A 42,763-nucleotide genomic window follows, 5' to 3' on the forward strand; every position below is an offset into this window, starting at 1 on the left:
CACAATAAAGGCGACATCTTCCCTCAGGCGCGTGCATGCACGCTCCCTGAGGGAACCCCTCCAGCGTCCATCACCGTTCTTGCTCAAATCCCCACGCTTTCGGCATCACGAAAGCTGCTTATGCACATCCCGAACACCATGCCCTTGCCCTCACGGGATCTCGCCTTGGCGAGCTGGCACCAACACTAACCATTGAGTTTCAGGACAACGCAGTACGGCGCTTTGCTTGGAGGCCGGAAGATGGACGACTTGACCTACACCCTGCGGCAGCTTTGCCAGCGCAACCGTGACGGTAGCCACGCCACCCAGGCTGACAGGCAGCGCTCGCTGAGCCTGGCCGCTCGCCAACTGCGCGAGGCGGGCTTCCGCCAAATGCGCGCCAACTCGCTCAAGGGCAAGCATGTCGAAGCCCTGCTGCAACGCTGGCAAGCCGAAGGCCTGTCCGCCGGTACGTTGAAGAACCGTATGGCGCATCTGCGCTGGTGGGCCGAGAAGGTTGGCAAGGCAGGCATCTTGCCGGCAGACAACACCAAGCTGGGCATTCCTGAACGGCGTTATGTGACCAATGAAAACAAGGCCAAGGAACTGGGTGATAGGTTGGACAGGATCACTGATCCTCATGTCCGCATGAGTCTGCGTTTGCAGGCTGCCTTCGGCTTGCGGCGGGAAGAGTCCATCAAGTTCCAGCCCCGCTATGCGGACCATGGCGACTATATCGCCATCAAGGGATCATGGGCAAAGGGCGGGCGTGATCGGACGGTGCCAATCTCGACGCCGGAACAGCGTGCGATACTGGATAAGGCCCATCGCCTGGCAGGCTTAGGATCATTGATTCCGTCGCACAAGACTTACATCCAGCAGCGGCATGTTTACGACGGGCAGTGCAAGGCGGCAGGGTTGAGCAATATGCACGGCCTGCGGCATCGGTATGCTCAGATGCGGTATGAGGTGTTGACGGGGTGGCAGGCGTCGGCGACGGGTGGCCTCAGTACGGTGCAATTGGATTCGTCCCAACGCCTGCTGGATCAGCAAGCCCGGCAGCAGATTAGCCGTGAGCTTGGGCACGAGCGCATGGCGGTAACGTCGATTTACCTGGGATTTTGAGAACAGCGTTTCAGCTGACAAGATTCCGCAGGTTGTCGCGAACGATCTTAGCAACCTGCGCTGCAGGTAGCCGATGTAGCCGGCCAAGTTCCTCCACGACCGACGCTACATCGGACGGCTTGGATGGCCTGTCCTCTGTTCGAGTGAATGGCCCGTCTGTCTCTGTCAGTAGCCTATCCAACGGAATCGCCTGAACCATGGTCAGATGCCGCTCACTGGCCAGCATAGCTGCGTTGATGGAAAAGTAGCATCCTAACTCCATGGCTCGCCTAGCTTCGCTTTTCGTACCGGTGAACCAGTGCATGACTACTTTACCCCTGTTGCGAGGCAGGAACGCTTCGACATGCTCCAGAACGGCTCTTACAGCTCTCACGCTGTGAACCGTAATGATCTTGTCGCCTGCTCCCGCACAGCGTCGGAGGACATGCTGAAAAACGCGCTGTTGGGCCTCCATTGACTTGTAATAACGCGGCCCAGCATCCAGGCCAACCTCGCCCACATAGCGGGTTTCGGATAGGTAGTCATCCCACAGCGCGATTTCTGCCTCACGCTCTGCCACCAGTTGAGGATGCAGCCCTAGTGCCGCGCGTACATGTTTCGTGCGTTGTGCCAACTCATGATTGCGAGGCCATGCCCTTGGGGTTGTAGTTACCGCAAGTGTGAAAACGCCAGCCTCGTCGGCCTCACGGACAGCCGTTTCATGGTCTGGATAAAGATCCAGATGGCAATGGAAGTCCACCAATCCTGCCGTCACGCTCACATCTCTCCACATCAACTCGGTTTGGTTTTCACGCCCGCGACTAACTTTCCGACCTCCGCAAGCCCACGTTTATAGACATCGGCGAGCTGATCGAGATGTGCAGTCTCATCGGCGAGAGAACCAGGTTTATGGATCAACAGGGCTGCAAGCTGGGGCTGCTTCTTGAGTCGCTCAATTGCATATTGGAACGACCTGATCTGAACGCCTTCAGCTTTGCGAGTATCCAGAATCTGTGCGTGCAGATCGGAAACCGTATACCGAGTGCCATCGTTCCCTGCCCCCCATGCGGCTTCCAACGCTGCACGCCGGATGAGACAGGGTAGGCAGTAGCCGCAATGCTCAATACCCAAGCCTTGCCAGCGACCTTTGGTGGGTGATGAACAAGATAACGAGTCCTCGGCCAATTGCTTCAGCAAGCCGGGATTAAGACAGCCGGACGCCATTTCTCCTTTCGTCTTGTCCCAGAACGGATTCCACACTTTTCCGTCTATGCCAAGCGCGCTTAGCAAGTCATTCCAGCGTGCCATGTAGTAAGGATGAGTCGTCCGTGTGCTGTTGGATCCGAGGCGTAACGGATCCAACGGTACATTTAAGGCAATCAATCCATTTTCTGGTACGCGTAGGGTGAAGCTTCGTCCCAACCCGGTTCCGGCAAAGACCCCGATTGCGAAGAAGAGAAAGGATCTTCCCCGCGTGCTGTCTTCTGGGCCAACGCCTTTTATCAATTCCTGCTTAAAGGCCATCCCCACACGCAGCCGTTCAAACGACGACTGCTTATAGTGTGCTTTCAAGCCTGAGAATAGTTTGTTCTGGGCATCACTGGCTGCACCATCTCCTGAATGGCTGATCAGCAAAGGAGTCTTCCCGCTATGCAGCAGGTCTATTGCGCCAATCAGACTATCCAGACCACCTGAGAATAGACTTAGAGTGTCGAAGGGATGGGCAATCAGGCTGGGGGCTGCTGGCTCGACAACTGATTTAAATCGAGAAGGGCGAACCCTGAAGCCTAGTTCCCACCGATCTCCCGTTAAGAAATTCAGCAGGCTTTCCAGTATGGGTGCAGCGGCCATCCATTGAGGCGCATCGCTGACCGGTACGACCAGGCGGATCTCTCGTGTCCAAGAGTCTTGAGACTGTTCGGCACGAGAAATACGGGTATCTGCGGCATGTACATGGGCTGCCAACACCAGCAAATCCACACCGATTTCAGATGGCGTAACGCCAAGCTTTTTCAGACTGCTCAACGCGCCAGCAATGCCATAATCCAGCGATTTCTCTCCAGCCACGAGCTGAAGATAGGTGCGCTGTTCATCCCTGCCTACAGGAATATCCAATTGGTCATCTGGGCCGAAGCGGCCAGCCAACAGTTGTCGCTTCATTGGTCGGCCTCCACTTCTCCCAGAGACTGCAGAATGGCAAATGCGGACTCGTAAACGCTGTCTACGAATGACTGAATACGATCATGAGAAAGATTTGGCGAGTGCTCCCGCGCCCGCGCCAAAGCATCGCTCACGCCTCCACGTATGAAGTCCCTCAATTGCTTTTCAACTCGATGTGCGGCCTGTGCATCCGATGGCATCGTGACCACCTTCGTGCCAATGTCATTGCAAATACGCGCCTCGATCGCATGGGTGGCGTACAACTCAAAAACCGTATCCATCTGCTCCGGCGTGAAGGCCGTCAGATTGGCCAATCCTTCGTTCGCCAGATCGATGATTGTTTCGATATACGCTTCGCGCGCAATGCCTTCATCGACGGTACCCGCTCCCGGACAGATGTGATCGGCCAGCGCAATGAACACTTCTGAGACGGGGCGTCCCGCCATGGAGTCGAGATTGAACTCACGCAGCGCTTCACGCATCCCTCGCGCATTCGCATCGGTAAGGAATCCAAGCAGTCTTGCGCCGGCACTGCGTGATGCGCCCATCCGTTGTGCTGCTTGGCGAGCGCCGCCAGAGGATGTGGAGACATACCGCGAGATGGCTCGGCCAAGATTGGTTCGATCACTACCGCCAGATCCTGCGAATCTCGTAAGGTTGTTGCGTGCGCCTGAAAAACGCTGCGGATCCGCAACCTTTGGTATTGGGGGCTTTTCCGGAGGCGAGGGTGGGTTGGCTGCATCAGGTGGTGGCGTTCCGTCTGGGGCTCCATCGGGATTCGCTGGCGGTGATGCTGGTGGGTCCCCCAACCACGAAGGAACCAATGGAGTGTCTCCACCCGGGCCACCATATGCTGTTGACGTCCCCATTATCGGACTCCCTTCGGTGGTTTCAGTGCATTCTCTGCTGCGGCCTTCAAGAAAGGATTCTTCGTCACCTTGCTCCATTCACCCAATAGCTTGAGCAAACGAGCACTGCACTCTGTATCCTTGACGACTCCTTGCCAGCCCCCAACTACCCAGGCTCCGCATTTTTCTCGAGGCAGTGCTTCCAGAAAATCCAGCAAAGGTCCTTGCAGGCTCGGTTGAGCCTTCACGAGCACGATAAGCCCGTCAATGCCGTCCGGCTTGGTATCAAAAGCGCCGGTACTCGTGATTCGACTGCGCACGGCCTCAAATACCTTGTCAGCTTCAGGCTGAGCCAATTGCTTCAACTCTGCCTCATAGCCTTGTACGGTCATCTTGCCGCCGAACAGCTTATCCACCACGCCCGCCAAATGTCCCAAGACGGAAACCGGTCCGAAGTAGTCCTTCTTATCCTTGGCGACGAAGAGATAGGGTCTCAAGTCGACACCTGCGAGCGCAGGTGTCAGCCGAGCCCAGTCGCACACCACATCCGATGCCTTCCATTCTGTGAGCATGACGGTTTCTGATGCCGGTGATGATTCTTTCGCCTGCTTCTTGTCTTCATCATCAGGCGAATCGCTGGGCAAAGCGGTATTCAGGTTCTCTTCCAAGAGCCGAAGAGCTTCGCACTGCCCTTGCGGATGAACTGCAGCCACATAGGCAATCTGCTCGAACAGCTTCGGGAGGAAGCGTTCTGCGAGCATGAGCTTTGCGAGCGTCGGCAGTTGGATGTCTTCACCGAAGCCTCTGGCCGTTGCCGTGCGCTCGCGTAGCAACAGGGTATTGAGGAAGCGCTTGATCTGCCTTGGGTTTCCTTTCGTTCCACTGGCCAGAATAGGGCCAATCTGGTCGCTCAATACAAGTGCGTTATTGGCTTTTTCAGCCTGCTCGCCCAGTGCGGCCCTGAAGGTTGCCGCGTCCAGGCCACCACTCATCCAAGGGCGTTTGAGTTTCTCGCGTGCAGCTTGGATGAGCCTTGCATATCCTGCATCCGTCTCGTCGAATTCGACCCCTGCCAGCAGCAAGGTCACGTAAATTCGCGTTTCGGCTTCACCTAGCGCCGGAATGCGGAACGGCACCTGGATAAGCTTTTCCAAGTAGTTGCGTGCATAGTCTCTCGGGCCGGTACTATCTGGCAGATCGGGAAAATGCTTGCGCACCGCATACTCGATCATGGCCTCATCAGCCGCCACCACAAAAGCAGTACGCGCGGTGAAGACGAACAACCGAATCGCCTCAAGTGTCTCGATGGCGGTATCCGGCAAGCAGCGATCAAGGTCGTCGATCAATACGATAAGCTGCTTGACGCCAGCCTCTTCGAGCAGTTTGTCGAAGGCTTTGCGAAATGCCTCTACCTCCTCGGGGACATTCGTTGCTTCGCTCGGCTTCAGTATCCCTTTCACTTCCTCCACTGCTGCCGAGAGATTCTCTTTCGTGGCGAGCTTGGCAGGGTCAGCCAATACGGCTTCAAGAGAGCCGACAATGGACTGCACCTGATCAGGTGTTGGAATCCCAGTGAAAGCGGTGACAGCCAAACCACCGGCTCGTTTGGCGACCTTCAACCAATCGATGCGGCGAAACACGTTCTTTACCGCACCTGCGGCCTTCGTCAGCGCAGGGCGCTTCTCGATCAGCGCGGTCACGATGCCTTCGATCAGGGCGATTTTGGCATCCTCGAAGCCCTGGAACCGCCAACCGTTGAATTTGAGGCATAGCACATCATCCTTTCCGTCCAGCCCGGACTCGATCATTTCGAGAACACTGGATTTGCCTGCGCCCCAATCACCATGAACGCCAATCGTTACTGGGTGGTCAGGTCTGGCGCGAAGCAACTCAATGATCGTCGAGGCAATAGCCTCGTTATTGAGCAGATCGACTTTGGTTTCGTTGTCCGTCAGTATCATGGCACCATTCCCTCCTGGATAGCTTAGATTGGCAATGCCAGCTCTCTTATGCTCGACATTTTCTGGCGACGAAATCGAAGACGGGTCTAAGTGGCTCAAAAAATGCTACAGGCAACTGCGGCACGACCGTTTTTGCAAAAATGGTCTTATCTTTGTCCGACTTGAATGCCACTTTGCTACCTCCAGGGCACGGCTCTTGGTGGTAATAATCCGAAGCAATATCATGTCCATAGAAAAGATGCTCGATCTCGCAACACGATTCACCACCAAAGGTCTCACCTGTTGCCGCGTTTTTGATGACCTGCCTCTGAATATCTACATGTGGCGGAACGGGTAGCATGAGTGCGTAGGATTCACCATTTTTCCACTTTTTGATCAAACCTTGTGTTGGATCAGTTATCAGCACCTCGCCATCCAAACCATTCCATTGGTTATAGGCCTTGTCGAAGTCAAATAGCGCAAATATTGGCAAGCCACCCATTTCGCCGTGAATACGGTTATCGGTTAGCAGTTGGTTGATGTATGTGCAGCTGAACGCATAGAAAGGAATGAAGGGCATCTCCTCTTCGTATAGCTTGTACCAAGCTTCCTTGAGGATGATCGGATCAGTGCTACCCTCGGTAAATAGCACAGGCTTTCGTTCTATCTGAATCGCATTGATGATACTTAGCAGCTGCTCTTGCTCGGAATACTTGATTAAATCTGCGCTCAGTTTTTTGATTGCAATTGCTTTCGGCAAGTCATAGCAGTTCGTCTGACTGTCCTTGACGTCGAAAAATTTGATCTTTTTCTTGTCGTGAGGAATGAGCGTTACAGCACTGTGACTGCTCATCAAGACATGGCTGGTTTTTGCTGCTGCATCCGTGATATCGAAAACTTGCCGCAGAAAATCAAACTGCCATTCTGGGTGAAGAAAAGCATCCGGCTCATCCAGTAGGATCAGGCAATTGCGGTCTTTGAATAACTCAACGATCGAATAGATGTAGATAGACTGAAACTGGCCGTCGCTGAAATGAGTAATAGTGGCGTTCAATCCGCTGGTCAGCGTGAGCGGGATCGAGATATCCGCCAGCATGCCCAGTGTCTTTAAATTATCGAATTGGCGGAAGATGTCAGACATCGACTCATCGGCAAAGCGCTGTTGAAACAGCTCGATGTTGACGGGTATCTGATAGCTGTCTTTGTCTGCATCAAACACGTCGCCATGATTAAACTCACCCTTGACACAGGTGACCAATTTCTCCAGAAAGTCACGCGTGATGCCGTCCGCACCCCAATAGTGGGTACGAGGATCAAAGTTCTCGATGCTGTCCGCGCCAAGTGCCTTGAGTGCGCCAGCGGCAAATGATGGCCGCTGCAACACCAGCTCCAAGTCAGTGCCAATACTTTCTATTCCCAGCTTCTGGGAAACAAAATGCCGCGCCCGGTTATTCGCTGGTTGTGTCAGCAAAACGGATAGCAGAAGTGCCTTGTACTCCTGGCCAACGCCGATAAAGCGGCGACTTTCATCGAGATTTGCGCCTTTAATGCGCTTACGGAAGCCACCCTCGTACCGATGCACCAGATCGGCCACGGTGATGTTGTGACCAGAATAGTAGATCAGCACATTGTCTGGCAATGGCGTCCTGCCGATAGTGGCGCGCTCCTTGCCGTTGATGCTGAGCTTACCTGCCCTCCAAGCGATTTCAGTTTCTTTGCTGTCGATTTCGTATTTGATGGAGTAGTCGAAACTGATGTCGCCGTTCTCCCTATCGAACTCGTAGATGTGGCGGAAGATTTCAACCAGTGCCTCGAAAAGATTCGACTTGCCGCTGCCGTTCTTGCCAACGAAGACGTCAATAAAGCTGCTGCTGTCGAAGCTCAGGGAAAAATCCAGGAGGTTTTTGTATTGGCTGATAGTGAGCGATGTCAGACGCATAGCATTTCCCTACACCTGCGCTATCACTGCGCCCAGCAGTTCGGCTTGCTTGGTGGTGGCGGCATCAATCTGATGATCTAGTGAATCGCACAATGCCATTACTTGGTCCACTTTGGCGACGATGCGATATTGCTCTTCTAACGGGGGAATCGGAACAGGCATTTCCTTAAGCTTCGACGCCTTAATCCCGGTCGCAGTCATACCTGTTGCTTCCAACAGAAGCCTTTCTTGAAACGAATCCGACATCATGAAGTTTTTAAGCCATGTGGCAATCCCTGGCATGTGAAGCTGGAGGCAAATTACTCGCTGGGCAAGTGCAAATTTTTCTTCAATGTCAATTATTGCGACATTTCCGAGCGGAGCTTCTGTTGTAAACAGTATGTCTCCAACTCTCGGAAATCCTCTGGTCATCCATCGAATATATTCTTCGGGAGTGACGTATTCTTTTGGCTCTCGATTTATGTAGCCGAATCGCACATTCTTAGCTGTTATTAGAGGAACTCCGGCCTCGACCTTCGTCGGTGTTTTCCCTCGATAGTCGATAAATTTCCCGATATTGCCAAGCCTGCAATAGGACCATCCTTCAGGCTTTCCGTAGAGCTCTTCTGACTGACTAACAAACGGTGCCGCTGAGGTGCGTAGTCCTTCTTTTTCTTCTAGCGTTCTCTTTACAGTATTTATTTTCCTCAATAGTTCGCTGGCGGGCTGATCGTCCGGGTTTTGCGGGACGAGTTTGCCCATCACCGCCAGTTGCAGGATGGCCTTGCGCAGTTCGGCAACGTTTTCCTTGACGGTGTAGAGCTCGCCGAAGTGTTCGGCGAGGAAAGCCTGGGCGTACTGGTGTTGGTCGGGTTCGGCGATGTTCAGCAGTTGCTTGATGGCTGCGGCATGAACGGTCAGGCATGTTTCCTTCTGCGCAGTGCGCAGCCTTTCCACTTCATTACTGCGAGCCATCAATTCGTCAATTTTAGCGACGATGCGGTACTGTTCGGAGATAGGAGGCAAAGGAAATTCCAATTCCGCAAACAAAGGCGTTGGCACACGCTTCTGACCCGCCGAACCTGTCATTCTTGCCGCTGTTGCGGAAATGAACTTTGGGTTCTTCAAGAAAAAGAGAAGGTAACGCGGGTCAACTGCGTGAAAGGCGTTGCGAAATATATGGAGCTCGGTTGTTCCGGCACCGATTCCACTGGGGAGATTGGAAAATACACAAGACTTCGCATTCTCAAAGCATGGGGTAATTTTGGCCATCCCGACATCGCCATCCGCGAAGTGCGTATAGCCTTTTTTTATCTCTCCCCACGGACGCTCCTCAAAGGAGTGAAATACCGAATAGCCCTCCTGAATAAGCGGCATGGGCACAAATCCCGCCGACATGTCATCATCAGCATTGTTACGAGGGTTGATAAGGCCGATGTTTCCCAATCTGACCCACTCCCACCCCTGCGGCAGCGAATAAGCCTGTTCTTCTTTCGTTATCTGCGGCAAAGACTTGGGCTTCTTGATCTTGCCTTCCTTCATCAGCCGCTGTTTCTCGACCTCGATTTCTTTCAGCAGTTCGCTTGCAGGCTGCTCGTCCAGATCTTGCGGTACCAGCTTGCCTTGCATGGCTAGCGTCAGGATCAGCTCGCGCAGTTTCTTGATGCCATCGGGTGCAGCAAAGGCAGTGTCGAAGTGCTTTTCCAGCAGTTCGGCGGTGTGCTTATTCATGCTCGCCCCCCAGTTCTCGTTCGATCTGTTCGATGCTGGGCAGGCTGGTTTGTAGTTCTTCAGGCAGGGATTCGATCAATTGGTATTCCGCCACGCCGATGGGCTGGGTCTTGTCGCGCAATGCGTATTCGGCCACCACGATGTTCTTGCTCTTGCACAGCAACAGGCCGATGGTGGGGTTGTCCTGTTCAGCCTTGACCTGCATATCCACGGCGGTGAGGTAGAAGCTCAACTGGCCGAGGTGCTCCGGTTTGAACTTCTCGGCTTTCAGCTCGATGACCACGTAGCAGCGCAGCTTGAGGTGGTAGAACAGCAGGTCGATGTAGAAGTCGTCGCCGCCCACTTCCAGATGAACCTGGCGGCCGACAAAGGCGAAGCCCGCACCCAGTTCCAGCAAGAACTGGGTGATGTGCTTGACCAGCGCTGACTCGATTTCCCGCTCGTTGGCTTCCTGGCCGACATCCAGGAAGTCGAACAGGTAGGGATCCTTGAGGGCTTGCCGAGCCAGATCGGTTCCCGGCGCAGGGAGACGGTCGGCGAAGTTGGTGATCGCCTGGCCTTCGCGCTCCAGCAAGCGGGATTCGATATGGATTTCCAGCGTGGCGCGCGACCAGCCGTGTTCCACGGCGCGCTGGGCATAGGCCAGGCGTTGTTCTGGCTGCTTCAGCTTGGCCAGCAGCACCAGGTTGTGGCCCCAGGGCAATTGTCCAACAGCCTGTTGGACAATTGCCGCGTCCGGCCAGGCGCCGGCGAAGGAGCGCATGTACATCAGGTTGGCGCGGGAAAAGCCCTTCATTTCGGGAAAGGCTGCTCTGAGGTCGTGCGCCAGCCGCTCGATGACCTTGGCTCCCCAGCCCTGCTCGGCCTGTCGTTGCAGGATGTCACGGCCGATCTGCCAGTAGAGCTGTACCAGCTCGCGGTTAACGGCTAGCGCGGCCCGCTGCTGGGCACTGTGGATGCGGTTCTTCAGTTCGCCCAACCAGTTGGCGTAGCCTTCCGGGGCCGTAACGAGAGACACGGGCTTGTCGCTCATTCCGCCTCCCGGCTGGTGGCCTTGAGCGCGGCCAGCAGTTCGGTTTTCAGCGCTTGCTGGGCAGCCTGCAACTGGCGGGTGATGTCCTGGTATTCGGCCATCAGTTCGTCCGGGTCACCGAGTTCGACAGCCACCTCGTGCGGGTTCTTGCCGTCCAGGTTGTAGTTGCGAGCAGCCAGATCCTTGGCCGAGACCTTCCAGGCATGCTCGGTGGTCTCGCGCCCCTTGCGTTGCGGGCCGCCCCACCAGGCTTTCTCGCGGTCGAATTCATCGATGGTCAGCGGCTTGGAACGGGAATAGCTCTTGTAGCCTGCCGGGTAGGGATGCTCGAAGAACCATACGTCCTTGGTGGGGCCACCCTTCTCGAAGAACAGGATGTTGGTGGCGATGCTGGTGTAGGGGGCGAACACGCCTTTGGGCAGGCGCACGATGGTGTGCAGGTTGAACTCTTCCAGCAGTTCGCGCTTGAGCGTGGTTTTCACTCCCTCGCCGAACAGGAAACCATCCGGCAGCACCACGGCGGCGCGGCCTGTGTCGTGCTTAAGCAGGTGCATGATCAACGCCATGAACAGGTCGGCGGTCTCGCGGGTCTGGTGCTTGGCGAGGAAGTTCTTCTCGATGCCATCCTCTTCCATGCCACCGAACGGTGGGTTGGTGATGATGATGTCCACCCGGTCGCGTGGGCCGTAGTCCTTGAAGGGGCGAGAGAGCGTGTTGTCGTGGCGGATGCGGGTAGGCACGTCGATGCCGTGCAGCATCATGTTGGTCATGGCCAGCATGTGCGGCAGGGGCTTCTTCTCGACGCCGTGGATATTTTCTTGCAGCAGCCGGTTGTCATCTGGCGTCTTGACCTGCTTTCTGAGGTGCTCGATGGCGCAGGTCAGGAAGCCGCCCGTGCCGCAGGCCGGGTCGAGGATGCTCTCGCCGAGTTTCGGGTCGAGGATATCGACCATGAACTGCGTGACCGCACGCGGGGTGTAGTACTCGCCGGCGTTGCCGGCCGACTGCAGGTCGGCGAGGATTTTCTCGTAGATATCGTTGAACAGGTGCCGGTCGCTGGACGAGTTGAAATCCACGTCCTCTTCGATGGTGTTGATCACCTGGCGCAGCAGCGTGCCGGACTTCATGTAGTTGTAGGCATCCTCGAACACCGAGCCGATCACCCGGCCTTGCGCGGACACGCCCGCCTTGGTGGCAAGCTGTTTCAAGGAGGGAAAGAGGTCATTGTTGACGAAGTCGATCAGCTCTTCGCCGGTCATGCCTTCCGCATCCTTGGCCCAGTTGCTCCAGCGAAAGCGGCTTTGCAGCGGCGAACGGTAGCTGGACTGGGTGAGTTCCCACTCCTGTTCCTTGTCGTCGAAGATCTTCAGGAACAACAGCCAGCAAATCTGGCTGATGCGCTGGGCGTCGCCATCGACGCCGACATCCTTGCGCATGATGTCCTGGATGGCTTTGATGAGAGTTGCAAGTGACATGAATACTTCCTGCGTCTAGTTCCGGTCAGGCGCGGTAGAGCTCACGCTCGAGCTCGCCCACGGCCTGTTGGTATTGGGTCTTGCCGCCAAAGGCACGTACCAGTTCGATCGGTGTGCCCAGGCGGTTGAAGGGGGCGATGGCGAGGATCTGCGTTTCCTCAATGGCGGCCACGCCTTCGTCGGCATACTTGTCGAGCAGGGCTTCGAGCACCTTCTGCGCCTGCTCGCCGTACTTGGCGAAGTAATGGCGCTTCTTGACCTGTTCGGCCCGCTCCTTACGTGTGAGCGGGGGTTGATCCCAGGCCACATGGCATAGCAGATCGAAGGGGTCGAAATCCTTGCCAGACTGCTTGTCCACCTCGTCGGCCAGAGCCTCGAAGAAGATGCCTTGATGAGCCAGCTCATCGATGATGGCCTGCTTCTTCTCGGCCTTGCTCCAATGGCGCAGGAAATCGTCGAGCGACGCGAACTCCTTGGCCAGGGTGTTCCGGGTGTAGTCCTTCAGGGACTCGGTGATCAGTTTGCCGTTGGCGTCGAAGTACTGCACCCGCTCGGCCACCACCTTAACCTCGACGTCGGCGACAACGTAACGGCGCACGTTGCTGCCTTCCTCACCTGGCAGGGGTTCGGCTACGCCGCCGGGGGACGTGGGGTTTTCGTCCGGCGTGGGATAGGTGAATTCATCGTCAGACGACGCCCCCCCATCTTCTTCATCTGGAGGAAGCGGTGGCTCTCCTGGGCCTGGCTCATAGATCTGCACGGGGTCGCCGTCGAAAGCCGGATCGGCGAACAGTTCGGTCGCTTTCTTGAAGTCGAGGATGGTGAACCAGTACTTGTCGAAGTCCTCGTTGATGCGCGTTCCGCGCCCGATGATCTGCTTGAATTCGGTCATGGACTGGATGCGCTGATCCAGCACGATGAGCTTGCAGGTCTGGGCATCGACGCCCGTGGTCATCAGCTTAGAAGTTGTCGCGATGACGGGATACTTGCTTTCCGGGAAGATGAAGTTATCTAACTCCATCTTGCCTTCTTCGTTATCGCCGGTGATGCGCACGACATAGCGGTGGTTCTGCGCCACTAGGTCGGCGTTTTCGTTGACCAGCGCCTGGCGCATGCGTTCGGCATGGTCGATGTTGTCGCAGAAGACGATGGTCTTGTCGAAGCGGTTGCTGGCTTTCAGGTATTCGCTGATCTTGCGCGCCACCACTTGCGTGCGCTGTTCCAGCACCAGCGTCTTGTCAAAATCACGCTGGTTGTAGATACGGTCTTCGATCTCGTTACCGTGCTTATCGAGCATGCCCTTGTCGGGACGCCAGCCGGTCAGGTCTTTGTCCAGGTCAATGCGCACCACCTTGTAGGGCGCGAGAAAGCCATCGTCGATGCCTTGGCGTAGCGAGTAGGTGTAGATGGGCTCGCCGAAGTAGTCGATGTTGGATACGTCTTTGGTTTCCTTGGGCGTTGCGGTCAGGCCGATCTGTGTGGCGGAGTGGAAATACGTCAGGATCTCGCGCCAGGCTGAATCTTCAGCGGCGCTGCCCCGGTGGCATTCGTCGATCACGATCAGATCGAAGAATTCCGGGCTGAACTGCTTGTAGATGTTCCGTTCTTCTTCGTTACCGGTGACGGCCTGGTAAAGCGACAGATAGATCTCATACGACTTGTTGGCCTGCCGCTTCTGGATCTTGGTCATCGCTGCGCCAAACGGCTTGAAGTCGTTGGTCATGGTCTGATCGACCAGGATGTTGCGGTCAGCCAGGAACAGGATGCGTTTCTTGGCACGCGACTTCCACAACCGCCAGATGATCTGGAAGGCGGTATAGGTCTTGCCTGTGCCCGTGGCCATCACCAGCAGAATGCGCTTCTGCTCTTTGGCAATCGCCTCGATCGTCTTGTTGATGGCAAGCAATTGGTAGTAACGGGGCGTCTTGTTGCTGCCATCGCTGTAGTAGTCTTGGGCTACCAGGGCCTGTTGCTGCGTGCTTAGCCCCTGATGCTCTGCCCACCATTGCCACAGCGTATTGGCACTGGGGAATTCGTCCAGGCTTAGTTCGCGCTCGATCATACCGTCCTTGGCGATCTTGTTATGGAACAGGAAGCCATCTCCATTGCTGCTGAATACGAAAGGCACTTGCAGCATTTCGGCATAGCCGAGGGCCTGTTGCATGCCCGAGCCGATGGCATGCTTGTTGTCCTTGGCTTCGATGACGGCAATGGGCAGGTTGGGCTTGTGGAATAGCACATAGTCGGCGCGCTTGTGCTGACCACGTGTGTGCAATTTGCCGCGCACGATGATGCGCCCCTTGGTCAGCAGGAACTCTTCGCGCACCTGGGTCAGGACGTCCCATCCGGCCTTTTCTAGTGCTGGCGTGATGAACTTGGTGCAGATGTCGCGTTCGCTGAGCGTCTGCTTATTCATAGTATGTAGTTCCTTCCATGCGGCCTTTCCCCATTGTTCCTGCCTGTCGTTCGGTGTTCGACGCGCGATCTTGTAGCTGTGTAGCGACGTCATCCTCTTCGTCCATGACACTCAATCCAACACAACCAGAAATTCGGTTGCTAACGCAGTCGGCTGAACATCGCGAACATTGCGTTGCAGTGAAACCAGTCCGTAATCGGCCATCGTCTTCAGAGTGCGAGACAGGTTTGGCACCTTGCGGCCGCTGAGCTCAGCCAGCTCCGTCAAAGACTTAGGCTGCTTGTTGTGGATCAGGTGCAGCAGACGGCGGTTGTCATCCGATAGCACGGCGGCCAGCGACGCCAAGGATGGGAACCAGATGCTGGGAACCTCGCTGCCCTGCTGGGGCGGGCGATCCAGTTGCCGAACACCGACAATGCAGCGTTTCATGCGCATAAATCCAAAGACACGTTGACTTACAATGATATCATCCACTGATAATCATTGCCGAACAACCAGGGAAACCTTGATACGGCGACACAAAATGGGGTAATCCAATAAAAATTACCTCAATACCCCAAAGTGATTACCCCATTTCCCTGCGCCCATCCTTCGGCAAAGGCAAAGGACAAGGGAACGGCACCCAAGGGGCAACGGCCCTACCCAGAAAAGGAAAAGGCCGCACCTGTCCATTCGTTCTGCAACACTCGGCGAAGTTGTCCCTATGCCGTGCTGCTGCCCTCCGCAGCACTCAGGTAGTCCGCCCAATCCTGCAACAGCGTCCTTCTCTGATCCAGCAACAACGCCTTGTTGTACGTCGCCCGCACCTTGTTGCTTTCCACGTGGGCAAGCTGCCGCTCAATCGCATCAGGCCGGTATCCGTTCTCATTGGCCCAGGTGGAAAAGGTCGTCCGCCAGCAATGCGGCGTCGTGCCCCGGCCCAGATTCATGTCACGCATGGCGTAGGTGAGTCGGTTGGGCGTGGTGAAGCCCTTGCCGCTCCGGTGTGGGAACAGATAGCGGCCACCGCCCGTGATGCACTGCAAATCCTTCAGCACGGCAATGGCCTGTGCAGACAACGGACTGACATGGTCACGCCGCGCTTTCATCTTCGCCGCAGGCCGACGCCACAAGGCATCCTCAAAGTCGAACTCGTCCCATTCGGCATCCGCCGCTTCCCCTGGACGGCAGGCGGTCAGCGCAATCAGCCGCAGGCACAACGAGGTTTCCGGATAGCCCCGGTAGCCGCGCAACTCCTGATAGAACTTCTGGATTTGCTCTCGCGTCATCGCCGCCTTGCTCTCGCTGAACGGCACGCGCAGCAGCCCACGAAGACTGGGAATCGGATTGGCCTCGACCAGTCCCCGCACCACCGCAAACTCAAAGATCGCCGAAAGATCGCCTTTGACGTGAATGGCCGCCCACGCGCCATGAGCTTTGCATTCCTCCAGCAGCGGGCGAATCTGCTTCACGCCAATGTCGCTCATCGGCATCCCATCGAACTTGGGCGACAGGTACTTCCTAATGCGTGACTCTTTCGTGCGGTAGGAACTGAGCGCAAAGACTGGCTTGATCTCGGCCAGGTACGCCTGCGCCACCTTGGCGAACGAGCTTTCCTTTGCGCGCTTGCGTTCCTCCAGCACTTCGAGGTTGCGCTGCTTGACCTGCTGCCGCTCATGGGCAGGATGGATGCCTTGCTTGACCAATGCGCGCGCCTTCTCGCGGGCCGCGCGCGCCTCCGCAAGGCTTACTTGAGGAAAGCCTCCAATGGCAAAGAGGTTCTCCTTGCCTTGCAAGCGGTACTTCCACCGCCAGAGCTTGCCGCCGGTGGGCTTGACCAGCAGGAACAGGCCCCCGCCGTCTGAAAGTTTCCAATCTCGATCAGTCGATTTGGCCGACCTGACCTTGAGGTCGGTGAGTAGGTTTTCGGGCATCGTTGGACTCCACTGCGGGGAAAAGTACCCCCACGGTTGAACACGAGTACCCCCAACGCTACCCCCGAATTTTCTGGACCTCGATGAACAATAGGAACGCTCAGCAGACCGTATTGTTAGGCAAACCCTTGATTTAAAAAGGCCTGCCCAATCCACCAAGCGCTACCGAACGCTCCTGAGTTCCGAAAAAACCGTCAGACGTTGAACAAGAAGTTCATCACGTCGCCGTCGTGGACCACGTATTCCTTGCCTTCGGCGCGCATCTTGCCAGCTTCCTTCGCGCCGTTTTCGCCCTTGAAGGCGATGTAGTCATCGTAGGCGATGGTCTGCGCGCGGATGAAGCCGCGTTCGAAATCGGTGTGGATCACACCAGCGGCCTTCGGCGCGGTGTCGCCGACGTGGATCGTCCAGGCGCGCACTTCCTTCACGCCAGCGGTGAAATAGGTCTGCAGGCCCAGCAACTTGAAGCCGGCGCGGATCACGCGGTCGAGGCCCGGTTCTTCCATGCCCAGGTCGGCCAGGAATTCGGCCTTGTCGGCATCGTCAAGGTCGGCGATCTCGGCCTCGATGGCGGCGCACACCGCAACCACCGGCGAGCCGGTCGTCTTGGCGTATTCGCGCACGGCGTCCAGGTGCGGATTGTTCTCGAAGCCGTCTTCGCGCACGTTGGCCACGTACATGGTCGGCTTGGCCGTGATCAGGCAGAACGGGCGCAGTGCTTCCCATTCTTCGGGCGCCAGATCCAGCGTGCGCACCGCCTTGGCCTGGTCCAGCACGGCTTGCGCCTTCTCCAGCACGGCCACCAGGCGCTGCGCTTCCTTGTCGCCGGCGCGGGCCGGCTTGACGTAGCGCGCCAGCGCCTTTTCGACCGTGGCCAGATCGGCCAGCGCCAGTTCGGTGTTGATGACTTCGATGTCCGACAGCGGATCGACCTTGCCGGCCACGTGGATCACGTTGTCATCCTCGAAGCAGCGCACCACGTGCGTGATGGCATCGGTTTCGCGGATGTTGGCGAGAAATTGGTTGCCCAGGCCTTCACCCTTGGACGCCCCGGCGACCAGGCCGGCGATATCGACGAATTCAACTGTTGCCGGCAGGATGCGCTCGGGCTTGACGATCTCGGCCAGCTTGGCAAGCCTCGGATCCGGCACTTCCACCACGCCCACATTGGGCTCGATGGTGCAGAACGGATAGTTTTCGGCGGCGATGCCGGCTTTCGTCAGGGCATTGAACAGCGTGGACTTGCCGACGTTGGGCAGGCCGACGATGCCGCATTTGAGGCTCATGGTGTCAGGCAGGAAATGGCGAAAGCCGTATTCTAGCGGATGGGGGCCCGCGGCCGGGGACGATTGGCGATCCGCGGGCGCGGCGCCGGCCCCGGAGTGCGGCGCTCATGACGTCGCCATCACGTCGCTATAATCCAGCCATATCCGCACTTGCCGTGCCGGCGTCTGACGCCGCCACCCTCCACATGTCGTCAAAATCTACCTCCCGCTTCCAGATCGCCGTCGTCGGCGGTGGCATCGTCGGCAAGGCCTGCGCGCTGTTGCTGGCGCAGCAGGGCATGCAGGTGGCGCTCATCGCGCCGCGTCCGGTGGGCGATACCGCGCGTACCGGTGAGGACGACTGGGACAGCCGCATCTATGCGTTCTCGGCCAGTTCTCAGGCGCTGCTGGAGCGCCTGCGCGTTTGGGAGGCGCTCGATCCGGACCGCATCCAGCCGGTGCGAGACATGCGCGTGTTCGGCGATGAAAGCGCTGCGCAGACCAACCCGACCGCACATGGCGACCTGCATTTCTCGGCCTACGCGGCCGCCGTGCCGCAGCTTGCCTGGATCATCGAATCCAGCCACGTCGAACGCGTGCTCGACACCGCGCTGCGGTTTCAGCATCAGGTGCAATGGTTCGACGGCACCGCCGAGGCCCTCGAGCGCGACATGGACGGCGTCACGCTGACGCTGGGCGACGGGCAGCGCGTGCGCGCCAATTGTCTGGTCGGCGCCGACGGCGCGCGGTCGTGGGTGCGTCAGCAATGCCATATCGGCACCACGCAGCGGCGCTATCGGCAACTGGGTGTGGTGGCCAACTTTCGCTGCGAGCTGCCGCATCAGGAAACCGCATGGCAATGGTTTCTCGGCGCCCCCGAAAAACTGATGGCCGACGAGGAAGCGGCCAACGGCGAGATTCTGGCGATGCTGCCGTTGCCGGGGCAACGGGTGTCGATGGTGTGGTCCGCCGACGAAGCGCACGCGCGCGATCTGCTGGCGCTGACGCCCGAAGCGCTGGCCGCCACGGTTGGTGAGCTGGCCAATGGCGCGGTGGGTCGCCATTTCGGCACTTTGCGCTGCATTACGCCCGCACAGGGCTTTCCGCTGGTGCTGCAACGCGCCGAGCAGTTCGTCCAGCCGCATGTCGCGCTGATCGGGGACGCCGCGCATGTGGTGCATCCGCTGGCGGGGCAGGGCATGAACCTGGGTTTGCGCGATGTAGTGGAACTTGGCCGCGTCATGGCCGACAAAGAAGCGTTCCGCCATGAGGGCGACCTGCGGCTGCTGCGCCGCTACGAGCGCGCGCGCGCCACGGACCTGCTCTCGCTGACCGCCGCCACCGACGGGCTGCATCGGCTGTTCTCGCTGCCGGGCACGCCCGCGCGGATGGTGCGCAACCTTGGCATGCGCGTGGTGGGCGGTCAGGGGTTGCTCAAACGGTTTCTGATCAGCCGGGCGCTCGGTTAGAGGCACAATCGGCACCGGCACGCAGGCAGCGATCACACAGGCAGCATGGAATCCAAACCGGCCGCGGCAGTGCGGTCAAACCGACCAACCACGATTTACCGATGAGATACAAGCCGGCACACTGACCGGCATATCGCTACCTGGAGTCAATATGTTTCAACTGTTCCGCCGCCGATCCACCCGCGTCGCCGCAATGGCCGCCCTGGCCAGCGGCGTGGCTGTCGCAGGATACGCGCTTCACGCGCTGGCCGCGGACGAGCCGGGTGCCGACAAGATCAAGGCGTCGATCCAGAAAATGCTGGGCGGCCGCGCCGAGGTGAAAAGCGTGACCAAGGCGCCGGTGCCGGGTCTCTACGAAGTCAATGTCGGCGGCCAACTGGTCTACGCCGATGCGTCCGGGCGATACATCTTCAACGGCGAGCTGATCGACACCAAGACCAACACCAACCTGACCGAGGAACGCCTGGCCGAGATCAACAAGATCAAGTGGGCGGACCTGCCGCTGGCGCGCGCCATCAAGTGGACCAAGGGCGATGGCAGCCGCAGCGTGGCGGTGTTCTCGGACCCGAACTGCGGCTACTGCAAGAAGATCGAGCAGACCTTCCAGCAGATGGACAACATTACCGTGTACACCTTCCTGTACCCGGTGCTGTCGCCCGATTCCGGCGTCAAGGCCAAGCAGATCTGGTGTTCGGCCGATCGCACCAAGACTTGGCGCGACTGGATGCTCAACCACGTGGCGCTGGTGGGCAACGGCAGCTGCAAGACGCCGGTTGACGACAACCTGGCGCTCGGGCAGAGCCTGAACATCAACGGCACGCCGGCGGTGTTCTTCACCGACGGCACGCGGATTCCGGGCGCCGCCGACGCCGCTACGCTGGAACGCAAGCTCGCCAGCCTCAAGAAGTAAACCGCACGCCGGACCCCAACCGGCTGTCAGACGCGGCCGGCACTGTCCGGCCGCTTTTCATTTGCGCCATCGATCATCAGACCACATTCCACGGGAGACAGAACATCATGACGTTTCAGGCACTGCTGCTGACCCAGGCAGACGGCAAGACACAGGCACAGATCGCGCAACTCGACGAAAGCCAGTTGCCCGAGGACGGCAACGTGCTGGTGGCCGTCGACTATTCGACGATCAATTTCAAGGACGGACTGGCGATCACGGGGCGCTCGCCGGTGGTGCGCAAATGGCCGATGGTGGCCGGCATCGACGGCGCGGGCACGGTCCTCGATTCGAGCGATCCGCGCTGGAAAACGGGCGATCGCGTGGTGCTCAACGGCTATGGCGTGGGCGAGACGCATTGGGGTTGCCTTGCGCAGCGCGCAAAGCTCAAGGGCGACTGGCTGGTGAAGCTGCCCGACGCATTCACTACGCGACAGGCCATGGCGATCGGCACGGCCGGCTACACGGCGATGCTGTCGGTACTGGCGCTGGAGCGCGGCGGCGTCAACGGCCCCGTGCGCCCCGGTGACGGCGACGTGCTGGTGACCGGCGCGTCCGGCGGCGTCGGCACGGTGGCTATCGCGCTGCTGTCCAAGCTGGGCTATCGCGTGACCGCCTCCACAGGCAAAACGGCGGAGGCCGATTTCCTGCGGGCGCTGGGCGCGACCGACGTGATCGATCGCGCGGAGCTGAGTGCTCCGGGCAAGCCGTTGCAGAAGGAACGCTGGGCGGCAGTGGTCGATTCGGTCGGATCTCACACGCTGGTCAATGCATGTGCCCAGGTGCGCTACGGCGGCGTGGTCACCGCATGCGGCCTGGCGCAGGGCATGGATTTTCCGGCGTCGATGGCGCCGTTCATCCTGCGCGGCGTGACGCTGGCCGGCATCGACAGCGTGATGGCGGCGATGCCGTTGCGCCAGACCGCGTGGAATCGCCTGGCGCAGGATCTCGCGCCGGACCGCCTGCAGGCCATCACGCGCGAGATCCGGCTGGCCGAGGCCATCGATGCCGGCCACCGGATCATGGAGGGCGGCATGCGCGGGCGCGTGGTGGTGGATGTGAACGCCTGACAGCGAGCCACTGCCGAGCCTGCAACTGTGGGGCGAGAGCCTGCGATTGTCGCGGGCTCCGGCGCGCCTGCCTGGCGTCGTTCCGGCGACCATGCAGTCCAACGGTCCAGCGTTTCGCCGATCCACCGATCCGCGGATCGTCGCACTGCGGACGCTGTTTCAAAACGTGACGCTACAATCGTGGCCATGACGCCGATCCGCTACGCCATCGCCCCGCTTCAACCGGAAGCCCATCTGTTTGCCGTTACCGTGACGGTGGACATTCCCGATCCCGCTGGTCAGGTCTTCACGCTACCGGCGTGGATTCCGGGCAGCTACATGATTCGCGACTTCGCCCGCAATATCGTGCGCATCCGCGCCGATGCCGGCGACGTGCGCGTGCCGCTGACCAAGCTCGACAAGCAAACCTGGCAGGCGGCGGCCTTGCCGCTGGAAGCCGGCCCGCTGACGCTGTCGTACGAGGTCTACGCGTGGGACCTGTCCGTGCGCAGCGCGCATCTGGACACCACGCACGCCTTCTACAACGGCAGTTCGGTATTCCTGCGCGTGGTGGGCCAGGATGACCTGCCCTGCACGGTCGATATCCATCCTCCCGCCGGCCAGACCTATGCGGACTGGCGCGTGGCCACCGCGCTGCCCGAGGCGCGCGGACCGGGCGGCGCGCGCCGCCATGGTTTCGGCCGCTACCAGGCCGCGGACTACGACGAACTGATCGACCATCCGGTCGAGATGGGCACGTTCGCGCTGGCCAGCTTCCGCGCTTGCGGCGTGCAGCACGACGTGGTGTTCACGGGCAAGGTGCCGCAACTCGATCTGGCGCGCATCTGTCGCGATCTGAAACAGATTTGCGAAGCGCAGATTCGGCTGTTCGAACCGCGCACCGCACGCGCGCCGTTTCTGGACAGCAATCGCCGCTATGTGTTCATGACGATGGTGACGACCGACGGCTACGGCGGTCTCGAACATCGCGCCAGCACCGCGCTGATGTGCGCGCGAAACGATCTGCCGGTGCGCGGCAACCCCGAAACCAGCGAAGGCTATCGCACGTTCCTCGGACTGTGCAGCCACGAATATTTCCATACCTGGAATGTCAAGCGCATCAAGCCGGCCGCGTATGTGCCGTACCGGCTCGAGCAGGAAACCTATTCGCCGCTGCTGTGGCTGTTCGAAGGCTTCACCAGCTATTACGACGACCTGATTCTGGTGCGCACGGGGCTGGTCACCGAGCAGCAATACGTCGACATGCTCGCCAAGACGTGGAACGGCGTGCTGCGTGGCAACGGCCGCACCAAGCAGAGCGTGGCCGAAAGCGCGTTCGATGCGTGGACCAAGTATTACCGCCAGGACGAGAACGCGCCCAACGCCATCGTCAGCTATTACACCAAGGGATCGCTGGTGGCGCTGGCGCTGGACCTGACGATCCGCGAGAAGACCCGCGGCCGCAAATCGCTCGATGACATCATGCGCGCGCTGTGGCAGCGCTACGGGCGCGATTTCTACGCGCCGGGCGCGGTGCAGCGCGGCGTTACCGAGGCCGAGATTTACGCGCTGTTCGACGAGATCACCGGCCTGCGGCTTGGCGGCCTGCTGCGCGCGCTGACCGAAGGCACCGCTGAGATCCAGTTGGCGCCGTTGTTCCGCGCCTTTGGCATCGCCGCGCAGCCGCAGAAGCCGGCCGTCGGCGCGGCGCTTGGCATCAAGTCGCGCACCGAAGATGGCTGGGTGCGCGTCACCCAGGTGCTGGACGGCGGCGCGGGCCAGGCGGCCGGGCTGTCCGCCGGCGACCTGCTGGCTGCGGTGGACGGCCTGCGCGTGGCGCCGGGCCAGCTCGACAAATTGCTGGCGCGCTATCGGCCGGGCGATTCGGTCGAACTGCACGTCTTCCGCCGCGACGAGCTGCAAATTCTGACGGTCACACTGGCGCGCGAGCCGGCCATGCAGTACAAGGTGGTAGTGGAGGCGGGCAAGCATGCGGGACGATCGCGCTGGCTGGGCCAGTAATCTGATTGTCACGATGTCGTGGCGCGCGTCGCCACGGCATCACCCCAACCGCTTCGGCTACTGACTGCCTCATGGAATACGCGCACGATCCCCGCACGTTCCTTTTCTCGCACTACATCTACCGTGGCCTGCGCTCGGCCACCGGTGTCATCGGCACAACGCTGGTGGCCATGCAGTTCATGGATCTGCCGAGCGCCATGGTGGTTTCGGTGGGCGCGCTGTGCACCAGCCTGATGGATCTGCCCAGCCCGCTGAACCACAAGTTCAACGAGATGCTGGCCAGCGTGCTGCTGTGCACGGCCATCACCGCCTTCGTGGCGCTGGCCACGCCGTTCCCGCGGGTCATGCCGTTCGTGCTGGTGCTGGTCACGTTCCTGGCGGGCATGCTGACCGTGTACGGCAACAAGACCATGCCGCTGCAGTTCTCGATGTTGTTCGTCATGACACTGACGGTCAACGAGGACTTCGTGGTGCGCAAAGCCATGGAGCATGCGTTCCAGTTTGGCGTCGGCGGCTTTGGCTATCTGGTCTATGCGATGGCCGTCAGCTGGATCATGGAACGGCGCACGCGCCAGCAGGTGCTGGCCGAATCGCTCTACGAGATGGCTGCCTATCTCGAGATCAAGGCGGCGTTCTACGATGCCGGCACCGACTACGACGAGCAGTTCAACCGGCTGGTGCGCCAGCAGATGGTGGTGGCGGAACGCCAGCAGGCCGCGCGCGACATGGTGCTGCGCGCCAACAAGACGCGCCACGACGGGCTGCTCATGCGCGTGCACCTGCGCATGCTCGATCTCTACGAATATCTGCTGTCGACCAATACCGACTACGCGCTATTGCGCCAGACGTTCGGCGGCACGCCGGTGCTCGACGAACTACGCAAACTGGTGCTCGGCCTTTGCAAGGACCTCGAGGAAATCGCCTTCGACGTGACGCGTGGCCGGCCGTCGTACAGCGCGTTCGACTACGGCCCGCACCTGCGCGCGGTGGAAAACGAAATCGCGCAGTTGCGCCATCACCATGTATCGCCAGCGGCGATGACGGCGCTCGGCGACACGCTCGAGATGATTCGCGGCGCGATCACGCTGGTGGGGCAATTGCACGAGGCCTCGCGCACGCCAGTAGAACCCGCGCAGATTCTGCCGGGTCTCGATTTCACGCCGTTCCTGACGCGCCAGAAGTATGAACTCCGCGTGCTGCGCGAGAACATGCACTGGCGCTCGCCCGCGTTCCGGTTCGCGTTGCGCATCACGATGGCGGTCGCTGTCGGCCTGTGGGTAGGCGATCACCTGCCGTATGCGTCGCACAGCTACTGGATCCTGCTGACCATCGTGGTGATCCTGAAGCCGAACTTCAGCATGACCAAGCAGCGCTACAACGATCGCCTGATCGGCACGCTGATCGGCTGCATCATCAGCGTCGCCGTGCTGCGCTGGATCCACAATCCGCTGGTGCTGCTCGGCGTGCTCTATGTGGCGCTGGTCTGCAGCGCCGCGTTCTCCACGATCAAGTACCGCTACACCGCCATCGCCGCCTGCGTGCAGGTGCTGATCCAGATTAACCTGCTGTTGCCGGGCAGCCAGACCGTGGTGGGCGAGCGGCTCGTCGACACGGTGATCGGCGGCATAATCGCGTCGATTTTCAGCTTTGTGCTGCCCAGTTGGGAATACCGCGCGATTCCGCGCCTGGTGGAAAACGTGCTGCAGGCCAATCGCAAGTACATCTCGGCCACGCGCGATCTGCTGCTGCGCAAGACGCCGGACGACTTTGCCTATCGCATCCAGCGCAAGCAGTTCATGGACAATCTGTCGGCGCTGATTTCGTCGTCGCAGCGCATGCTCGACGAACCGCGCAGCCGGCATCGGGCGGTGGACAACCTGAGCCGCTTCATCGTGCAGAACTATCTGGTGGCGGCCCACGTTGCGGCAGCGCGCATCCAGGTGCGCGAACACTATGGCGAACTGGATATCCCGGCTGCCGAAACCGCCATCGAGCAGGCCACGACGGCGGCCTTGCGGTCGTTGAACCTGGCAAGCGAGCGGCTGGCCGGCGAGGAACGGCACGGGCCGCGCGGCGCGGGCTTTGTCCGCACACCGGTGGAAGCGGCCGTGGCGGGCGTCGACCTGGGGCAGGGCGAGCCGGCCAGGACGGTGTCGGAAGACGACGCCAACGAACGCCGCGCGCGCATTGCCGATTCGGCGGACCGGCGCAAGGCCGATGTGCTGACGCAGGCGGCCGCGGCCGGGGAAATCGGCGTCAATGAACCGCTGCAGAAGACCCAGGAACAGCATGCGACGTCGACGGCAAGCTCGTCGGGGCGCGCGGCCAATGCGCTGCTGGAACGACGCTTGCGCGCGTTGCGCGAGGATGCCGCGAAGATCGCGCTGCGCACCGGCGCGATCGGACGCGCCATCCGCGCGCCGATGAAGCGCTGAGGCCGCTCTGACTGCGCGCGGCTAGCCCTCGCGCGCAGGCGGCTGTGTGGCGTCGGGCGCGGCGCCTTCCAACTCGGGCAAGGTCAGCATGCCGCTGTTGTACGAATAGCCGTAGACCTCGCCATAGCGTCCCCAGTCGATCGCAATCTTCAGGACCCGCTCGGCTTCGTCCGGTTTCAGGAAGGCGGCCATCTCGCGCAGCACGGATTCCTCGCCCACCTGGCCGTCTTCGCTCTGTTCCAGTTTGCGGCGGATGTGCGCGGCAAGCGCCACGTGCGCCAGCAATTGCTTGCCAAACAGCACCTTGCGCTCGGTCGGCTCGGTTTCGTAATAGCTGCGGCCCAGCGCCGTGGCCGTGATGTCGCCGCGCTCGATGGTGGCCAGTCCCAGCAACTGCATGGCCTCGCAGGCCGGCAGCAGTTCGTCGTCGGTGAGGCCAGCTTCGTTGGCCAGGTGCGGCAGATCGGCGCGGCCGAAGAACGGCGATTCGTGCAGCAGGTCGAGCACCGCTTCCATTTGGCTGATGTCGGCTTCGGGCAGGCGATAGCCGATTTCCCGCGCGGCCACCATCGCGGGGACGCGCAGGCCGGTGGCGGCGGGCGACGTCATCAATGTGTAGACCTCGTCGATCAGCGCGCGCACCTGCGCGTCGTCGCGATTGCGCGGCCGCGGGAACGGCACGCGCACTTCGGCGCGCACGCGCCCCGGATCGCTGGAAAGGATGACGATGCGGTCGGCCATCATCACCGCTTCCTCGATGTTGTGCGACACGATCAGGATGCTGCGGATATGCGCGCGCCCCGATTCCCACAGGTCCAGCATTTCGTCGCGCAGCGTCTCGCCGGTCAGCACGTCGAGCGCGGAAAACGCCTCGTCCATCAGCAGCAGGTCCGGCCGCGTCACCAGGGCCCGCGCGATGCCCACGCGCTGGCGCATGCCGCCGGATAGCTCGCGCGGCAGCGCGCTGTTGAAGCCGGACAGACCGATCATGTCGATCGCGGCCTCGGCGCGGCGCGCGCGTTCGGTCCTGGCCACGCCCTGGGCTTCCAGGCCCAGTTCGACGTTTTGCTGCACGGTCAGCCACGGAAACAGCGCGAACGACTGGAACACCATCGCGATGCCCTCCGCCGTGCCGGTCAGCCGCTGGCCGCGAAAGTGCACCTCGCCGCGGTCCGCGCTCACCAGGCCGGCCATGATGCGCAGCAGCGTCGATTTGCCCGATCCCGACTTGCCAAGCATGGCGACGATCTCGCCCTCGCGCAGCGTCAGGTCGACGCCTTCGAGCACGGCCCGGTCGGAATGGTCGGCGGTACGGAACATCTTGCCGACGCCGCGCAGATCGATCACCGATGTGGAGTTGTCTAGCAGTGCCATCGTGTTTGCCTCAAAGCCGGGTGCGCGACTGCGCCAGATCGTAAAGACGGTTCCACAGCAACCGGTTGAAGCCCACCACGAACAGGGCCATCACGCCGATGCCCAGCGCAATGCGCGGGAAGTCGCCGCGGGCGGTCATCTCGGCGATATAGCTGCCAAGACCCGTCGCCACCAGCGTGCGGTCGCCCCAGGTCACATATTCGGACACGATACTCGCGTTCCACGAGCCGCCCGCCGCCGTGACGAGCCCGGTCAGCAGGCTCGGAAACACCGCCGGAATCAGAAAGCGCCGCCACAACAGCCAGCCCTTGAGGCCGAAGTTGCGCGCGGCCAGCCGCAGTTCGGTGGGGATGCCGGATGCACCCGCCACCACGTTGAACAGGATGTACCACTGAGTGCCGAAGATCATCAGCGGACTGAGCCAGATTTCGGGATTCAGCCCAAACTTGACGATGGCCATCACGGCGAGCGGAAACATCAGGTTGGCCGGAAACGCGGCCATGAACTGTGCGATGGGCTGCGCGATGCGGGCCACCGCGGGGTTCAGTCCGATGCGGATGCCGATCGGCACCCAGACCAGCGCGGCCAGCGCGATCAGCACGATGACGCGCACCATCGTCAGCGTGCCCAGCCACAGCACATGGGCCGCCTCGGCCCAGCCCACCTCGCTGTGGATGAAGTGAAATACGCGGTAGAGCGCCGCGAGGGCCACGAGGACGATGATCGCGTCGCGCACGCGGTCGAGCGAGGCGCTCCAGCGCGCCGGCGCGGCTGGCAACGCGACCATGCCGCGATGGCGCGCACTCCACGCCAGCGTGCGGCCGCCCAGCGCCGCCGTCCATTTCAGCAGCGCGTGAACCCAGGCCGAGCGGCGCAGCAGATCGAGCAGCCAGGACTGCGGCACCGCGTCCTGCGCCAGCGTCTCGAAACGGAAGCGGTCGGCCCACGCCACCAGCGGACGGAACAGGAACTGGTCGTAGACCACGATGCCGACCAGCATCGCCACGATGGCCCAGCCGATTGCCGCGAGATCCTGTTGCTGGATGGCCAGCGCGATATACGAGCCGATGCCGGGCAGGCGGATATCGTGCCCGGACACCGAGATGGCCTCCGACGCCACCACGAAGAACCAGCCGCCGGACACCGACATCATCATGTTCCACAGCAGGCCGGGCATCGCGTACGGGACTTCCAGCCGCCAGAAGCGCTGCCATGGCGAAAGCCGGAACATGGCCGCCGCTTCCAGCAGATCGCCGGGGATTGTGCGGAACGACTGGTACAGGCTGAACGCCATGTTCCAGGCTTGCGACGTGAAAATGGCGAAGATCGCCGCGCACTCCACGCCGGCCAGCGAGCCGGGGAATAGCGCGATGAAGCCGGTGACGGTGATCGACAGGAAGCCCAGCACCGGGATCGACTGCAGGATGTCGAGCGCCGGCACCATCACCTTTTCGGCGGTGCGATTGCGCGAGGCGATCGCGGCGAAGGCGAACGAGAACACCAGCGAGGCGACCAGCGCGGCCAGCATGCGGATGCTGGTGCGCATCAGGTAATACGGCAGCCACGCGATGTCGAGATGGACGTCGAGCATCTCGCCGGGCTGGTACGGCACATCCATCTGGCGCGCGGCATAGGCGACGATCACAATGGCGGCCAGGATGATTGGCAGCAGCGCGATGTCAAAGCGGTTGGGCGGCGCGGTGAGCAGCGGCCCGACGTAGCCAGGAGCGGGTTTGTTGTTGGGCGTTGGTGGCATGGCGGGGCGGGATGGGGTGCGCCAAAGGCAGCGTATGTTGGCTGCCGACTGACTGCCTAACGCCCCAGCAGGCTAGGTAGTTTACCTAGTAGGGGAGAAATGATGACGACTTCGGAGCAAACCTGGCATTTGTTCGCGCACGGCCGCGTGCAGGGCGTGGGCTATCGCGCGGCGTGCGCCGAGCGCGCCGTGGCGCTTGGTGTTGGCGGCTGGGTGCGCAACCGTGTCGACGGCACGGTGGAAGTGATGGCGAGTGGCACGAAAGCGCAGCTCGAAGCACTGCGGCAATGGATGGAGAGCGGACCGCCGGCCGCGCGCGTATCGCATGTGGACATGACGGTCGCAGCGCCTGAGTCGTTCGATCGATTCGATTGCCGGCCGACGGCCTGAGCCCCGGCTCGGCCCGACTCAGCTCGCCAGCCAGTCGATGGCCGGCTTGCCGTGGCGTTCGAGCCAGTCGTTGGCCTGACGGAAGTGTCCGCAGCCGAGAAAGCCGCGATGCGCCGACAATGGCGACGGATGCGGCGCCTCCAGCACACAGTGCGGCTTGCCTTCGAGCAGGGCCTTCTTTGCCTGCGCGTGGCTGCCCCACAGCATGAAAACAAGGTTGGGGCGCGACATCGCCAGCGCGTGGATCAGGCAATCGGTCACTGCTTCCCAGCCACGTCGGGCGTGACTGGCCGCATTGCCCTGCTCGACGGTCAGCACCGTGTTCAGCAGCAGCACTCCCTGGCGCGCCCAGCCTTCCAGGTTGCCGGACGCCCGCACCGGCTCGGCGCCGTATTCAGCACCGATTTCCTTGAAGATGTTGCGCAGGCTTGGCGGCACCTTGACGCCATCGGGTACCGAAAACGCCAGTCCATGCGCCTGCGGGATTTCCGCGCCGCCAACCACGCCCGTGCCGTGATACGGGTCCTGGCCCAGGATCACCACCCGCACCGAGTCCGGCGGCGTCAGATGCAGCGCATGGAACACGGCATGGGGGAATACCGGCTTGCCCCCGGCGCGCTCGCCATCGACGAAATCGCACAGCGCGGTCCACGCGGCATTGCCAAGACAGGGTTGGAGCAACTCGCGCCATCCCGCGGGCAGCGCGTCGACCTGGGCTTGCAGCGGGGCGACGGCATTGGCATTGGCGTTGGCGTTGGCGCCCGGATTGGCGTTGGGCGGCGATTCGGTGGCGAACAGGTCGGCTTGCATCAGAGGTGGCTGGTAAGACGGTAGCCGCGTGCGGCCTTGCTGAGATCGGATGGCGTGAGCGGAGCCACATGGGCGATGCGCCGCGCGAAGGCGCGCAGCGCGGCCTGCGCAACGTCGTCGGACGCCCCGTCGCGCGGCAGCCATTCGAGTTCCAGTTCCTGGATGTGATCGGTCTTGCCGACACCCGGCGCGCTGATCGTGCCGATATCGAGCGCGGCCTCGATCCGTTCGCCGTCCTGCTCCACGATCCATGTGCGGCGCGTGAAATCGGTGCGGAACACGGGTGCGAGCCGATCGGCCAGCGGCGCCAAAACTCCGCGCGCGTCGTCGGGAAAGCGGCTCAGGTCGATCGCTTCACCGGACACTTCCATTTCCCATTCATGGCGCGCGGTCAGGCCGCCCGCGCTTTTGCCGGCCGTCTTCAGCGTCTGCAGCCAACGATCGCCCTTCTTGCGCAGGCGCAGCGCCGCGCGGGACTGTGCCAGCTTGCGCTCAGGCGTGTCGAAATACACGTTCAGCAGCGTGGTTTCGCCGCACGGCTGCCCGTTCGCGTCGAGCCATGCTGCCACGGCGGCCAGCGCCACGTCGGGCACGGACAGTTTCAGTTCAATCTCGGTTGGCATCGCGCCGCGTCAGCCGAACAGCCGCGCCAGTTCCACGCCCGGTTCCGGCGCGCGCATGAACGCTTCGCCGACCAGGAACGCGTTGACGTTGGCGTCGCGCATGCGCTGCACGTCGGCCGGGCCGAGGATGCCCGATTCGGTGACCACGAGACGGTCCGCCGGCATACGCGGCAGCAGGTTCAGCGTGTTGTCCAGCGATACCTCGAAGGTGCGCAGGTTACGGTTGTTGACGCCCGCCAGCGGCGTCTTCAGGCGCAGGGCGGCGTCGAGCTCTTCCTCGTCATGCACTTCCACCAGCACGTCCATGCCGAGTTCGTGCGCGCAGGCTTCGAGTTCGGCCATCAGGCCGTGATCGAGCGCGGCCACGATCAGCAGGATGCAGTCCGCGCCCCACGTGCGCGCTTCGTAGACCTGATACAGGTCCATCATGAAATCCTTGCGCAGGGCCGGAATCGGGCATGCGCCGCGGGCGCGCTTGAGATAGTCGGCGTGGCCCTGGAAGAAGTTCACATCGGTCAGCACCGACAGGCAGGCTGCGCCGTGCGAGGCGTAGCTTTCGGCGATCGCTTCGGGGATGAAGTTCTCGCGCAGCACGCCCTTGGACGGCGATGCCTTCTTGACTTCGGCAATCACGCCTGCGTGGCCGGCGGCGATTTTCTCGCGCAGCGCACGCTCGAAGCCGCGCGGCGCCAGGCCGGGTTCCGTGCGCAGGCTTTCCGCCTCCGCGCGCAGGCTGGGCAGGTCGCGCTTCTTGCGCGCCGCGGCCACTTCGTCGGCCTTGACGGCCAGGATCTTTTCGAGAATGTCGGACATGGCGATTTACTTGTATTGCTGCGTGGCGCGCACGAACTGATCGAGCTTTTCGCGCGCGGCGCCGCTGGCAATGGCCTCGCGCGCGCGCTGGATGCCGTCCTCTATGGAACTGGCCACGTTGGCGGCGTAGAGCGCCGTGCCGGCGTTGAGCGCCACGATCTCGCGCGGCGTGCCGGCGACGTTGCCCAGCGCCTCGAGCAGCATTTCCTTCGATTCGGCCGCGTCGGCCACCTTCAGGCCGCGGTTGGAAATCATCGACAGGCCAAAGTCTTCCGGATGGATTTCGTACTCGCGGACCTCGCCGTCCTTGAGTTCGCCCACCAGCGTGGCGGCGCCCAGCGACACTTCGTCCATACCGTCCTTGCCGTAGACCACGATGGCATGCTGCGCGCCCAGGCGCTGCATCACGCGCACCTGGATGCCGACCAGATCGGGATGGAACACGCCCATCAGGATGTTGGGCGCGTCGGCCGGGTTGGTCAGCGGGCCGAGAATATTGAAGATCGTGCGCACGCCCATTTCCTTGCGGATCGGCGCCACGTTCTTCATGGCCGGGTGATGCGTCGGCGCAAACATGAAGCCGATGCCGGTCTGCTCGATGCACTGGCCCACCTGCTCGGGCGTCAGCATGATGTTCACGCCCAGCGCCTCGAGCACGTCGGCACTGCCCGACTTCGACGACACGCCCCGGTTGCCGTGCTTGGCAATCCTGGCGCCCGCGGCAGCGGCCACGAACATCGACGCGGTCGAGATGTTGAACGTGTGCGAGCCGTCGCCGCCGGTGCCGACGATATCGACGAAGTGTTGACGATCCTGCACCGTCACGTGATTGGCGAATTCGCGCATGACCTGCGCGGCTGCCGAAATCTCGCCGATGGTTTCCTTCTTCACGCGCAGCCCGGTCAGGATGGCCGCGGCCATGACCGGCGAGATCTGCCCCTGCATGATCTGCCGCATCAGGTGCAGCATTTCGTCGTGAAAGATCTCGCGGTGTTCGATGCAGCGCGTCAGCGCTTCCTGGGGCGTGATGGACATAGCGGTTGGTTCGGTAGTGGGGGCGGCGAACGCGGAAAATTCGGCCCGCCTCATCGCGGCGCCTTGATGAAGTTGGCCAGCAGCGCGTGGCCGTGTTCGGACAGGATCGATTCCGGATGGAACTGCACGCCTTCCACATTCAGCGTCTTGTGGCGCACGCCCATGATCTCGCCGTCCGGCGTCCAGGCCGTGACTTCCAGGCAATCGGGCAGCGTTTCGCGCTCGATAGCCAGCGAATGATAGCGCGTCACGTCGAAGTGTTTCGGCAGTCCGGCAAACACGCCTTCCTGGGTGGTTTCGATCGTGCTGACCTTGCCGTGCATCACCTGCTTGGCGCGGATCACCTTGCCGCCAAACGCTTCGCCGATGGCCTGGTGGCCCAGGCAGACGCCCAGCAGCGGCACCTTGCCGGCGAAATGCTTGAGCACGTCCACCGAGATCCCGGCCTCACGCGGGCTGCAGGGGCCGGGCGAGACGCAGATGTGATCGGGATTGAGCGCTTCGATCTGTTCGACGGTGATTTCGTCGTTGCGATAGGTGCGCACGTCGGCGCCCAGTTCGCCAAAGTACTGCACGAGGTTGTAGGTGAACGAGTCGTAGTTGTCGATCATCAGCAGCATGTCATCTCTCCCGGGGGCTCAGAGGTCGGCGTCCAGGCCGTCCTGGACCTGTTCGGCGGCGCGGATCACGGCGCGCGCCTTCGCCTCGGTTTCCCTCCATTCGGCCTCGGGGTCCGAGTCCGCCACGATGCCGGCCGCCGCCTGCACAAAGAGATTGCCGTCCTTGATCACGCCGGTGCGGATGGCAATGGCCAGATCCATTTCGCCGCCAAACGACAGGTAACCGACCGCGCCGCCATAGATGCCGCGCTTGCGCGGTTCGAGCTCGTCGATGATTTCCATCGCACGCACCTTGGGCGCGCCCGACAGCGTCCCGGCCGGGAACGTGGCGCGCAGCACGTCGAGATTGCTCATGCCGTCGCGCAGCGTGCCTTCCACCGAGCTGACGATGTGCTGCACGTGCGAGTACTTCTCGATCACCATCTTGTCGGTGACCTTGACCGAGCCGGTCTTGGCGATACGCCCGATGTCGTTGCGCGCCAGGTCGATCAGCATCACGTGCTCGGCGATTTCCTTCGGATCGTTGAGCAGTTCCACGGCAAGCTGCGCATCGCGTTCGGGCGTGCTGCCGCGCGGGCGCGTGCCGGCCAGCGGGCGGATCGTGACGATGTGCGCGGTTTCGGTCTCGCCATTGTTCTGCGGCGTGCTGACCTTGCGCGTTTCCTGGCGCACCAGGATTTCGGGCGACGCGCCAACCACCTGGAAGTCGCCGAAATTGTAGAAATACATGTACGGCGACGGATTCAGCGAACGCAGCGCGCGATACAGCGACAGCGGCGAATCGCGATACGGCTTGATCAGGCGCTGACCGACCTGAACCTGCATCATGTCGCCGGCCATGATGTATTCCTTGGCCTTGTGCACGGCGGTCAGGTAGTCGTCCTTGGCGAATTCGCGATAGACCTCGGTCTGCACCGACGGGCTGGTGACCGGCACATCGACAGGCTGGCGCAGCTTCATGCGCAGTTCGCGCAGGCGTTGACGCGCGCGCGGGTACGCCTCTGGCGTGGTCGGATCGGCGTAGACGATCAGGTAGAGCTTGCCGGACAGATTGTCGATCACGGCGAGTTCTTCGCACAGCAGCAACTGGATGTCGGGCAGGCCGAGGTCGTCCGGCATCTGCTTGTCGGCCAGCTTTTTCTCGATGTAGCGCACGGCGTCGTAGCCGAAGTAACCGGCCAGGCCGCCGCAGAAACGCGGCAGTCCCGGACGTAGCGCCACCTTGAAGCGCTTCTCGAATTCCGCGATGAAATCGAGCGGGTTGCCTTCGTGGGTCTCGACGACCTTGCCGTCGGTAACCACCTCGGTGCGGCGGCCGTAGGCGCGGATCAGCGTGCGGGCGTGCAGGCCGATGAACGAATAGCGGCCGAAGCGCTCGCCGCCGACCACCGATTCCAGCAGGAACGTATTTACGCCGCGCGTCTGCGACTGCGCCAGCTTCAGATACAGCGACAGCGGGGTTTCGAGATCCGCCAGCGCCTCGGCGATGATGGGGATGCGGTTGTAGCCCTGGTCGGCCAGCGATTTGAATTCCAGTTCGGTCATGTCGATCCTCGTCTTGCGGCGCCGGCCAGTCGGGTCGGTTCGGGCGGCACCGGGATGTCTCGGCAGGGGAGGGCGACAGGCTGCGTCAACCCGCCCCGGAGGGCGGACCGTGGTGCACACGACTTCGCAAAAAGCTGCGCACACGGCCGGGCGATGGCGTGTGGCGCGTTCTAGAGGCTAACCGTAGCACAGGCGCAGACAGGAGCAACCGGAACTACGGCGCTGGCGGAAGGATCTGCCGGGGAAGCCGGTCATCGGACCGGTCCGGCGGAGCTTGCGGATATCGATCCCGCAGATGACTGCAGGGCCGGATATATCGCGGCAAGCCCGTCAGGAAACTCGCGAACGCACTTTACGCCTGTTCAGAGGCGCGCCAGCGACGCCAGGGCCAAGCCTGCCGATCACTGCCAGAAAAGATGCGTTTGCGGTTGAGGAACATTGAATGGTGTTCAGCGTTGGGTTGTCCGATGTGCGGCGAGAAGCGCCGCCACGCGGGCAATGTCGGCGACTATACCATCGGCGTCGACGGCTTGTACAGGGTTGCCATGGTTGTAGCCATAAGGCATCAACAGCACTCCCATGCCGGCCGCCCGGGCCGCGCGCGCGTCGTTTTCGGAGTCGCCGATGGCCAGCACCGCTGCCGGATCCAGCCGGAACACTTCGGCCACCTTGAGCAGCGGATAGGGATCGGGCTTGCGCAGCGCAAACGCATCGCCGCCGTAGACGAGTTCGAAATACTGCGCCAGGCCGGTCTTGGCCAGCAGCGGCTCGGTGAAGTTCCACGGCTTGTTGGTGACGCACGCCATGCGCAGCCCCAGCGCCTTCAGCGCCTCAAGCCCTTCCCGCACGTTCGGATAAACGTTCGAGAACTGCCCGTTGATGCGCACGTATTCGCGGTCATAGAGCGCGTAGGCATCGGCGAAGAGGCTGTTGGCGTGCAGCGGGCTGAAGCGCGCGTCGAGTACGCGGCGGATCAGGTTTTCCGAACCCTTGCCGACAAAGCTGACGATCTCCTGCGCGGACATCGGCTCGACCGGCCCCAAATGCGGATGCTGGTGCACCAGCGCGAGCAGCATTGCATTGACCGACGCATGGAAGTCGCCAGCCGTATCGACCATGGTGCCGTCGAGGTCGACGATCACCGCCTGGATGCCGCTCCAGTCGGTACGGCGCAGGATTTCGAGGCTCATGCCAAGCGCCTCCGGATTACTTGCCGGCGCGGGCCAGCTCGGCGCGCAGCGCGGCAATGATGCCCTTGTAGCCGCCGTCGGCGTCCGGCTTGCCGAACACCGCGGATCCCGCAACAAAGGTGTCCGCGCCAGCCGCCGCGATTTCCGCGATGTTGTCGACCTTCACGCCGCCGTCCACCTCCAGAAGGATCTGGCGGCCGGTCCGTGCGGTGTATTCGTCGATGCGGGCGCGCACGGCGCGCAGCTTGTTGAGCGTCTCGGGGATGAACGACTGGCCGCCGAAGCCCGGATTCACGGACATCAGCAGGATCACGTCGAGCCGGTCCATCACATGGTCCAGATGGTGCAGCGGCGTGGCCGGATTGAATACCAGTCCCGCCTGGCAGCCGTGGTCGCGGATCAGCGCAAGCGAGCGGTCGATGTGATCGCTCGCCTCCGGGTGGAAGGTGATGATATTGGCGCCCGCCTTGGCGAAGTCGGGAATGATGCGGTCCACCGGGCGCACCATCAGATGCACGTCGATCGGCGCGGTCACGTGCGGGCGGATCGCCTCGCAAACCAGCGGGCCCACAGTCAGGTTGGGCACGTAGTGGTTGTCCATCACGTCGAAGTGGATCCAGTCGGCGCCCGCCTCGGTAACACGGCGCACTTCCTCGCCCAGGCGGGCGAAGTCGGCGGACAGGATGGACGGCGCGATGCGGAAAGTGGGCTGGCTCATGATGGTGGGGCCTCGGTGAATCGGCCGGAAAGCGGCAAAGTGGGGGAATCGGGCGCGTATTTTACGCCGGTCCGGTCGCGGCCGCCCCGGCGGCGGGCGCGCAACGGGCCGCTTGCCGCTGCCCAGCCCTTGCCGCACAATGCGCAACACTTGGCCGCCTCGCGTGGCCTGCCCACCATCCTCACCCGTCGAACAATGAGCGAGTACGCTTTTTCCGTCGCCGTACGCACCCAGTACATGGCCGACCAGTCCGATCCGGACCGCGGGCGCTACGCATTCGCGTACACCATCACCATCCACAACACCGGAGAAGTGGCGGCACAGCTGATTTCGCGTCACTGGATCATCACGGACAGCGACAACACCACCCAGGAAGTTTCCGGGCTGGGCGTGGTTGGGCACCAGCCATTGCTCAAGCCGGGCGAGCACTTCGAGTATTCGAGCTGGGCGACGATCTCGACGCCGGTTGGGTCGATGAAGGGCGAGTACTTCTGCGTGGCCGAGGACGGCCACCGCTTCGAGGCGCCGATTCCGGAATTTGCACTGGTTCTGCCGCGCATGCTGCATTGAACCGCGCGGCGGACGCGCACCGGGCGTGGGAACCTACGCGTCCGGGCCGCTGTCTGCGTCCTTCGGTGCGGGATTGGCGCGCGACGGATGATCGCTTGGCGCGCGTGTGGGACGCGGGTTCTTCTTGGCGGTCCCCATCGTCCACACCACGATGAATATCAGCAGCAACAGCGCCACGCCGGCTTCGGCGGCCAGCAGCAGGGTGGGATGGTTTTCGAAGAACTGGCTCATCTCGATAGGGGCGGTCGACGCGACGGATTGAGATTGTAGGACATACGCGACGCGCCGGACCGCGCCACCGCCGGAACCTCGCGCGCGTCATGCAGAGAACGAATCAGATGGCATATCAGCATTCCCAGCGCGCCCCCCGCGCACTTTCGATTTCGTCGACTTCGCGTCAGCGTCGGTACGATTGGCTGGCCCTGACGGCATCGGCCATCGGCGCGGCGTTGCTGGCCGGTTGCATGAGCGGCCCGCCGCCACGCATCCTGGGTCCCGGCGGCACCGCCCCGGGCACCACGGCGCCGTCCGCATCGGCGGCAGGCCGTCTGCAGCCGGCAAGCTGGACCGAGATCGGTGGCTGGAGCCAGGATGATGTGCGCGCCGCGTGGCCGGCGCTGCAGGCCAGTTGCCAGGCCCTGAAAAAGAAGCCGGAATGGAATCGCGTCTGCACGACGGGGCTGATGGTCGATGCTGGCGACCTGAACGCCATGCGCAAGTACTTCGAAACCAATTTCCAGCCATACCGCGTGGTCAATACCGATGGGACCGACAGCGGCTTGATCACCGGTTACTACGAGCCGATCCTGCACGGATCCCGCTCGCGCCAGGGCCAGTACCAGATCCCGCTGTACAAGCGGCCGCCGCAACTGGGCCGTGGCGCCTTGCCTGCGCGGGCCGAACTGTTGCAGAACCCGGCGTTGCGCGGCAATGAACTCGTATATGTGGACGACGCGGTGGAAGCCGCGTTCCTGCAGATCCAGGGATCGGGTCGCATCCGTCTGACCGACGGCACGATGATGCGGGTGGGGTTTGGTGGCACCAACGACCAGCCTTTCCGCTCGTTCGGCAAATGGCTGCTCGACCGCGGCGAGATCACGCCTGCCCAGGCCACAATGCAGGGCATCAAGGCATGGGCGCGCGCCAACCCGGGCCGCGTCGACGAGATGCTCAACGTGAATCCTCGCTTCGTGTTCTTCCGTGAACTGCCGCCGAGCAACGATGGGCCGGTGGGCGCGCTTGGTGTGCCGCTGACTGCGGAGCGGTCGATTGCGGTGGATCCCGCCACGATTCCGCTCGGTGTGCCGGTGTTCCTGTCGACGACGCGCCCGCTTTCCGTCGAACCGATCCAGCGCCTGATGTTCGCGCAGGACACCGGCTCCGCCATCAAAGGCGGCGTGCGCGCCGACTTTTTCTGGGGCGCCGGCGATGCTGCCGGCGAAACCGCGGGGCGCATGAAGCAGGGCGGCCGCATGTGGGTGCTGATGCCGCGCAGCTGATCCCACGCCGATCAAGCGAGCGTCGTATGGCTAGGGGGCGAGCGCCTCGCGTCCCCTCCCGCCCCGGTGTGGCCCTCGGTGTGGCCCTGCTTCATAATCGGCAGAGCCGCCCGAGCCTCTGTCAGCGCGGCCGGTTGTCGACGATGCGGCGCGCCTTCCCGACCGAGCGCTCGACGCCGCCTTCGGGCAGGATCTCGATCGCAGCCGTTACGCCGATGTAGGCCTTGATATCGTGCGCCAGCACCGATTGCGCTTGGCCAGCGATCGCCGGATCGGCGCCATGGTTGCATTCGACGCGCACGGTCAGGGTATCGAGCGGACCTTCCTTGCCCAGCACGCACTGGTAGTGCGGCGCAAGTTCGCTGTGTTTGAGGATCAATTCCTCGATTTGCGACGGAAACACGTTGACGCCCCGCACGATCATCATGTCGTCGGTGCGGCCGGTGATCTTCTCCATCCGCCGAAACGCCGCGCGCGCCGTTCCTGGTAACAAGCGCGTCAGATCGCGGGTGCGATAACGGACCACCGGCATCGCTTCCTTGGTCAGCGATGTGAAGACCAGTTCGCCGAATTCGCCATCTGGCAGCACTTCGCCGGTATCCGGATCGATGATCTCCGGATAGAAGTGATCCTCCCAGATTGTGGGGCCATCCTTGGTTTCCGCGCACTCGTTGGCCACGCCCGGGCCCATCACTTCGGACAATCCATAGATGTCGACCGCCGATATTCCCATGCGCTTCTCGATGGCCAGCCGCATTTCGGGCGTCCACGGCTCGGCGCCGAAAATACCGATGCGCAGCGACGTCGATGCCGGGTCGATGCCCTGGCGCTCGAGTTCGTCGGCAATGGCCAGCATATAGCTGGGCGTCACCATGATGATCTCGGGCCGGAAATCCTGGATCAATTGCACCTGGCGCTCCGTCTGGCCGCCGCCGAACGGGATTGCCGTCAGGCCGGCTTTCTCGACGCCGTAGTGTGCGCCCAGTCCGCCCGTGAAAAGCCCGTAGCCGTAGCTGATGTGAACTTTGTCGCCACGCTTGGCGCCCGATGCGCGGATCGAGCGCGCCATCACGGTCGCCCACGTATCGATGTCGCGCAGCGTATAGCCGACCACGGTTGGTTTGCCGGTGGTCCCCGACGATGCGTGGATGCGCGCGATGCGGTCCTGGGGCACGGCAAACATGCCGAATGGATAGTTGTCGCGCAGATCCTTCTTCGTCGTAAACGGAAATCGCGCTAGGTCCGCCAGGGACCGGAGATCGTCTGGGTGTACGCCGGCATCTTCGAACTTGCGCCGATATACCGGCGAGTTCTCGTAGGCATGGCGTAACGACCATTTGAGGCGGTCAAGCTGCAGTGCCTGAAGATCCTGCCGGCTAGCGGTTTCGATCGGCTCCAGGGGCAGGTCGGTAAGGCGCGTACTCATGAATGTCTCCACTTCCGGGGGGCGCTACGTTGGCGCGAAGCGAGTTGCCAAGGCGGACCAAGGTTCAGGACGGCGCGATGACGTGTCCCTTGATTTGTGCCGACTTGCCGCGAAACATTGCGACGGGCTCGCCGGCGCGATTTACCACCTTGATGTCATAAATTCCGTGCCGGCCCGACAGTACCTGTTCAACAGCTTCGGCAGTCAGTACATCGCCGCCTTGCACCGGGCGCAGGAAGTCGATCGAACAACCGGAGGCCACCGTGCTGATGTTGTAGCTGTTGCAGGCGAACGCGAAAGCCGAGTCAGCGAGCGTGAACATCAGCCCGCCATGGCAGATGGCATGGCCATTCAGGAATTCGGTTCGCACCTCCATCGACAGACGCGCATAACCTGGGCGTACCTCTTCCAGCACCATGCCCAGCCAGCGGCTGCAGGCGTCCGATTCGTACATGGCGCGGGCCGTGGCTTCGGCCAGCGCCTGGGGATCGTCAATCAAATGAGTCTCCAATTCAGTGGAAGGGAGTCGGGGTCAAGCGCCGGTGAAGCGTGGTGCGCGCTTTTCCAAGAAGGCATTGACGCCTTCGGTGTAGTCATGTGAGCGGCCCAGATCGCGCTGGAGGTCCCGCTCGAGATCGAGCTGTGCGTCCAGCGAATTGGTGGCGCTGGCATACATGGCCTGCTTGATCGCCGCCAGCGCGCGCGTGGGTTGCGCGGCGAGATGGGTTGCCAGGGCCATCGCCTGTTCGGACAGCAAGGGATCGTCCATGACTTCCCACACCAGTCCCCACTTCTCTGCGTCTTCGGCGCTGAGCTTGTCGCCCGTCATGGCCAGGCCGAGCGCCCGCGCCAGCCCCACGCGCTTCGGCAGCAACCACGTGCCGCCGGAATCGGGCACGAGCCCGATCTTGACGAACGCCTGGATGAAGCTGGCCGATTTGGCTGCGAGAACGATGTCGCAGGCCAGCGCGAGATTCGCGCCCGCGCCGGCGGCGGTGCCATTGACGGCGGCGATAACCGGAAGCGGTAGCGCTTGCAGACGCCTCACCAGCGGGTTGAACCAGGTGTCGATAAGTTCGCCGAGATCCGTTGCGTTGTCCGGGCTGAAGTCGAGATCGGCCAGATCCTGCCCCGCGCAGAATCCGCGCCCAGCGCCGGTCAGCAACAACGCGCGGGCGCCACCCGCTTCGGCATGGTCCAGCGCCTGCACCAGGCTGCGGTGCATGTCGCGTGTAAAGCTGTTGAGCTTTTCCGGCCGATTGAGCGTGACCACCGCCACATCGCCGTGCCATCGCAGCAAAATCGGGCCGGACTCAAGCTGGACGCGCGCCTGCGAATGGGCCGGGTTTGGGGGCATGGTTGTCTCCTGCGCCATATGGTTCTCCGGGACGGTCGAATGTGGATGCGTTGCCACGGCGTGCCGCTGGGTCATTGTAGGTAGCCCCGCGGTCATTAAATAAACCGACCAGTCGGTCGGCAAATATTAGTCGGCTTGGGGCGGGGGCGCAAGAGTGTGGCGGCGCGAGGCCGGGCTGGCGCGTAGTCGTCTTGACCGTCATTCACTGCGCGGGAGAGTATCGGTGCACTGCCAACAGGACAGAACCATCGATTGCTAGGAGAAGACATGTCGTACGAGAACATCTTGGTGGAGACTCGCGGCCGGGTGGGGTTGGTGACTCTCAATCGGCCGAAAGCGTTGAACGCGCTGAACGACGCGCTGATGGATGAACTGGGCGCTGCGCTGGTTGCCTTCGACCAGGACGAAGCCGTCGGCTGTATCGTCATCACGGGTAGCGAGCGAGCGTTTGCGGCGGGTGCGGACATTGGAATGATGGCCAAGTACTCGTATATGGATGCTTACAAAAGCGACTACATCACCCGGAACTGGGAAACGATCCGTCGCATCCGCAAGCCCGTTATTGCTGCAGTAGCTGGTTACGCCCTGGGCGGCGGCTGCGAATTGGCGATGATGTGCGACATCGTTATCGCGGCCGACAATGCCAGGTTCGGGCAACCGGAGGTCAAGCTCGGCACCATGCCGGGTGCCGGCGGGACGCAGCGGTTGCCACGGGCGGTATCGAAAGCCAAGGCAATGGACCTTTGCCTGACCGCACGCATGATGGACGCCGCCGAAGCCGAACGAGCCGGCCTGGTATCGCGCGTTGTTGCGGCCGACGCGTTGATCGACGAGGCCTTAACCGCTGCGGAAACCATTGCTAGCTATTCGCTGCCCGTGGTCATGATGATCAAGGAATCCGTCAACGCCGCATATGAGACGACTCTGAATGAAGGGGTGCGATTCGAGCGGCGCCTGTTTCATGCCACGTTTGCCACGGAAGATCAGAAGGAGGGTATGGCGGCGTTTGTGGAGAAAAGGGCACCTGCCTTCAAGCATCAGTAGGACGTATCGGGAATACCCGATAGCGATGGTCGGTTATTGTGCGAGAAAGGAAATTGATCTTGAAGCTGAATTTCCTTTCCGATCAACGGTTTGAATAGAGCTTCCGGGCTCGTGTTTCGCTTGTTCATGACAAACGTATTGCAAAGCCCGGAGATTCGTCCTAATATTCGCCCCCTCGCAACACGAAGCGCGCTGCCAAGGCAGTGTTGGCAAGGGTTTGCGGGGCGGCAGTGGTTGGTGTCTGGGCAGGAAAGGGCGCTGACGGCAGATAAAAAATCTTCTGCAAA

At 61.7% G+C, this 42,763-nt stretch carries 36 protein-coding genes; 10 read left to right on the forward strand and 26 right to left on the reverse strand.

Going from position 1 to position 42,763, the window contains the following annotated elements; all coding sequences use genetic code 11:
* Positions 1 to 240: 240 nt before the first annotated feature.
* Positions 241 to 1,104, forward strand: a complete 864-nt coding sequence (locus F7R19_RS26645) for a phage integrase N-terminal domain-containing protein (protein WP_086069429.1) — start codon at positions 241 to 243, stop codon at positions 1,102 to 1,104.
* 10 nt (positions 1,105 to 1,114) lie between these two features.
* Here the strand turns inward: F7R19_RS26645 and qatD are convergent, their stop codons facing one another.
* The 12 genes from qatD to ychF all read right to left on the reverse strand — a co-directional run bounded on the left by qatD (position 1,115) and on the right by ychF (position 17,803).
* On the reverse strand, positions 1,115 to 1,864 hold the full coding sequence (qatD, locus tag F7R19_RS26650; RefSeq protein ID WP_086069431.1) for a Qat anti-phage system TatD family nuclease QatD: 750 nt from the start codon (positions 1,862 to 1,864) through the stop codon (positions 1,115 to 1,117).
* Between the two features lie 11 nt (positions 1,865 to 1,875).
* Complete coding sequence (qatC, locus tag F7R19_RS26655) at positions 1,876 to 3,243, reverse strand: Qat anti-phage system QueC-like protein QatC (protein WP_086069428.1); 1,368 nt, start codon at positions 3,241 to 3,243, stop codon at positions 1,876 to 1,878.
* Entirely contained in the window at positions 3,240 to 4,190 is a 951-nt protein-coding gene (gene qatB, locus F7R19_RS30585) for a Qat anti-phage system associated protein QatB (protein ID WP_322790270.1), read from the reverse strand. Before qatB ends, qatC begins: the two co-directional genes overlap by 4 nt.
* Positions 4,112 to 6,052, reverse strand: coding sequence for a Qat anti-phage system ATPase QatA (qatA, locus tag F7R19_RS26665; protein WP_086069426.1), 1,941 nt, complete (start codon positions 6,050 to 6,052; stop codon positions 4,112 to 4,114). The genes qatB and qatA overlap by 79 nt, the downstream gene beginning before the upstream one ends.
* A gap of 46 nt (positions 6,053 to 6,098) precedes the next feature.
* Positions 6,099 to 7,970 (reverse strand): AAA family ATPase, encoded by a 1,872-nt coding sequence (locus F7R19_RS26670; RefSeq protein WP_086069425.1) that lies wholly within the window; start codon positions 7,968 to 7,970, stop codon positions 6,099 to 6,101.
* Between the two features lie 9 nt (positions 7,971 to 7,979).
* Positions 7,980 to 9,680 (reverse strand): restriction endonuclease subunit S, encoded by a 1,701-nt coding sequence (locus F7R19_RS26675; protein ID WP_086069424.1) that lies wholly within the window; start codon positions 9,678 to 9,680, stop codon positions 7,980 to 7,982.
* Positions 9,673 to 10,713: a PDDEXK nuclease domain-containing protein gene (locus F7R19_RS26680; RefSeq protein ID WP_086069423.1), complete on the reverse strand. Its 1,041-nt coding sequence runs from the start codon at positions 10,711 to 10,713 to the stop codon at positions 9,673 to 9,675. Before F7R19_RS26680 ends, F7R19_RS26675 begins: the two co-directional genes overlap by 8 nt.
* Positions 10,710 to 12,188 carry a type I restriction-modification system subunit M gene (locus F7R19_RS26685; RefSeq protein ID WP_086069422.1) on the reverse strand — a complete coding sequence of 493 codons (1,479 nt, stop codon included), beginning with the start codon at positions 12,186 to 12,188 and terminating at the stop codon, positions 10,710 to 10,712. The genes F7R19_RS26680 and F7R19_RS26685 overlap by 4 nt, the downstream gene beginning before the upstream one ends.
* A 25-nt stretch (positions 12,189 to 12,213) precedes the next feature.
* Positions 12,214 to 14,604 carry an EcoAI/FtnUII family type I restriction enzme subunit R gene (gene hsdR / locus F7R19_RS26690; protein ID WP_086069421.1) on the reverse strand — a complete coding sequence of 797 codons (2,391 nt, stop codon included), beginning with the start codon at positions 14,602 to 14,604 and terminating at the stop codon, positions 12,214 to 12,216.
* A 111-nt stretch (positions 14,605 to 14,715) separates the two neighbouring features.
* Positions 14,716 to 15,033, reverse strand: coding sequence for an HVO_A0114 family putative DNA-binding protein (locus F7R19_RS30035; RefSeq protein WP_086069430.1), 318 nt, complete (start codon positions 15,031 to 15,033; stop codon positions 14,716 to 14,718).
* Between the two features lie 272 nt (positions 15,034 to 15,305).
* Positions 15,306 to 16,517 carry a tyrosine-type recombinase/integrase gene (locus tag F7R19_RS26700; protein WP_086069420.1) on the reverse strand — a complete coding sequence of 404 codons (1,212 nt, stop codon included), beginning with the start codon at positions 16,515 to 16,517 and terminating at the stop codon, positions 15,306 to 15,308.
* 194 nt (positions 16,518 to 16,711) lie between these two features.
* Positions 16,712 to 17,803 (reverse strand): redox-regulated ATPase YchF, encoded by a 1,092-nt coding sequence (gene ychF / locus F7R19_RS26705; RefSeq protein ID WP_061953260.1) that lies wholly within the window; start codon positions 17,801 to 17,803, stop codon positions 16,712 to 16,714.
* Between the two features lie 185 nt (positions 17,804 to 17,988).
* Between ychF and F7R19_RS26710 the strand changes: the two genes are divergently transcribed.
* The 5 genes from F7R19_RS26710 (at position 17,989) to F7R19_RS26730 (ending at position 25,706) form a co-directional block, all read left to right on the forward strand.
* On the forward strand, positions 17,989 to 19,251 hold the full coding sequence (locus F7R19_RS26710) for a UbiH/UbiF family hydroxylase (RefSeq protein ID WP_061953258.1): 1,263 nt from the start codon (positions 17,989 to 17,991) through the stop codon (positions 19,249 to 19,251).
* A 151-nt stretch (positions 19,252 to 19,402) separates the two neighbouring features.
* The gene (locus F7R19_RS26715) at positions 19,403 to 20,161 is read left to right on the forward strand and encodes a DsbC family protein (RefSeq protein WP_150982603.1); all 759 of its coding nucleotides are present in this window, start codon (positions 19,403 to 19,405) and stop codon (positions 20,159 to 20,161) included.
* A gap of 107 nt (positions 20,162 to 20,268) precedes the next feature.
* Complete coding sequence (gene acuI / locus F7R19_RS26720; protein WP_150982605.1) at positions 20,269 to 21,270, forward strand: acrylyl-CoA reductase (NADPH); 1,002 nt, start codon at positions 20,269 to 20,271, stop codon at positions 21,268 to 21,270.
* Between the two features lie 186 nt (positions 21,271 to 21,456).
* Positions 21,457 to 23,271 (forward strand): M61 family metallopeptidase, encoded by a 1,815-nt coding sequence (locus F7R19_RS26725; RefSeq protein WP_150982607.1) that lies wholly within the window; start codon positions 21,457 to 21,459, stop codon positions 23,269 to 23,271.
* A gap of 71 nt (positions 23,272 to 23,342) precedes the next feature.
* Positions 23,343 to 25,706 carry an FUSC family protein gene (locus F7R19_RS26730; protein ID WP_061953250.1) on the forward strand — a complete coding sequence of 788 codons (2,364 nt, stop codon included), beginning with the start codon at positions 23,343 to 23,345 and terminating at the stop codon, positions 25,704 to 25,706.
* 21 nt (positions 25,707 to 25,727) lie between these two features.
* Here F7R19_RS26730 and F7R19_RS26735 read toward each other — a convergent pair whose 3' ends face one another.
* The gene (locus tag F7R19_RS26735; RefSeq protein WP_150982608.1) at positions 25,728 to 27,080 is read right to left on the reverse strand and encodes an ABC transporter ATP-binding protein; all 1,353 of its coding nucleotides are present in this window, start codon (positions 27,078 to 27,080) and stop codon (positions 25,728 to 25,730) included.
* 10 nt (positions 27,081 to 27,090) lie between these two features.
* Positions 27,091 to 28,836, reverse strand: coding sequence for an ABC transporter permease (locus F7R19_RS26740; protein WP_150982610.1), 1,746 nt, complete (start codon positions 28,834 to 28,836; stop codon positions 27,091 to 27,093).
* A gap of 102 nt (positions 28,837 to 28,938) precedes the next feature.
* Between F7R19_RS26740 and F7R19_RS26745 the strand changes: the two genes are divergently transcribed.
* Entirely contained in the window at positions 28,939 to 29,226 is a 288-nt protein-coding gene (locus tag F7R19_RS26745; protein ID WP_061953244.1) for an acylphosphatase, read from the forward strand.
* Positions 29,227 to 29,244: 18 nt separating this feature from the next.
* On the opposite strand, the gene F7R19_RS26750 is transcribed toward F7R19_RS26745, so the two are convergent.
* The 8 genes from F7R19_RS26750 to rpe all read right to left on the reverse strand — a co-directional run bounded on the left by F7R19_RS26750 (position 29,245) and on the right by rpe (position 36,580).
* Positions 29,245 to 30,036, reverse strand: coding sequence for a uracil-DNA glycosylase (locus F7R19_RS26750; protein ID WP_150982612.1), 792 nt, complete (start codon positions 30,034 to 30,036; stop codon positions 29,245 to 29,247).
* Positions 30,036 to 30,659 (reverse strand): CYTH domain-containing protein, encoded by a 624-nt coding sequence (locus F7R19_RS26755; protein WP_150982614.1) that lies wholly within the window; start codon positions 30,657 to 30,659, stop codon positions 30,036 to 30,038. Before F7R19_RS26755 ends, F7R19_RS26750 begins: the two co-directional genes overlap by 1 nt.
* Positions 30,660 to 30,668: 9 nt before the next feature.
* Positions 30,669 to 31,472 carry an indole-3-glycerol phosphate synthase TrpC gene (gene trpC / locus F7R19_RS26760; protein WP_150982616.1) on the reverse strand — a complete coding sequence of 268 codons (804 nt, stop codon included), beginning with the start codon at positions 31,470 to 31,472 and terminating at the stop codon, positions 30,669 to 30,671.
* 6 nt (positions 31,473 to 31,478) lie between these two features.
* Entirely contained in the window at positions 31,479 to 32,507 is a 1,029-nt protein-coding gene (gene trpD / locus F7R19_RS26765; RefSeq protein WP_061953236.1) for an anthranilate phosphoribosyltransferase, read from the reverse strand.
* Positions 32,508 to 32,557: 50 nt separating this feature from the next.
* Positions 32,558 to 33,127 carry an aminodeoxychorismate/anthranilate synthase component II gene (locus F7R19_RS26770; RefSeq protein WP_150982618.1) on the reverse strand — a complete coding sequence of 190 codons (570 nt, stop codon included), beginning with the start codon at positions 33,125 to 33,127 and terminating at the stop codon, positions 32,558 to 32,560.
* 18 nt (positions 33,128 to 33,145) lie between these two features.
* Positions 33,146 to 34,672 carry an anthranilate synthase component I gene (gene trpE / locus F7R19_RS26775; RefSeq protein ID WP_061952985.1) on the reverse strand — a complete coding sequence of 509 codons (1,527 nt, stop codon included), beginning with the start codon at positions 34,670 to 34,672 and terminating at the stop codon, positions 33,146 to 33,148.
* Between the two features lie 449 nt (positions 34,673 to 35,121).
* The gene (gene gph, locus F7R19_RS26780) at positions 35,122 to 35,862 is read right to left on the reverse strand and encodes a phosphoglycolate phosphatase (RefSeq protein WP_150982622.1); all 741 of its coding nucleotides are present in this window, start codon (positions 35,860 to 35,862) and stop codon (positions 35,122 to 35,124) included.
* A 16-nt stretch (positions 35,863 to 35,878) separates the two neighbouring features.
* The gene (gene rpe / locus F7R19_RS26785; protein ID WP_061952981.1) at positions 35,879 to 36,580 is read right to left on the reverse strand and encodes a ribulose-phosphate 3-epimerase; all 702 of its coding nucleotides are present in this window, start codon (positions 36,578 to 36,580) and stop codon (positions 35,879 to 35,881) included.
* A gap of 195 nt (positions 36,581 to 36,775) precedes the next feature.
* On the opposite strand from rpe, the gene apaG reads away from it, so the two are divergent.
* Positions 36,776 to 37,150, forward strand: coding sequence for a Co2+/Mg2+ efflux protein ApaG (gene apaG, locus F7R19_RS26790; protein ID WP_061952979.1), 375 nt, complete (start codon positions 36,776 to 36,778; stop codon positions 37,148 to 37,150).
* Between the two features lie 33 nt (positions 37,151 to 37,183).
* Here apaG and F7R19_RS26795 read toward each other — a convergent pair whose 3' ends face one another.
* Positions 37,184 to 37,381, reverse strand: coding sequence for a hypothetical protein (locus F7R19_RS26795; RefSeq protein ID WP_061952977.1), 198 nt, complete (start codon positions 37,379 to 37,381; stop codon positions 37,184 to 37,186).
* A gap of 107 nt (positions 37,382 to 37,488) precedes the next feature.
* Here F7R19_RS26795 and mltA point away from each other — a divergent pair, with 107 nt between their 5' ends.
* The gene (mltA, locus tag F7R19_RS26800; RefSeq protein ID WP_150982627.1) at positions 37,489 to 38,649 is read left to right on the forward strand and encodes a murein transglycosylase A; all 1,161 of its coding nucleotides are present in this window, start codon (positions 37,489 to 37,491) and stop codon (positions 38,647 to 38,649) included.
* A 121-nt stretch (positions 38,650 to 38,770) separates the two neighbouring features.
* Here mltA and paaK read toward each other — a convergent pair whose 3' ends face one another.
* The 3 genes from paaK to paaG form a co-directional block, all read right to left on the reverse strand.
* Positions 38,771 to 40,075 carry a phenylacetate--CoA ligase PaaK gene (paaK, locus tag F7R19_RS26805; RefSeq protein WP_061952972.1) on the reverse strand — a complete coding sequence of 435 codons (1,305 nt, stop codon included), beginning with the start codon at positions 40,073 to 40,075 and terminating at the stop codon, positions 38,771 to 38,773.
* 64 nt (positions 40,076 to 40,139) lie between these two features.
* Positions 40,140 to 40,574 (reverse strand): hydroxyphenylacetyl-CoA thioesterase PaaI, encoded by a 435-nt coding sequence (paaI, locus tag F7R19_RS26810; protein WP_150982624.1) that lies wholly within the window; start codon positions 40,572 to 40,574, stop codon positions 40,140 to 40,142.
* A 33-nt stretch (positions 40,575 to 40,607) separates the two neighbouring features.
* Positions 40,608 to 41,432 carry a 2-(1,2-epoxy-1,2-dihydrophenyl)acetyl-CoA isomerase PaaG gene (gene paaG, locus F7R19_RS26815; RefSeq protein WP_407648856.1) on the reverse strand — a complete coding sequence of 275 codons (825 nt, stop codon included), beginning with the start codon at positions 41,430 to 41,432 and terminating at the stop codon, positions 40,608 to 40,610.
* A gap of 267 nt (positions 41,433 to 41,699) precedes the next feature.
* Here paaG and F7R19_RS26820 point away from each other — a divergent pair, with 267 nt between their 5' ends.
* Entirely contained in the window at positions 41,700 to 42,476 is a 777-nt protein-coding gene (locus F7R19_RS26820) for an enoyl-CoA hydratase (RefSeq protein WP_150982626.1), read from the forward strand.
* Positions 42,477 to 42,763 lie beyond the last annotated feature (287 nt).

Source organism: Cupriavidus pauculus (genome assembly GCF_008801835.1).
Lineage (GTDB): Bacteria > Pseudomonadota > Gammaproteobacteria > Burkholderiales > Burkholderiaceae > Cupriavidus > Cupriavidus pauculus.

Coding starts and splice junctions, on each gene's coding strand:
- F7R19_RS26700 (WP_086069420.1), bottom strand. CDS start 16,517: ATGCCCGAAAACCTACTCACCGACCTCAAGGTCAGGTCGGCCAAATCG.
- F7R19_RS26645 (WP_086069429.1), top strand. CDS start 241: ATGGACGACTTGACCTACACCCTGCGGCAGCTTTGCCAGCGCAACCGT.
- qatB (WP_322790270.1), bottom strand. CDS start 4,190: ATGGAGCAAGGTGACGAAGAATCCTTTCTTGAAGGCCGCAGCAGAGAA.
- trpC (WP_150982616.1), bottom strand. CDS start 31,472: ATGTCCGACATTCTCGAAAAGATCCTGGCCGTCAAGGCCGACGAAGTG.
- mltA (WP_150982627.1), top strand. CDS start 37,489: ATGGCATATCAGCATTCCCAGCGCGCCCCCCGCGCACTTTCGATTTCG.
- F7R19_RS26770 (WP_150982618.1), bottom strand. CDS start 33,127: ATGCTGCTGATGATCGACAACTACGACTCGTTCACCTACAACCTCGTG.
- trpD (WP_061953236.1), bottom strand. CDS start 32,507: ATGTCCATCACGCCCCAGGAAGCGCTGACGCGCTGCATCGAACACCGC.
- F7R19_RS26740 (WP_150982610.1), bottom strand. CDS start 28,836: ATGCCACCAACGCCCAACAACAAACCCGCTCCTGGCTACGTCGGGCCG.
- F7R19_RS26820 (WP_150982626.1), top strand. CDS start 41,700: ATGTCGTACGAGAACATCTTGGTGGAGACTCGCGGCCGGGTGGGGTTG.
- paaK (WP_061952972.1), bottom strand. CDS start 40,075: ATGAGTACGCGCCTTACCGACCTGCCCCTGGAGCCGATCGAAACCGCT.
- F7R19_RS26730 (WP_061953250.1), top strand. CDS start 23,343: ATGGAATACGCGCACGATCCCCGCACGTTCCTTTTCTCGCACTACATC.
- gph (WP_150982622.1), bottom strand. CDS start 35,862: ATGAGCCTCGAAATCCTGCGCCGTACCGACTGGAGCGGCATCCAGGCG.
- hsdR (WP_086069421.1), bottom strand. CDS start 14,604: ATGAATAAGCAGACGCTCAGCGAACGCGACATCTGCACCAAGTTCATC.
- F7R19_RS26745 (WP_061953244.1), top strand. CDS start 28,939: ATGACGACTTCGGAGCAAACCTGGCATTTGTTCGCGCACGGCCGCGTG.
- F7R19_RS26795 (WP_061952977.1), bottom strand. CDS start 37,381: ATGAGCCAGTTCTTCGAAAACCATCCCACCCTGCTGCTGGCCGCCGAA.
- F7R19_RS26755 (WP_150982614.1), bottom strand. CDS start 30,659: ATGCCAACCGAGATTGAACTGAAACTGTCCGTGCCCGACGTGGCGCTG.
- F7R19_RS26675 (WP_086069424.1), bottom strand. CDS start 9,680: ATGAATAAGCACACCGCCGAACTGCTGGAAAAGCACTTCGACACTGCC.
- acuI (WP_150982605.1), top strand. CDS start 20,269: ATGACGTTTCAGGCACTGCTGCTGACCCAGGCAGACGGCAAGACACAG.
- qatA (WP_086069426.1), bottom strand. CDS start 6,052: ATGATACTGACGGACAACGAAACCAAAGTCGATCTGCTCAATAACGAG.
- trpE (WP_061952985.1), bottom strand. CDS start 34,672: ATGACCGAACTGGAATTCAAATCGCTGGCCGACCAGGGCTACAACCGC.
- F7R19_RS26750 (WP_150982612.1), bottom strand. CDS start 30,036: ATGCAAGCCGACCTGTTCGCCACCGAATCGCCGCCCAACGCCAATCCG.
- apaG (WP_061952979.1), top strand. CDS start 36,776: ATGAGCGAGTACGCTTTTTCCGTCGCCGTACGCACCCAGTACATGGCC.
- F7R19_RS26735 (WP_150982608.1), bottom strand. CDS start 27,080: ATGGCACTGCTAGACAACTCCACATCGGTGATCGATCTGCGCGGCGTC.
- rpe (WP_061952981.1), bottom strand. CDS start 36,580: ATGAGCCAGCCCACTTTCCGCATCGCGCCGTCCATCCTGTCCGCCGAC.
- F7R19_RS26710 (WP_061953258.1), top strand. CDS start 17,989: ATGTCGTCAAAATCTACCTCCCGCTTCCAGATCGCCGTCGTCGGCGGT.
- F7R19_RS26685 (WP_086069422.1), bottom strand. CDS start 12,188: ATGTCACTTGCAACTCTCATCAAAGCCATCCAGGACATCATGCGCAAG.
- F7R19_RS26670 (WP_086069425.1), bottom strand. CDS start 7,970: ATGCGTCTGACATCGCTCACTATCAGCCAATACAAAAACCTCCTGGAT.
- qatC (WP_086069428.1), bottom strand. CDS start 3,243: ATGAAGCGACAACTGTTGGCTGGCCGCTTCGGCCCAGATGACCAATTG.
- F7R19_RS30035 (WP_086069430.1), bottom strand. CDS start 15,033: ATGAAACGCTGCATTGTCGGTGTTCGGCAACTGGATCGCCCGCCCCAG.
- paaG (WP_407648856.1), bottom strand. CDS start 41,432: ATGCCCCCAAACCCGGCCCATTCGCAGGCGCGCGTCCAGCTTGAGTCC.
- F7R19_RS26725 (WP_150982607.1), top strand. CDS start 21,457: ATGACGCCGATCCGCTACGCCATCGCCCCGCTTCAACCGGAAGCCCAT.
- ychF (WP_061953260.1), bottom strand. CDS start 17,803: ATGAGCCTCAAATGCGGCATCGTCGGCCTGCCCAACGTCGGCAAGTCC.
- F7R19_RS26680 (WP_086069423.1), bottom strand. CDS start 10,713: ATGAGCGACAAGCCCGTGTCTCTCGTTACGGCCCCGGAAGGCTACGCC.
- F7R19_RS26715 (WP_150982603.1), top strand. CDS start 19,403: ATGTTTCAACTGTTCCGCCGCCGATCCACCCGCGTCGCCGCAATGGCC.